This is a genomic window from Kitasatospora sp. NPDC001159, assembly GCF_053598235.1.
This window is the reverse complement of record NZ_JBSFJV010000061.1, coordinates 1-50,907: the sequence shown is the minus strand read 5'-3', so window position 1 is coordinate 50,907 and position 50,907 is coordinate 1. Positions and strand designations below refer to the sequence as shown.

Below are 50,907 nucleotides of genomic sequence, written 5' to 3'. Positions count from 1 at the left end.
TACCACGCACACCGCACCAAGCCACTGCTCGCCTTCGCCACCCCAGGCATCGCCGCGGCCCTGACCCATCCCCGGCGGACCCACCCGCCCCGCACAATCGACACCCTCCAGAACGCAATCGCACAGTACGAAGACGAGATCAAATCAGGCAGTAAATAATTGACGGGTCCCAAGGCGCGGTCTTCCAGGGCGCGGTCTTCCAAGGCGCGGCCTTTCAACACGGGCCGGTGCTCTGGTCGGCGACTCCCTTTCGGGGGTGCCGGGGGTTTTCAGGCGTTGTTGAGGTAGGCCAGGACGGCGAGGACTCGACGGTTGTCGTCGTCCGAGGGTTGGAGGCCGAGCCGGACGAAGATCGACGCGGTGTGCTTGGCGATCGCCCGCTCGGTGATCACCAGCTGTTGGGCGATCGCCGCGTTGGACCGGCCCTCGGCCATCAACGCCAGCACCTGCCGCTCGCGCGGGGAGAGGGTGGAGACCGGACCGGCCGAGGAGTTGTGGGTGAGCAGCCGGGTGATCACCTCCGGGTCCATCGCGGTACCGCCCTGGGCGACCCGCCGGACGGCGTCGATGAACTGGGCGCCGTCCAGCACGCGGTCCTTGAGCAGATAGCCGATCCCGCCCGTGCTGCCGGCCAGCAGCTCACGGGCGTACAGCTGCTCCACGAACTGCGACAGCACCAGCACGGGCAGGCCCGGGTGCGCCTGACGGGCCGCCAGGGCCGCGCGCAGCCCCTCGTCGGTGAAGCTCGGCGGCAGTCGCACGTCGACCACGGCGATGTCGGGCCGGTCGGCGGCCACTGCGGCGAGCAGCTGTTCGCCGTTCTCGACCGCCGCGGTGACCTTCATGCCGTTGGCCTCCAGCAGCCGGGTCAGCCCGTCCCGGAGGAGGAAGAGGTCTTCGGCGATGACAACGCGCACGGGATCTCCAGGTTCACGATGGTCGGGCCACCGGACGGGCTGCTGATCGCGAGCACCCCGTCGAAGGCGGCCAGTCGGCGTTCGGTTCCGCTGAGGCCGGTTCCCCGGGACGGGTCGGCGCCACCGCGCCCGTCGTCGGTTACCGATATCCGCAGCAGCCCGCCACTGTGCCCTATCTCGATCCACACGTGCGAGGCCCCGGCGTGTTTCACCGTGTTGGCCAGCAGCTCGCTCACCGCGAAGTAGGCGGCCGACTCCACTGGGGCCGGGGCCCGGCCCGGCAGGCTGCCGGTGAAGGTGACCGGCAGCGGCAGGTCCAGCGCGGTCGCCTGCACCGCGTCGGCCAGGCCGCGGTCGGCCAGCACCGGCGGGTGGATGCCCCGGACCAGGTCCCGCAGCTCGCTCAGCGCCTTCACCGAGGACGTCCGGGCCTCGGCCAGCAGCGGCCCGAGGGCTTCCGGGTCGTGCTTCAGCTGCTCGGCGACGGTCAGCAGCATGCCCAGCGCCACCAGCCGGGCCTGCGCCCCGTCGTGCAGGTCCCGCTCGATCCGGCGCAGCTCGGCGGCGCCGGCGTCGATGGTGTCCGCCCTGGTCCGGGCCAGGTGACTGATCTGGCGGGTGAGTTCGGTTCGCCGGGACGGCCCGAGCAGTGCCCGGGCGGACTTCTCGTGAATCCGCAGGACGGGCGGGGCGGCCCACAGGACGGCGAACGGGAACATCCAGACGCCCATGCCGTAGACCACGAAGAGCGGGAAGAACGGCCCGTTCCGGCCGAAGACCTCCAGGGCGACCGGGGTCAGCAGCACGATCGCGGCGGTGAGCAGCACGGCGAGACCGGTAAGGAGCGCCCAGGCGAGGTCCCGCCAGGTCGCCGGGTCGGTCAGCCAGCCGCCGGACCGCAGCCGCCGCCAAGGGCCGGCCTCCCGGGCCGCGCGGCGGTACGGCACCGGGACCGGCCGCCCGCTCCACCGATCGACGACGCGCCGACTCTCGGTGGCGGCCCAGCGGGCGCCGAACAGCCCGAGCACCAGCAGCGAGGGCGCCAGCCAGAGCGAGACGGACCGGTCGCCGGGCGCGGCGCCGCCGTACAAGTGGGTCGCCATCACCGCGAGCGCGCCCGGGGCGAACAGCGCGGCCCCGACCGCCCGGCCGCCGCCCCCGGTGGCCCAGCAGAGCGCCCAGAGGGCGACCGGCGCCATCGGCACGAGCAGGATCAGCGGCCCGCCGGGGGAGAACGGCCGGGACTCGTCCGGGCCGAACAGGGCGGCGGCCAGCAGGATCGGCCCGGCCAGCAGCGAGACCAGCCCCGTCACGGCCAGAGTCGCCACGTACCAGGCGCGTACGCCGTCCACGCAGGCCCGGCCCAGTTGCCGGGCCACCCGGCCGGTCGCTCCCGTCCTCATGACACTCCCCCTCTGCGTTCCGCAGCCCCTGTGCAGAGGCCTCGAAGCCTGCGGTTCCGAAGCCCTACAGGCCGGCGGTCCCGATCTTTCGACGGCTCAGTCTGCCTGGCGCGGGGACCCGGCGCCCTAGGCCTGAACACCCAGTTCGAGGTGTATCTGGATACACCTCCGAGAGGCCGTTTGGACGGCTGTCCGCACCCCGCCGCCGATCCGTAGCGTCATCTTCCGTCAGCCGGCCCCGGGTCTCCCGGTGCCGGACCCCGAACCGTGGAGGGCCCGTGAACGCGCCGATCATCCGGATCCGCGGCGTCAGCAAGACGTACGACCGAACCGACGCCGCCCGCCCCGCGCTGGCCGGGCTCGACCTGGAGGTACGGGCCGGCGAGGCGCTGGCCGTGCTCGGCCGCTCGGGCAGCGGCAAGTCGACCCTGCTGAACCTGATCGCCGGCCTCGACCGCCCGAGCGAGGGCGCGGTCGAGGTGGACGGCGTGGCCGTCCACCAACTCGGCGAGGCCGCGCTGGCCGAGTACCGGCGGACACGGATCGGCATGGTGTTCCAGTTCTTCAACCTGCTGGACGACCTGAATGTGGAGGACAACGTGCTGCTCCCGGCCCAGCTGGCCGGGATGCGGCGGGAGCAGGCCCGGGCCCGGGCCGGGGAGCTGTTGGAGCGGCTCGGGGTGGCCCGGCACGCCAAGGCCTTCCCCGGCCGGCTCTCCGGCGGCGAGCGCCAGCGCGTCGCGGTGGCCCGGGCGCTGATGAACCGTCCGCCGCTGCTGCTGGCGGACGAGCCGACCGGCGCGCTGGACACCGCCTCGGCCGTCGACGTCCGCGACCTGCTGCGCGGGCTCAACGCGGAGGGCCAGACGATCCTGCTGGTCACCCATGACACCGCGCTCGCCGAGGCCTGCGCCGACCGGACGATCGAACTGCTCGACGGTCGGCTGGTCCGGGACACGGCAGCCGTCCCGACTCCGGGCGGGATGCGATGAGCGAGCGAACCAATGGGAGGCACGCGTGGGGGAATGCCCCTGCCGAGCGAAGCGGGATGGTCCTCTCATGAGCGTCCTCGGCAAGGTGGTCCGGGCCGGGGTCGGCCGCAAACGGGTGCAGACCCTGGTCATGGTGCTCACCACGATGATGTCCGTGACGGCGTGCATCCTCGCGGTCGGGTTGCTGGTCGCCGCCCAGGGCCCCTACCAGCGCTCCTTCGCGGACCAGCACGGCGCGCACCTCAACGTGCTGTACGACCAGACCAAGGCGAGCCCCGCCCAGCTCGCCGCGGCCGCCCACGCGCCCGGCGTGACGGCCTCGGCCGGCCCCTACCAGGCGGTCACCGTCCAGCCGCGCTCCGGCCCGGCCACGAAGATCCCGCCGAGTGGAAGCCTGCTGCCGCCGATGACGCTGGTCGGCCGCGCCCAGGACGGCCCGATGGACGGCCTGCGGCTCACCATGGGCCGCTGGGTCGCGGGCCCCGGCGAGGTGGTCTTCCTGGACGGGCACTCCCCGCTGGCCCTCGGCGACAGCATGCAGTTCCCGGACCTGCCCGGACACCCGACGCTCAAGGTCGTCGGCCTGGCCTCCTCGGTCTCCTGGAGCGCGGACGGCTGGGTCGCCCCCGAGCAGGTGGCCGGGCTGACCGCGCCCGGCACGACCCCCGCCGCCCAGTACCTCTACCGCTTCGCCCACGCCGACAGTGACGCCGAGGTGGAGGCCGGCCACGCCGCGCTGGCCGCCGCAGTGCCGAGCGGAGCGCTCACCAGGGCCACCTCCTACCGGCCCGCCCGGGAGGAGGCCAACCGGACGGCCTCGACCTTCGTCCCGTTCGTCACGGCCTTCGGAGTGCTCGGCCTGGCCATGTCGGTGCTGATCATCGGTGTCGTGGTCAGCGGCGCCGTGAGCGCCGCCACCCGCCGGATCGGCATCCTCAAGTCCCTGGGCTTCACCCCGGCCCAGGTGGCGCGCGCCTACGTCGGCCAGGCGCTGATCCCCGCCGGGGTCGGCACGGCACTCGGCGTGTTCGGTGGAAACCTGCTCTCCGTACCGGTCCTCGGGATGGCCCACAAGGCCCTGCGCGGCGGCCTGCTCGGCATCCCGTTCTGGGTGGACGTCGTGGTCCCGGTGGTGGCCCTGGTCGCCGTGACGGGCACCGCGCTGGTGCCGGCGCTGCGCGCCGGGCGGCTGCGCACGGTGGAGGCGCTGGCGGTGGGCCGGACGGCGCCGGGCGCCAAGCGGACGGCCGCCGGTGGCATGACCGGCCGGGCCGGAGCGGTCGGCCTGCTGTCCCGGGCGCAGAGCCTGATCGGCCGACTGCCGGTGCCGCGTGCGCTCAGCCTGGGGATGGCCTCGCCGCTCAACCGGCCGGGCCGCTCGGCGACCACCGCCGCCGCGGTGGTGCTCGGCACGGTCGGGGTCACCCTCTGCGTCGGCCTGACCCTGTCGCTCGGCTCCCTCCAGGACGGCCTGACGGCCGACCGCGCGGGCAAGGTGCTGGTCCAGTCCCCGATCGAGGGCGCCCCGAAGCCCGTCGACCATGTGGACGAGGCGGCCGTGGTGAAGGCGATCGAGTCCCGCTCCGGCACCCGGGCCTGGTACAGCAGTGTGCCGACCCCGGTCACCGTGGCCGGGAACACCGGGCGCTCCCAGGTGGTCGCGTTCACCGGCGACGCCTCCTGGAGCGGCTTCCAACTGGTCTCGGGCCGCTGGTTCCACGGCCCCGGCGAGGTCGTGGTCAGCGCCGCCTTCCTGCGCGCCGACCAAGTGAAGGTCGGTGACACCGTCACCCTCACCGACCAGGGGCACAGCACCCCGGCGAAGATCACCGGCGAGGTGCTGACCACGAACGACCTGGTGTTCCTGGACCGGGCCGCGCTGGCGCCGCTCGGCGGCGCGGTCCACGCCGAGGCGATCTCGTTCCACATCGACCTCACCCCGGGCACCGACACGACGGCCTACGCCGACGGGCTGGACCAGGCCGTGAAGCCACTGGGCCTGAGCGCCGACCCCGGCGGAGAGCACATCAACATCGTGGTGCTGGCGATGAACACCCTGGCGGGCACGCTCACACTGCTGCTCTCCGTGGTGGCAGGGCTCGGGGTGCTCAACACGGTGCTGTTGGACACCCGGGAGCGGGTGCACGACCTCGGGGTGCTCAAGGCGCTCGGGATGTCTCCCCGGCAGACCGTCGGGATGGTGCTCACCTCGGTCTGCGGCAGCGGGCTGGTGGCAGGGCTGATCGGGGTCCCGGTCGGGATCCTGGTGCACCACCAGGTGATGCCCGCGATGGCCCGCGCTGCCGGGATCGGGGTGCCGGACGCGGACCTCACCGTGTTCGCCCCGTCGGTGGTGGGGCCGCTGATACTCGGCGGCCTGGTGTTGGCGCTGCTCGGCGCCCTCCTGCCCGCGACCTGGGCGGCCCGCACCCGGACGGTCACGGCGCTGCGGACGGAGTGACGGCGGGGGAGGGGCGCGGGTGGTCGGCCCGGACGAGCCGACCACCCACGCCCCGCCCCACCCGCCTCAGGAGAGCCGCGCCGCCGCGTACGCCTCCATGGCGGCCCGCTGGTAGGCGGCCAGCCCCGGGGCGATGGCCTCGTACGCGGCGCTCCACGTCCCGTTCTCCGTGCAGGAGCGCGCGATCGCGAGGTACTCCTCCACCGGGACCGCCCGGATCCCGTTGAGCAGCTGGTACTCCTCGTCGATCATGCGTTGTGCAGGCTCGGCGTCGGCCGGGTGGCCGCTCGCCATCAGCTCCGCTAGGCGGACCATCCGTGCGGTCCGCTCGCGCTGGCCGGCCTCGATCTCGGCCGGGGTCATCGCGGCGGTCGCCTGCCGGGCCGCCTCGGCGTGCTCGGGGAAGTCGCGCAGGCTGACGTCGACGTCGGCGGGCTGGATGCCCTCGAACAGGTTCTCGGGTCGGTTGATGTTGGTCATGGGCGTACCGTCCTTCCGGGAGCGTTCCAGGTCGGCGATCGTGCGAGAGACGGTGGCGGCCAGGGAGCCGAGCCGGTCGCGTTCGGTGACCAGTCGGCGGTGATGGCCCCGCAGGGCCTCCAGTTCGTCCACCTGGTCGCCCAGGATCCGGGCGATCTCGGTCAGCCCCACGCCCAGTGCCCGTAGCACGAGGATCTGCTGCAGCTGCAGCAGCTGCCGCTCCTCGTAGTAGCGGTGGCCGTTGGAGCCGATCCAGGCCGGGGGAAGCAGCCCGATCTCGTCGTAGTGCCGCAGGGTTCGGGCGGTCACCCCGGACATCCGGGCGACCTCCGCGATGGGCCAGGCCATGGCCGTCTCCTCTCCCACGCCGCTTGGACCGAGGCCGGTTCCTCCGGCCCTGGTCATGACGGTAGAAGCTGCCGCTGCGGCAACTTCAAGCCCGCAAGTTCAAACCCTCAGCGCTGAACGGCTCGCACGGCTGAACGGCTCGCACGGCCGAACGGTTCAAGCAGCTGAACGGCTCACGCGCCGGTGAACCAGTCCAGCGACTGTCCGTGCGGCCCGGTGTAGGCCACCGGCTGCTCGTCCAGGGCGAGCGCGAACAGTCCGGGCCGGGCCGGGGCCTGGGCGGGGAGCCGCTCCGCCACGGTCGGCAGCACGGCGATCGCCTCGTTGGAGATCCAGTGCCCGGGCAGCTCGCGCATGGTCCCCGCGAACTCCTCCCGGGCCTCCGGCGGCAGGTAGGCGAGCACCGCGCTGTGGAACACCACCGGCGTCGCCTGCGCCGGAGCCTGCGCCACCAACTCCCGTACGGTCGCGTTGAGATCGCCGCGCGTCAGCAGCGGCGGTTCGGTCCGGGCGACCTGGACGGCGCCGCGCAGCCGCTCCAGCCGGTGGGTCTGCTCCGGCCAGACCAGCGACTCCAGCCAGCGCATGTCCTCCTCGGCCCGGACGTCCAGCGGGTTGAGGTCGATCCCGGCCCGCCACACCACCTCGGGCAGCCGCTCCCGCAGGGAGTCGACCATCGGTACCGGTCCGCTCACCGCGCACTCCAGCGTCACCGGGCTCCCCTCGGCGCCGAACTCCTCCACCGCGGCGCCGGATTCACCCTCGGGCACATACCGGTACCGGTACCGGTCCGGGTACAGGCAGAGCCCGGCCGAGGCGCCCACCTCGATCAGCGCGAGCGGCTGCGGCAGCGAGGCCAGCAACGGCAGCAGGGTAGCGCAGCGGCCCGCCTCGTTGGTCTGGGTGCGCCGCTCCAGCATGGTCGCCGAGACCTCGTCCCAGCGCGTCGCCGCCCAGTCGCGGAAGGCCGGCCAGCCCTCGGTCACCGGCCCGCCCAGGTGCCGCACCGCGCCGAACAGTAGGTTCGGCTGCCGCTTCGGAACCGGCAGTTCCCCCAGCAGCCCGAGCAACTCCGCGTCCCCCGCGACCCGTTCGGCCAGCTCCTGGTAGGCAGCCGAGTTGCCGCGTGCCTCCCGCTCCGCAAAGGCCAGGTAGAGGTTCCCCGTTCCGGTGTCCATGGTGCGTACTCCCTTTCTCTCAATCGGATTTGGCGCAGCCTTGGCCGTGCCCTTGCTGCCCGCTGTACGGGCGCCAACCCGGTGCCCGCGAGATCGGGCGCACCGGAAAGTGAGGCCGCCCGTCACGTGAGCCCGCCGGTGGCGACCGCAACTCCCCATAGCAGGAGGGCTGATGAAGTCCAAGATCCGTACCCGCGCCGTGCTCGGCACCACCGGCGCGCTGGCGATCGGCTCCGCTCTCTCCGGGCTGCTCTGCGAACTCCTCGGCCCGCGCACCACGCTCTGGCTCGGCGGGGCCGTCCTCGCGACGGCCTTCCTGCCGGTCTATTTGTCCCCGCTGCGCACCCGCCGACCGCCTCGGGTGCCGGAGCCGGAGCCGGAGCCGGAACCGACACCAGGGCGCGGGTCTACCAGCGCGGAGTGCCGTGTCCCGGCTGCCAGTCCAGCCCCGGGTTCGGCCGCGGACGAAGGGTGCGCACCAGCGCGCTGACCGACCAGACGACCACGGTCAGCAGCCCGTAGAACAGCAGCAGCGTCCAGAACGGGGTGGTGGACAGGCTCCGGTTCTCGAACCGGCACCACGCGTCCGGCGGCAGCCAGGACGCACCCGTCTCCAGCAGTCGCCCGCCGCCCCGCACCAGGCCGCGCTCGCAGCGCTCGTCGTAGTCCAGCGACCGCACGTACAGCAGGCCGTACAGCGCACCCGCCGTGGCGAAGGAGAGGGCGGCGCTGATGCCGAGGAGCAGAGCCCGTCTTCGCCCGGCCGCCGTACGGATGTTCGTCACTGGGGCAGCGTACCGGCGTGCCGGCCCCGGCCCTGTTCAGAAGGGCTCGAACGGCCAGCACGCCCCCGGCCCGGATCACCCCAGCAGGCCGCCCATGTGCCCGTCCTCGGCGAGCAGCCGCCAGGAGCGGCCCGGTGAGGCGAAGGCCTCCGGGTCGACGGCCTCCACCAGCCGGTCCACCACCGTGCTCAGCAGCGACTGCGGGTCGAACACCGCCCAGGTGTCCCGGCTCCGGCCGTGGTCCCAGCGCTCCCACTCGGCGCGCAGCCGCTCGTACGTCCACAGCGCGTAGAGCAGCGCGGACAGGTCGCGGTTGAGGTAGGCCTCGGGCTGGCCGTCGTCGTACCAGTCCGGCAGTTCGAGCCGGCCGGTGGCGCCGTCCAGGGCGATCGTGAGGTCGGTCGGCCAGTCCCCGAGGACCAGGTAGTCCCGCTGGTACGGGCGCTCCTCCTCACCGTCGAAGTATTCGGGGTACGCCTCCGCCATGGTGACCAGCGGTTCCTCGCACGCCCCGAACATCGCCCCGCCCAGCGGCAGCCCGACCTCGGTCAGCAGCCGCCGGGTCGGCTCGTGCACCAGGGCGGCGGGCAACCCCTCCGGCCGGAAGCGGTGCACCAGACCGGCCCTGCCGTCCTCGTCCGTCAGCGTCGCGAGCTCGGCCACCAGCTCCCCGCCGACCTCGTACGCGGGCCCGTCCGGCCCGCCCGGCAGGGCGCCCCAGCTCAGCGCCCGCACCAGCAGGGCGGTTCCCCAGTGCGCCGGTACGGCGCTCCGCCCGAACAGCGCGGGGTCGATCTCCCGCATCCGCCGCTCGGCCCCCGCCGTCACCTCGGCCACCACTGCCGGACCACGCCGCCCGTCCAGCGCCTCCGACCGCCGGGCCGCCTCGCCCACCGCGTCCACCTCGCGCACCAGGGCGGCCAGCGCGGTCAGGTCGGAGGCCAGCAGGTCGCGTCGCGGACCGCCGTTGCCGAGGAACACCTCGCCGGTGGTCCCGTCCAACAGCACCAGGTTGCCTACCGCGGCGAAGGGCGTGCAGTAGTCCGTCTCCCCGAGGACGAACAGCCGCTCCGCCCCGCCCGGGAGCGCCTTCAGCGAGCCGGCGTCGAGCACCCCGAAGTCCAGGAGCGCCCCGGCCGCCGGCAGCCCCTCCCGCACCAGGAAGTCCCGGCTGCCCTCGTGGACCACCCCGCCCGGCACCCCGACCACCCGCGCACACCCCACGTCCCCCACCCTTCACGGTTCTGCCCCCTGACCCACCAGACCCTAGCGGGCCCGCCCGACAGGGCCACGGGGGTTTCGCGCGTCGGGGCGGGATCGTGACGTGCCGCCCGGCGAAGCGGCGGTGCGTCCTACGGCAGCGGCACCTCGTCGACGTTCCAGTGCCCCGGCAGATCCGCATCGCAGAACACGCACACGTAGTGCTCCTCCCGCACGATCCCGCAGCGCCCGCACTCCGGGCAGCGCCGGAACACCACCGCGTGGGTGAAGCCGCTCGGGTGCGGCAGCCCGACCCGGTCGAGGGCCGCGGCGACGGCGGTCCAGGAGCGGACGTCCGGGCAGTAGCCGGTGGACAGGTTGCTGACCGTCTCCACCTCCCAAGCCCCCCGAGCCTCCCGAGTCCCCCAACCGCCGCCGCCCGAGCGCCGGAACCCGACCTCCCCGGCTCCGAGCACCAACTCCCCGCCTGCACAGGCCACATGCTCACTGCGGCGCGGGGCGAGCCGCAGCGCCCCGGTCAGGTCGACCACGAAGGTGAACGGCTCCGCCCATTCCGCCGCCGTCCGCTCGCCCGCCCAGGTGGCGAACTCGCCGGCCGTCCGCACCCGTTGACCACCAGGGCTGCCGCCCGACGTGAACTCCCGCAGCTCCGGCGGCCCCACGTACCGGTACGCCCGCCCGAAGCCCTCCTCGACCTCCGCCGCGACACCCCGCCCGCCGGCCTCCCGGGCGGCCCGCTCCACGCGGTCGTGGTGGGACTGCCACCAATCCTCGTCGCCCGGGGCGGTGTTGACGCCGTCCGAGCGTTGGCCGGTGGCGCCGTCGATGAGTTCGCGGACCAGGTCGGCGTGGCCGACGTGGCGGTGGGTCTCGGCGATCATGTGGACGAGCACCCGGTGCAGGGTCTGCTCGTGGCGGTTGCCGAACGGCACCTGGCCGACCGCGTCCAGCGGCAGCTCCTCGATGGTGGCGTCCGAGTGCGCCCAGACCCGCCGGTAGCGCCCGACGATCTCCTCGGTGCTCTCGTCCGCCCGGGCCCACAGGTCGCCGTTGGGTTCGGCGTCGCCGACGATCCACAGCGGGGTCGGCTCGGGGAAGGGTCGCCCGAAGGTGGCGCCGAAGTACAGCGCCTCGGCCCCGGTGACGTGCTTGACCAGTCCCAACAGGTTGGTCCCGGTGGGTGTGAGCGGGCGCCGCAGGTCGTACTCGGAGAGGCCGTCGAGCTTCCACAGCAGGGCGTCACGGGCGTCCTGGATGTAGATCCGGAGGTCGTTCCTGTCGTCTGCCGCGGTCATGGGATCAGTCTGCTGACCGCAGGGGAGCTGTCCATCGAATTTGGTTCCAGCCCGACAGCGGCCGACGTCCACCGCGACGAGCACGGAGAGTGACGGGTGGGGCGGAGGTAGCGGACTTGAATCTTTGCGAACGGATGTTCGATCCTGGGACTGTGCCCGTTTTCGAATCTGTTTTCGAATCTGCCGCCGAGCAGCCCGAACGCCCCGCACTTCGGCCGGTGGCGTTCCCGGCTGCCCTGGCGGGAGAGCCAGGGGAGCCGGGGGAACAGGAGGAACCGAGGACGAAGCCGGTGACGCTCCGCCCGGTGGCGCCCGCCGTCGCGCCCGAGGACGGGCAGGCGGCTGTGCGCGGGCTGGTGCCGGTGGTGCCCGCGCTACAGGAGGTGCTGCCGGACGGCGGGCTGCGGCGGGGGACGGCGGTGTCGGTGGCGGGCGGGGACACAGGGCTGCTGCTGGCGCTGGCCGCCGGGGTGCGGGAGACCGAGGGCGGCTGGGCAGCGGCGATCGGGCTGCCGGACCTGGGGCTGGCCGCCGCCGAGGGGTACGGGCTGGACCTGCGGCGCCTGCTGGTCGCGGACGACCCGGGGCCGCACTGGCCCGAGGTGGTGTCGGTGCTGGCCGGTGCGGTGGAGCTGATCATGCTGCGTCCGGCCGGACCGGTGCCGCCGAAGCTGGCCGCCCGGCTGGCCGCGGTGCTGCGGCGCAGCGGCTGTGTGCTGCTGGTGGCCGGGCCGTGGCCGGGGGCGGTGCTGCGGCTGGGCGTGCGGTCCGGGCGCTGGTTCGGGCTGGGGGACGGCTACGGGCAGCTCGCCGGTCGGCAGGTGGAGGTGGTGGCCGAGGGCCGCGGTTCGGCGGTGCGCGGCCGTTCGGCTCGGCTCTGGCTGCCGGACGAGCACGGCGCGGTGCGTCCGGTCCAGGAGCAGCCCCTCCGGGAGCGCCCGCAACCGGTGGCGGCGGTGGTGTGACATGCCGACGATGCGGGACGGCGACCGAACCCCCCGGGTGCTGGTGGTCTGGTGCCCGGACTGGCCGGTGGTGGCCGTCACCGGCGACGACCCGGTGGCGGTGACCGAGGGCGGGCGGATCCTCGCCTGCTCGGCGGGCGCCCGGGCGGCCGGGGTGCGGCAGGGGCAGCGGCTCAAGCTGGCCCAGCGGCTCTGCCCGGAGCTGGAGCTGCGCGACCGCGACCCGGAGGCGGAGACCCGCCGCTTCGAGCCGGTGGTCGCGGCGGTGGAGGCGTTCACGCCCCGGGTGGAGGTGATCCGTCCGGGCCTGTGCGCCATTCCGGTGAAGGGTCCGGGTCGCTACTTCGGCGGTGAGGAGGCGCTGGCGGTCAAGGTCGGTGCGGCGGTGGCGGAGGCGCTCGGCCGGCCGCCCGTCCCGGACGCCGTCCCCGGCGCGGTGACGGTGCCCGACGCAGCACCGGCTGACCAAGCGGACCCGGCAGACCCGGCAGCGCCGCCGATCACCCCCCACGCCCAGGTCGGTGTCGCCGACGGCCTGTTCGCCGCCGTGCTCGCCGCCCGCGCCGGGGTGCTGGTGCCCGCCGGGCGTACGGCGGAGTTCCTCGCCCCGTACCCGGTGGGCGCGCTGGGCGACGAGACGCTCGCCGAGCTGCTGGGGCGGCTCGGCCTGTCCACCGTCGGGGCCTTCGCCGCGCTGCCCGCGGAGGCGGTCGCGGACCGCTTCGGCCCGGCCGGGACGGTCGCGCACCGGCTGGCCCGCGGTCTGCAGCCGCGCCCGCTGGTGCCGCGCGGCGAGGAGCCGGATCTCTCCGTCGAGCAGCGCTTCGACCCGCCGGAGCCGCTCGCCGAGCCACTGGTGTTCGTCGCCCGCACGCTGGCCGAGCGGCTGCACCAGCGGCTGGCCGGGGCCGGGCTGACCTGCCGCCGGGTGGCCGTCGAGGTGGCCTGCGCGGACGGCCGGACGGCCTCGCGGCTGTGGCGGCACGAGGGCCGACTGTCGGCGACGGCGCTGGCCGAGCGGGTCCGCTGGCAGCTCCAGGCCTGGCAGGGCGCGGGCACCTTCGAGGGCGGCGGCCGGGAGGGCTTCGCCCTGCTCCGCCTGGCCCCGGACGGCCTCTCCCCGGACCAGGGCCGCCAGCTCGCGCTGTGGGGCCAGGCCGTCGCGGACGACCGGGTGGAGCGCGCGGTGGCCCGGGTGCAGGCGGTGCTCGGGCACGCCGGGCTGCGCCGGATCGAACCGGCCGGCGGGCGCGGCCCGGGCGAGCAGCAGGTCAAGGTGCCGTGGGGCGAGCCGTACGAGGCGGCGGCCCCGGCCGACGCGCCCTGGCCGGGGCGGTTGGCGGACCTCTGGCCGGCCGTGGTGCTGCGCGAGCCGGCGCCGGTGCGGGTGCTGGACGAGGGGGGGCAGCCGGTGACGGTGGACGGCCGGGCGGGGGTGTCGGGCCGGCCGGCCCTGGTCGTGGTCCGGGGCCGGGAGGAGCGGGTGGAGGGCTGGACCGGGCCCTGGCCGGCGGTCGAGTACTGGTGGGACCAGTCGCTCGCCCGCCGCCGGGCGCGGTTCCAGGTGGTGGTGGACGGCGGCCGCGCGCTGCTGCTCACCGTGGAGGGGGGTGCGTGGCACCTGGAGGCCGGCTACGACTAGCGGTCCCGGAACCCGAAGGAGGGCCTTCGGCCCCCGGGGCCCGAAGCAGGGGGAGCAGGACGAGTACGAGAACGACGAAGGCAACCCTCGATGGGCTTCACCAGCCACCCCACCCTCCCCTGGAGCGAGCTGCACCGACGGCTGACCGGCGCGGCGCCGGACCGTACGGTCGTCCCGCTGCGCCGCCCCGTCGGGGAACCCCCTGCCGTGAGGGCCGACAGCGACGAGCCCTGGGCTGAACTGCACGTCCACTCCGCCTTCAGCTTCCTGGACGGCGCCAGCGACCCGGAGGACCTGGTCGCCGAGGCGGCCCGGCTGGGCGTGGAGACCCTCGCGATCACCGACCACGACGGCCTGTACGGCGCCGTCCGGCTCGCCGAGGCGGCCCGGGGGACCGGCGTGGCCACCGTGTTCGGCGCCGAGCTGACCATCCGCGACGAAGCGGGCTACACCGAACACCTGCTGGTCCTCGCCCGTGACCCGGCCGGCTACCGCCGTCTTTCCGCCGCGATCGCCGCCGCCCAGCTGGCCGGCGGCGCCAAGGGCCGCCCGACGTACGACCTCGCCACGCTGGCCGGGGCGCACGACGGCCACTGGGCGGTGCTCACCGGCTGCCGCCTCGGCCGGGTCCCCGCCGCGCTCGACGGAAAGCCGTTCGACGGAAAGCAGCGCCCCGAAGACCAACTCCACACCCTCGCCGAGGCGTTCGGCCGCGGGAACGTGCACGTCGAGCTGATCGACCAGTGGCTGCCCGGCGATGACCGGCGCAACGACGCCCTCGCCGCGCTCGCCGCCCGGGCGCGACTGCCTGTCGTCGCCTCCACCAACGCCCACCACGCCGGCCCCGCCCAGGGTCGCCTGGCGCAGAGCCTGGCCGCGCTGCACGAGCGCCGCACCCTGCAGGAGGCGGCCGGCTGGACCAGGGCGGCCGGCACCGCGCACCTGCGCTCGGGCCGGGAGATGGCCGCCCGGCTGGCCCGCTTCCCCGGGGTGCAGCGGGCCACCGTCGAACTCGGCCGGTCCTGCGCCTTCGACTTCGCCAAGCTGGACCCGGAGCTGCCCGGCTACCCCGTCCCCGAGGGCGAGACCGAGATCAGCCACCTGCGGGCCCTGGTCGCGGCCAGCGGCCCGGCCCGCTTCGGCCCCGGCAACGCCGCCGCCCGTCGCCAGCTCGCCAAGGAGCTGGACGTGATCGAGGACCTCGACCTGGCCGGCTACTTCCTGATCGTGCACGACATCGTGGACTTCTGCCGCCGCGAGTCCATCTGGTGCCAGGGCCGCGGCTCGGCCGCCAACTCGGCGGTCTGCTTCGCCCTCGGGATCACCGCCGTCGACCCGATCCACTACAAGCTGCTGTTCGAGCGCTTCCTCTCCACCGCCCGGGACGGTCCGCCCGACATCGACCTGGACATCGAGAACCGTCGCCGCGAGGAGGTCATCCAGTACGTCTACCGCCGCTACGGCCGCGAGCACGCCGCCCAGGTCGCCAATGTGATCACCTACCGGCCCCGGCTGGCGATCCGCGACGCCGCCCGGGTGCTCGGGTACCCGCAGGGGCAGGTGGATGCCTTCAGCCGGCAGACCGACTTCCGCTCCGCCCCCGGCGCGGACGCCGTCATCCCCGCCGACGTGCTCTCGCTCGCCACCCAACTCCACGGCCTGCCACGCCACTTGGGAATCCACTCGGGCGGCATGGTGCTCACCAAGGAGCCGATCGGCGAGATCTGCCCGACCGAGTGGGCCCGGATGCCCGGGCGCTCGGTGCTGCAGTGGGACAAGGAGTCCACCGCCGGCGCCGGGCTGGTGAAGATCGACCTGCTCGGCCTCGGCATGCTCGCCGCGCTGCACGACACCTGCGACCTGGTCGCCGAACACCACGGCCTGCGCTACGACCTGGCCACCATCCCGGACGACGACCCGGGCGTGTACGCGATGCTGCGCCGCGCCGACACCGTGGGCGTGTTCCAGGTCGAGTCCCGGGCGCAGATGGCCACCCTGCCCCGGCTCAAGCCGGACCACTTCTACGACCTGGTGGTCGAGGTCGCGTTGATCCGCCCCGGCCCGATCCAGGGCGGATCCGTCCACCCGTACCTGCGCCGCCGCGCCGGGGTGGAGCCGCCCGGCTGCCCGCACCCGCTGATGGAGAACGCTCTCGGAAAGACCCTCGGGGTGCCGCTGTTCCAGGAGCAGATGATGCAACTCGCCATCGACTGCGCCGGGTTCACGCCCTCCGAGGCCGACCAGCTACGCCAGGCGATGGGCGCCAAGCGCTCCCACGAGCGGGTCGCCCGGCTGCGCGAGCGGCTACTGGGCGGGATGGCCGAGCGCGGCATCCCGCCCGAGGTGGCCGAGGACGTCTACGGCAAGATCGAGGCCTTCTCCAACTACGGCTTCCCGGAGAGCCACGCGATCAGCTTCGCCTACCTGGTGTACGCCAGCGCCTGGCTCAAGCACCACTTCCCGGCGGCCTTCACCTGCGCCCTGCTGGCCAATCAGCCGATGGGCTTCTACTCGCCGCTCAGCCTGGTCGCGGACGTCCGGCGGCACGGCGTACGGGTGCGCGGGGTGGACGTCAACGCCAGCGGGCCGCGCCCCACCCTGGAGCCGTACCGGGGCCCGACGCCCAAGCCGCCGCTGACCGCCGGCCGCCCCCAGCCGGCCATCCGGCTCGGCCTGGAAACGGTGCGCGGCATCGGCACCCCGCAGGCCGAGGCGATCGCGGCCGGGCAGCCGTACGCCGACCTGGAGGACTTCGCCCGTCGCACCGGCCTGCCCGCGTCCGTCCTGGAGGCGCTGGCGACAGCGGGCGCCTTCGACTGCTTCGGTCTTACGAGACGTCAGGCACTGTGGGCTGCAGGTGCGTTCGCCGGGATATCGGCCGAACTGCTACCCGGCACCACCCCCGGCACCGAGGCGCCGGAGCTGCCCGAGCTGAGCCCGGTCGAGGCGACCATCGCCGACCTGTGGGCCACCGGCACCTCCGCCACCAGCCACCCGCTCCAGCACCTGCGCGCCCACCTGGAGCGCGGCGGCGCGCTCTCCGCCGCCCAGCTCCCGGACGTGCCACCGGGAACGGCGGTGGTGGTCGGCGGCCTGGTCACCCACCGGCAGCGGCCGCCGACGGCCGGCGGGGTGCTCTTCCTCAGCCTGGAGGACGAGACCGGCCTGATCAACGTGATCTGCAGCCGCCCGGTCTGGGAGTCCCAGCGCCGCACCGCCCTGGACCGGGCCGGCCTGCTGGTGCACGGCCACATCGAGCGCGACCGGGGCGCCACCAACCTGATCGCCACCCGGCTCACCCCGCTCCGGATCGGCCTCTGAGCGGGGCGGGCCGGGGGAGGCCCGGAAGGCGGGCTCGTCCGCCGGGGGTCCGACAGGTCCTACGTTCGGGGCTGCCGTCCCTTGCCGGGTGGCCCGGCGAAGGCCTGGGCGATCGGGAGCCAGGCGGTGGCGACCGGGCCGGTGGCGGTGAGGGCGAGGTCGTCCCGGTGGCGGCGCTGGGTCACCAGCAGGCAGAAGTCCAGGGCCGGGCCGGTCACCACATCCGGCGCGTCGGCCGGGCCGAGGGCCCACAGCCTGCCGTCGGGGGCGGTCAGTTCGAGTCGCACCGGCTGCTCCGGCGCGGGCAGCCCGTGCGCGCCGAAGGCGAAGCCCAGGGTGCGCAGCCCCAGGTGGGCGATGTGCCGCAGCCGGGCGGTGGGCTCCCGGGTCGCGCCGAGCGCGTCCGCGACGTCCTGGCCGTGCGCCCAGGTCTCCATCAGCCGGGCGGTCGCCATCGAGGCGGGCTTCATCGGCGGGCCGAACCAGGGCAGCCGGACGTCGGCCGGGGCGGCGGTCAGCGCGGCCAGCACCTCCTCCCGGCCGGCCCGCCAGCGGGCCAGCAGCTCTGCGGGCTCGGCGGCCGCGCCCTCCCGGGCCCCCTCCTCGACCGGGTCGGCCCCGGAGGCCAGCAGCTCGGTGAAGCGGCCGCCGAGCGATGCGGTGAAGCCCTCCGGGTCGCGTGCGGCCAGCGCCGTCCAGTGGTCGGTCCACGCCAGGTGGGCGATCTGGTGCGCGACCGTCCACCCCTCGGCGGGGGTCGGCCGGGCCCAGTCCTCGGCCGCTGTCCCGGCCACCAGGCCGTCCACGACGGCGCTCTCGGCCCGCAGGTCGGCCAGCAGGCCGCGCAGGACGTCATCCGGGCCGCGCAGGACGTCATCCGGGGCGTTCGGGTCGGTCATGGGCTTCCCCCTCCAAGGAGTGCCATTAAGGCAGTTGCTACCCGCCGGTAGCTCGCCGCCGCACCCTACGCCCGGCCCGGCACCGGCGTCCGCCACTCCACGAAACACGCATGTCAGGACTCTCGCCACCGGCCCCACCGCGTGTGACAATTCCGCGATGACCAGGGCCGCGGACACCCCCACCGCTGCGCGAACGGACGACCCGACCGTTGCGCAAGCCGACGACCCCGAACTCGCCGCGCGCGCCGCCGAGCTGGTCCGGGACGCCGTGCTCGGCGACCTCGCCCGCCGGGTGGTGGCCGAGTGCGGCGCCGACGTCGGCCTGGTCGGCGTGCCCGAGCCGCTGCCCGGGAGCCGCCCCGGCAGCGAGGGCATGGTGCTGCGCCACTGGGCCGGCACCCGGGCGGACCTGCTGCACGACGTGCCCGTCCCGGCCGGTCTCGGCCTCGGCGGCCGGGCGCTCGCCGAGCGCGCGCCCACCTGGGTGCCCGACTACCGTGCGGCGACGACCATTTCGCACCACTACGACGCGGCCGTGGCCGTCGAGGACCTGTACGCGATGCTCACCGTCCCGTTGATGGACGGCGGCACCGTGCACGGCGTGGTGTACGCCTCGCTGCGCGCCGTCGTACCGTTCGGGGACGTCCGGATCTCCGCCGTCGGCAAGCTGGCGGCGGCCGCCACCCGGGCGCTCGCCGGGGCGGCCGCCTGGAACCGGGAGCGCCCCCGGCCGGCCGCCCCCGTACGGCCGTTGACCCCGCGCGAGCACGAGGTGCTGCGCTGGGCGGCGACCGGCCGGACCAACCCGGAGATCGCCGCCCGACTGGGCCTGACCTGCAACACCGTGACCGGCTACCTCAAGTCCGCGATGCACAAGCTCGGTGTCCGCAACCGGACCGAACTCGCCCTCGCGGCGCGCGAATCAGGCCTCGTCAGCTGAGCCCCGACGTCAGTTGACCTGGCGCTGCCGCCCCGACCAGTACGGCTCGCGCAGCCGGAACTTCTGCAGCTTCCCGGTCGCGGTGCGCGGCAGCGTTTCCCGGAACTCCACCGAGGTGGGCGACTTGTAGCCGGCCAGCCGCTGCTTGCAGTGTGCGATCAACTCCACCTCGGTGACGGCCCGCTGGCCCTCCCGGAGCACCACCAGCGCCTTGACCGTCTCGCCCCACTTCTCGTGCGGCACCCCGATCACCGCCGCCTCCGCCACCGCCGGGTGGCTGTACAGACAGTCCTCCACCTCGATCGAGGAGACGTTCTCCCCGCCGCTGATGATGACGTCCTTCTTCCGGTCCGAGATGGTCAGCTGGCCGTCGGTGAGGGTGCCGCCGTCGCCGGTGTGGAACCAGCCCTCCCGCAGTGCCTCGGCCGAGGCCTCGGGCTGCTGCCAGTAGCCGTCCAGCACGGTGTTGGAGCGCACCAGCACCTCGCCGGAGGGGTCGACCCGCAGTTGGGTGCCGAGCGCCGGGGCGCCGGCCTGCACCAGCTTCTCGGCCCGCTCGGCGGCCGGCAGGGCGTCCCACTCGGCGCGCGAGCGGTTGACCGTGACGATCGGGGCGGTCTCGGTCAGGCCGTAGAGCTGCATGAACTCCCAGCCCAGCTGCTCCTCGACCTGCTGCACCACCGAGGTCGGCGGCGGCGCGCCGGCCACGATCATCCGCACCCGGTCCCGGCCGGGCACCGGGCCGTCCCAGTCGGCGGCCGCGTCCAGCACCATCTGCACCACGGCGGGCGCGCCGGACAGGAAGGTCACCCCGTGCCGCTCGACCCGGCGCAGGATCTCCGCGCCGTCCACCTTGCGCAGCACGATGTGCTGCGCGCCGAGCCCGGTGAGCGAGAACGGCAGGCCCCAGCCGTTGGCGTGGAACATCGGCAGGGTGTGCAGGTACACGTCCCGGTCGTTCGCGCCGTAGTGCAGGCCCATCAGGGTCGCGTTCAGCCAGGCGTTGCGGTGGGTGAGCTGAACACCCTTGGGGCGGGCGGTGGTTCCGCTGGTGTAGTTGATCGTGGCGGTGTCGTTCTCGGAAATGGCGTACCGGCGGGGTGCGCCGTCGAAGTCGTAGAGCACGGCGTCGCTGTCCGCGCCGAGGACGAACTTGTGCTTGACCACCACCCCGGCCAGCGCGTCGGCGAGTTCGGGGTCGACCAGCAGCACGGAGGCGCCGCTCTGCTCGACGATGTACGCGACCTCCTCGGCCTTCAGTCGGAAGTTCACCGGCACCAGCACCCGGCCGTACCCGCTCACCCCGAAGAAGGCGGTCAGCAGCCGCGCCGAGTTGTGCGAGACGATCGCGACCCGTTCGCCCGGCCCGACGCCGAGCCGGTCCAACCCGGCGGCCTGGGCCCGGGCGAGTTCGGCGATCCGCCGGTAGCTCAGTTCGCCCCAGGAATCAGCCGGTTGCACCGGCTCGTCGACGATGCCGACCCGGTCGCCGTAGACCAGCTCGGCCCGGTCGAGGAAGTCCATCACGGAGAGTGGAATCTGCATGCGCCCACTGTCCTCTCCCGCCCGCCCCCTGCACACCCCCGATCGGGGGTGTCACCCGTCCGCGCAAAGCCTGTCCGTGCGTTGTCCGACGGCCGCCAGCGCCGCCACCAGCCGGTCCCGCGCCTCGGTCTGTGCGGCGATGCGGCGCTCCAGCACCGCCAGCCGCTCCCGGACGATTCCCAGCACCCGCTCGGACGGCGGGCGGGAGAGCACGTCCCCGTCCAGGCAGCCCAGCAGCGGCCGGAGGTCCTCCAGGGTGAGCCCGGCGCCCACCAGCGCGCGGATGTTGCGCACCCGGACGACCGCCGACTCCCCGTACTCCCGGTAGCCGTTGGCGGCCCGCTCGGAGCCGATCAACCCGGCCTGTTCGTAGTGCCGCAGCGCCCGGGCCGTACTGCCCGTCCGCTGTGCCAGCTCACCGATCCGCACCCGCCACCGCCCCCACTGCCTAACCCACCAGCGCGCCCCCGTCGACCGACAACACTACGCCGGTCACGAACGAGGCCTGCGGCGAGGCGAGTTGGGTGATCGCCCAGGCCACCTCCGCCGGTCGGCCGACCCGGCCCAGCGGGGTGTGCTCGATCTGCCACTTGCGCACCGCCGCCCGCTGCTCGGGGCTGTACCCGGAGTGGTCGGCGATCGGGGTCTCGATCGCCCCGGGCGCCACCGCCGCCACCCGGATGCCGCGCGGCGCCAGCTCCACCGCCCAACTGCGGGTGATCGTCTCCAGCGCGGCCTTGCTCGCCGCGTACACCGAGTTGGTCGGCCAGCCGCGCTGTCCGACGGCGGTGCTCACGTTGACCACCACCCCCCGGCTCTCGGCCAGCGCCGGGACCGCGGCCTGCCCGAGCAGCACCGGTGCGACCAGATTGACGGCAAGCAGCGACTCGATGCCCGCCGCGTGGTAGCTGCCCAGGCCCTGCCCGCTCTGCACGATCCCGGCGTTGTTGACCAGCACGTCCAGCCGCCCGAACCTCTCCAGCGCCGCCCCGACGATCGCCTCCGGCGCGTCCGGCCCGGTGATGTCCGCGGCCAGCGACTCGATCAGCCCCGGGTGTGCGGCCGCCGTCTCCGTCAGCGGTTCCACCCGCCGCCCGACCGCCAGCACCCGCGCCCCCTCGGCCGCGAAGGCCCGCGCGGTCTCCCGCCCGATCCCCGTCCCGGCCCCGGTGACCACCACGACCCGCTGCTCCACCACGTTCTCGTCGCTCATGCGGAGAACCCTCCGACCCTGCCGCCAGCGTCAAGGTCAAACCGAAGTCCTGGCCTCCGCTTACTGAGCCCCGCGCGAACAGCGCCGCCTCAACCCGGCCCGACGAGCCCCCCGCCTGCTAGGAAGGTCGCAACGCGCAGCCACACGCACCCGCGGGGAGACCAAACATGAGCGACCAGCGTCCCGACACCCTCTATCCGATAACCGACGGCCTGCTGCTGCGCCCCTTCCAGGACGCCGACGCACCAGCCCTGATCGAGGCCTACCGGGACGAGACGCTGCGCCGCTTCACCCGCACCCCGGTGGACGACGCCGAGCAGGCCGCGCACTGGCTGGGCCTGCAGTACGAGGGCTGGGCGGCGGGCACTCGCTTCGCCTTCGCCGTCCTGGAAGCCGGCGAACTGGTCGGCAACGTGGTGCTCAAGCGCGGTACCCCGGGCGGGGAGAGGGCCGAGGTCGGCTACTGGACGGCAGCCCCCGCGCGCGGCCGGGGTGTGGCCCCGCGCGCGGTGGAGGCCCTCACCGACTGGGCCTTCGCCACCTTCGCCGAGGACGGCCTGCTTCGGATCGACCTGCTGCACGAGGGGGACAACGACGCCTCCTGCCGGGTCGCGGAGAAGAGCGGCTACGCCTTCACGGAGATCGTCCCGGCCTTCCCGCCGTATCCGCTGGACGGTCACCGGCACTCCCGGAAAAGGCTGGACACGTCCGAACGGCACAGGTCAGAGTGAGCGCATGGCTTCTCTGGTACGGCATGTGACGATCGACTGCGCCGACCCGTTCGCCCTCGCGGGCTTCTGGGCGCAGGTGCTGGACGGCACCCTGGCCGAGGACGACAACCCGGGCGACCCGGAGGCGGTGGTGAACTCCGCCGGTGCCTCGCTGCTCTTCATCAAGGTGCCCGACGGCAAGTCGGTGAAGAACCGAACCCACCTCGACCTCCAGCCGCAGGACCGCAGCCGGGACGAGGAGGCGGAGCGCCTGGTCGCCCTGGGCGCCACGGTGCTGGCGGACCACCGCCGCCCGGACGGCACGGGCTGGATCACCATGGCCGACCCGGAGGGCAACGAGTTCTGCGTCGAGCGCAGCCAGGCCGAGCGCATCGCCACCGGCAGCGCCTGAGCGAGCGCCCCGGTCCGGCCACTCGCCCATGGCCGCCCGCCAGTTCCACGAGGACTTGCGCGGGCGGCCGTTCGGTTCCCCCGCGCCCAGTGCACCGGAGCAGGACCTCCGCCGGGTGGGCGTCCGGCTCCTCCGGCGCGTGCGGGAAGAGCCGGTCCAGCACGAAGCCGCCCGGCTCGGCGGGCCGTGGCACGAGACGGGCCACGGTGCGAGACGGACCGCAGCGCGCGGGCCGCCGTACCGGACGGGCCGTCACCCGATCGGCCGAGGCGCCGGGCCACCGTCGGGCATTCGCCCGATAATCGACCCTGTCTGACGCCCTCCCTCCCGTGCGAGCAACCAGGCAGGTACCCCATGGCCAGAATCGCCGTGATCGGCGCCAACGGCAGCATCGGCAGCGCCGTCGTCGCGGAGGCGGCGGCCCGCGGACACGAGGTCACCGCCGTGGTCCGCGACCCGGACCGCTACCGGGGCGAGGCCGCCTCCGTGGAGCGCGCCGACGTGCTGGACCCGGCCGACGTGGCCCGGGTCGCGGTCGGCCGGGACGTCCTGGTCAGCGCCGTCGGCGGTGGCAACGGCCCCGGCCACCTGGCGCTGATCGAGCCCGCCGCCCGCTCCCTGGTCGAGGGCCTGCGCGCGCTCGGCGACGAGGCGTCCCGGCTGATCGCGGTCGGCGGCGCGGGCAGCCTGGAGACCGCGCCGGGCGTTCGGGTCTGGGACACCCCGGGCCTGCCCGAGCCGCTCCTGCAGATCATGCACGCCCACGGTGCGGCGCTGGACTACTACCGGACGGTCTCCGACATCCGCTGGACGGTGCTCAGCCCGCCCGCCGAGATCGGCCCGGGGGAGCGGACCGGCCGCTACCGGACGGGCCTGGAGCAGCTGCTCACCGACGCCGAGGGGCGCAGCCGGATCTCGGTGCCGGACTACGCGGTCGCCCTGGTGGACGAGGTCGAGCAGCCGGAGCACATCGGCGAGCGCTTCACCTGCTGCGCCCTGTAGCCCTCGGCGGCCTGCGCCCTGTCGCCCTCGGCAGCGGGAGCCCCCGGTCAGCCCAGCTGGATCGACCGCTTGGCCAGCCCCATCCAGAACCCGTCGATGACGCTGCGCTGGCTGCCGAGGTCGGCCTCGCCGGCGCCGAGGGTGACGAACAGCGGGGCGAAGTGCTCGGTGCGGGGGTGGGCGAGGCGTCCGGCCGGAGCCTTGTGCTCGAAGTCGAGCAGCGCGTCCAGGTCGTGGGCGTCCAGGGCGCGCCGGCCCCAGTCGTCGAACTCGGCCATCACGGAGCTGGTCCGTCCGTCGCTGCTGAGCGCCCGCAGGTTGTGGGTGAAGAAGCCGCTGCCGATGATCAGCACGCCCTCGTCGCGCAGCGGGGCGAGCCGGCGGCCGATCTCCAGCAGGCGCTGCGGGTCGAGGGTGGGCATGGAGATCTGCAGCACCGGGATGTCGGCCTCCGGGAACATCTCCACCAGCGGCACGTACGCGCCGTGGTCGAGGCCCCGGTCGGGGATGTCCCGGACGGGCGCGCCGGGGGCGCGCAGCAGCTTGCGCACGCGCTCGGCGAGCTCCGGGGCGCCGGGGGCGGGGTACTGGACCGTGTAGTAGTGCTCGGGGAAGCCCCAGAAGTCGTAGACCAGCGGGACGGTGGTGACGGCGCCGACGGCCAGCGGAGCCTCCTCCCAGTGGGCGGAGACCATCAGGACGGCCTTGGGGCGCGGCAGGTCGGCCGACCAGGAGGCCAGCTCGCCCGGCCAGATCGGGTCGTCGGCGAGCGGCGGCGCGCCGTGCGAGAGGTACAGGGCGGGCATGCGCTCGGGGGCCGCGGCGCTCATGGCGTCCTCCTCGGATCGGATCGGGGCGAGTAGTTCAAATTCGAACCTCTGCATTCGACGGTACACCTCCGTTCGAATTTGAACAACAGGGGTAGGCTTCGCCCATGTCCTCACTGAACGAACCCCGCTGGCTCGACCAGGACGAGATGGCCGCCTGGCGGGGCTTCGTCGTCGCGAGCAACCTGCTCAACCGCCGGCTGGAGCGCCAGCTCAAGGAGGACTCCGGCCTCTCGCACCAGCAGTACGAGATCCTGGTGCACCTGTCCGCCGCCCCGGGCGACTCGCTGCGGATGACCGAGCTGGCCGACAAGCTGGTCACCTCCAAGAGCGGACTGACCTACCAGGTCACCCAGCTGGAGCGGATGGGCCTGGTCGCCCGCCGCTCCTGCCTCAGCGATGTGCGCGGAGTCATCGCCGAACTCACCGACCAGGGGCGGGAGATGCTCCGCCAGGCCGCCCCCGGGCACGTTGCCCTGGTGCGCGAGCTGCTGATCGACGTGCTCACCCGCGAGCAGCTGGCCGTCCTCGCCGAGGGCCTCGGCGCGGTCAGCGCCCGGTTGCGCCAGGACGAGACCCCTTAGCTCCCCCCGGCTTAGCTCCCCCCGGCTCCCCTGAGCTCCCCTGGCTCCCCCTGATCTCCCTGATCTCCCTGATCCCCCAGCGAGGCGGCCCGCCCCCGCAGCAACTCCCGCTCCCGCGCGTTGCGGGTCAGCTCCGCCGCCCGCTCGAACTCCGCCCTGGCCTCCGTCGTCCGCCCCAGCCGGGCCAGCAGGTCGCCCCGCACGCTCGGCAGTAGGTGGTACGCGCGCATGGCCGGCTCCGCCGCCAGCGCGTCCACCAACTCCAGTGCGGCGGCCGGGCCCTGGGCCATCGAGACGGCCACCGCCCGGTTCAGCGCCACCACCGGCGAGGGCATCAGGACGAGCAGCCGCCCGTACAGCGCGGCGATCGTCGCCCAGTCGGTGTCCTCGTACCGCCGGGCCTTGGCGTGGCAGGCGGCGATCGCGGCCTGCACCGAGTACGGCCCGCTGCCCGCCCGCTGGATCGCGTCGAAGCCGCGCCGGATCAGCAGCCCGTCCCAGCGGGCCCGGTTCTGCTCGGCCAGCAGCACCGGCCGCCCGTCCGGCCCGGTCCGGGCGGGCGTCCGCGAGGCCTGGAACTCCAGCAGCGCGGCCAGCCCGTGCGCCTCCGGCTCGGCGGGCATCAGCGCGGCCAGCACCCGGGCCAGCCGCAGCGCGTCCTCGCACAGCTGCGGGCGCAGCAGGTCGTCCCCGGCAGTGGCCGAGTAACCCTCGTTGAAGATCAGGTAGATGACCTCCAGCACCGAGGAGAGCCGCCGCGCCCGGTCGTCGCCGTACGGCACCTCGAACGGCACGCCCGCCTTGGCCAGCGTCCGCTTCGCCCGGACGATCCGCTGCGCCACCGTCGCCTCGGACACCAGGAAGGCCCGGGCGATCTCCGGGGTGGTCAGCCCGCCGAGCAGGCGCAGGGTGAGCGCGATCCGGGCCTGCTCCGGGAGCAGCGGGTGGCAGGCGGTGAAGATCAGCCGCAGCAGGTCGTCGTCGATGGCGTCCGGCTCGACCGGCTCCGGCGGCGGCGCGTCCTCCACCGACCGCCCCACCTCGGCGAGTTTGCGGGCGTAGACCTCCCGTCGACGCACCAGGTCGATCGCCCGCCGCTTGGCGGTGGCCGTCAGCCAGGCGCCCGGGTTGTCCGGGACGCCGTCGCGCGGCCACTGCTCCAGCGCGGCCACCAGCGCGTCCTGCGCCAGTTCCTCGGCGATGCCCACGTCCCGTACGATCCGGGCGGCCCCGGCGATGATCCGCGCGGACTCGATCCGGAACACCGCCTCGACGGCCGCCGCCGCATCCCTCTCCGTCACGGCCACCCATCAGAGCAGTCGACGGAGAGGGAGGCAAACGCTGCCACGGCTGTCGCCACTGCCCACGCCGGTTACTGCGGGGGCTGCGGCATCTCGTCGATCTGCCGGACCTCCGCCTCGACCGTCCACTTCGCCGGGTGGGTCTGCAGGAAGCGGCGGGTCCACTCCAGGGCCTCGGCCTTGTCCTTGCACTGCAGGATGGCGTAGCCGCCGACGACCTCCTTGGTCTCGGTGAACGGCCCGTCGGTGTAGCCGACCTTCCCGTCGGTCCAGGTCAGCCGGGTGCCCTCGGCGGTCGGGGTCAGCCCGGCGGTCTCCAGCATCACCCCGGCCTTGGTGATCTCCTCGAACAGCGCCCCCATCCGCTGCTCGAACCCCGGGTCCGGCTCCCAGCCGCCGCGGGCGTTCTCGTCGATGCGGATCAGCGTCATGAAGCGCGGCATGGTGACTCCTCGGTCGGGCGGGCGGGGCCTGTCCCCGCCGCTCAGCCCTGCGTCGATCGGGCCGGTGCCGGATCGACACCCGCCGCGAAGAATTTTTCCGCCGGTTCCCGGGCGGGGGTCCGCGGGCTGCTCCGTCCGTGTCGAATGATCCACCGGGCCTGCACCAGCGCCGCCCGCAGCGCCTCGGCCAGCGCGTACGCCGCCCAGCCGGCCGGCACCTCGCGATCATCCAGTGCAGGGGCCCCGCGACCGGCACCCGGAACCGGTCGTCCACCCGATTGCCGGGTTGCTTCAGTCGGTGTGCGGCGCGTCGGGCCGTCTCCTCCGACGCGCGACCATGACCGATCTCGCAGCTGCGAGATGAAAGCCGTCCACGTCATCGCATCTGCTGATGAAAGATGGCATTCGGCACCGCAACTGCGAATGCCCGGACCTCCCCTCGGGTAACCCTTTCCCGGGCCGCAGCGGCGCGGCCCGTGAGGAGGAGCACCATGACCCCGGCGAGACCAACCGTCCGGCTGCACGGCCACCTCGACCAGCCCGCCGAGTTGACCGTCGAGCAACTGCGCACCCTCCCCGCGCACCGGGTCGAGGTCAGCTTCGACTGCCTGACCGAGGGCGAGCAGTGCCACGGCTACGAGGGCCCGGCGCTGCTGGACGTCCTGCTCGCCGCCCGGCCCCGGATCGACTTCTCCGGCCGCAAGCAGCGGCTGCGCTTCCTGCTCAACGTGGTCGGCGCCGACGGCCACCGGGCCGTCGTCTCCTGGGCCGAGATCGACCCGGACTTCGGCGGCCGCCGGATCCTGCTCGCCACCAGCATGGACGGCGCCCCGCTGGACACCACCGGCCCGCAGCTGGTCGTCCCCGACGACCACTGCGGCGCCCGCTATGTCAGTGCCGTCACCGCCGTCTGGCTCGGCCCGCTCGGCGACCCGGCGCCACCTGCCGCGTGACTCCCCGACTCCCTTACTGGGGGCCCGCCTTGGGCCGCAGCTCCGGCGGCAGCGGCTGCGCCCCGGAGAGCCGGACGGCGGCCCCGCGCGCCTGCTCGAAGGCGGCCACCGGGTCGTCGGACTTGGTCCACGGCTTGCAGCCGCAGTACGGGCCGATCGCCCGGAACTGCTCCAGCGCGACGTCGTACAGCTCCGCCCGGCCCGCGTAGGCCGCGAGCAGGTGTCGCGGCACGATCAGCCGCTGGTCGTCCGGCCGGACCTGCGCCAGCGCGGCCGCCACCTGCTCCAGCCGCCGCTGGGTCACCTCGCCGGTCAGTCCGCCGAGGGTCTTGCGCAGCTCCTGCTCGTACAGCGCGAAGAGGTAGATGCCGGCCAGCGGGCTGCCGACCGGGGCCGAGTCCATCGCCTCCTTGGCGAAGGCCATCATCTTCCTGTCCGAGCCGAACCACTTGGCGCACCAGTACTGCAGCGCCTGCATGTGGCCGTCGTAGTGGAACGGCGCCCGCTCGACCAGGCCGCGCCACAGCTCCTCGAACTGCTCGGGCTGGTACTGCGCGCCACGCGCGGCGGTCACCATGACCACCCAGGGCGCAGGATTGGCCGGGTCGAGCAGCGAGGCCCGCTTGGCCGCCTCGATCGCGGCGGGCAGCATCGCCCGGAAGCGGTTCATGTCCTCCTCGGGCACCTCGTGGGCGTACTTGCTCCCCCGGATCTCCCAGGCCGCGTGCACCATCCGGCTGGCCTCCAGGGCCGCTGCGTCGCAGTGGCCCGGGTCGGCCGCGCGCCAGGCCTTGAGCCAGGCGTCGTCCTGGTCGGCGATCGAGTCCAGCAGGTCCAGCCGGGACCAGCGCTCGTCCCAGTCCTGCCCGGCGGCCTCGACGTACTCGGCGGCGGGCCGCCAGTTCCCGGCCCAGGCCGCGTCGGCTATCGCCTGCGACTCCTTGCGGCGGTGCGGGGCGGGCGGCGGACCGGCCCGGTGCGGGTCGAGCCGGTCGCGCGGGGTGAGTCCGTAGGCCGCGGCGTCGAAGTCGGCCCGCGCCCAGGTGGTGGCCCTGGACTTCCGGGCCCTGGTCACGGCGGCGGAGATCGCCACGACCAGCGCGATGATGATGAGGTGTGTCACGGCGGAGCATCATGCCTGGTCGCGCGGGGTGCGGACAACGCGGTCAAGGCGGCGGGCAGGGTGGTCAAACCGCTCGCCGAAGGCCGGTTTCCGTGCCAACATGCCCCATATGGGGACGATTCTGCACGGCACCCTGGTCACCCTCCGCCCGGCCACCGGGGACGACATCCCGGCGCTGGTGGCGATCCGCAGCACGCCCGAGGTGTTCGCCCGCTGGCGCGGCGGCGACGACCTGGCCGACGAGGTCGCGGGGGACTTGGAATCACCCGACACCGAGACCTTCGCGATCGACCTGGGCGGCCGGGTGGTCGGCGCCATCCAGTGGTACGCCAACAACGACGACGAGTACCGGCACGCCGGGATGGACCTGTACCTGGACCCGTCGGTGCACGGCCTGGGCCTGGGCACCGACGCCGTCCGCACCATGGCCCGGCACCTGGTGCACGACCACCACTACCACCGGCTGGTGATCGACCCGGCCGCGGACAACGCCGCCGCGATCCGCTGCTACGCCAAGGTGGGCTTCCGCCCGGTCGGCACCATGCGCCAGTACGAGCGCGGCCCGGACGGAAGTTGGCACGACAACCTGCTGATGGATCTGCTCGCGGACGAACTGCTGGGCGACTGACGGCGGTTCACCGGCCCCGGGTGCCGGGTGCGAGGGTGTACAGACATCTTGTCGTCCACCCGCCCAGGGCTGTACAGACATCTCATGGCCACATGATCTGCCGGAACTGATCGCCCGGCGTTCTTCCCGACGTACCGAGCGGTAGCTAGCGTTCCCCCGCCAATCCCCGACGGCCGGTCCCCTCCGGCGCCGGGTCCACCGGATTGACGGATCCCCCCAGGAGAACGCCCATGCTCTCGCGTCGCACGGCCACCGCCCTCACCTCGGCGGCCGCCGCCGCACTGCTGCTCGGCGGCACCGCCCCGACCGCCTCCGCCACCGCCTCGGCGAACCCGACCACGCTCTCCGTCTTCGCCTTCAACGTCGACCTCGGCACCGCCGTCGTCGACAGCACCCAGAACGAGCAGGCCGCCCGGCGCACCCCGGTGATCGAGCAGATCGTCCGTCAGCACGACGCCGACGTGGTCATCCTGGACGAGCAGTTCAACAACAGCTCGACCGCCGACATCAACAGCAAGCTGGCCGACCTCTACCCGTACCGCACCCCGGTGGTCGGCGAGACCTGCTCCGGCGGCGGCTGGACCGACATCAGCGGCAACTGCTCCAACTCGTGGTTCGTCATCAACGGCGGCACGATGATCCTCTCCAAGTACCCGATCACCGCCCAGTACGCCCACGTCTTCAGCAACTCCACCTACGGCACCTGGGACTACCACGCCAACAAGGGCGCGGCGCTGGTGCAGGTGAACAAGGGCGGCAACACCTCCTGGGTGGTCGGCACCCACCTGCAGGCCGACGAGTCGGACGTCTCCACCGACACCACCCAGTCCACCCGGCTCGGCCAGCTCGCCGAGATCCGCGCCTGGGTCGACGGGATCGTCGGCAACAGCGCGCCGGTGCTGATCGGCGGCGACCTCAACGTCGAGTACTTCCACGGCCAGAGCCGCGGCGACTACACCAACGCCCGGAACGCGGTGAACGGCGTGCTCGGCACCCCGGCCACCGACCCGGGCCAGGACCGCACCACCATGGACTGCCCGGTCTCGTCCTGGTGCCAGTACATGGCGGGCGTCGAGACCTTCCCCACGGATTACCGGGACGACCTCGACTACATCGGTTACCTCAACGCCCCGGGCCGCCCGGTGCCGGCCGGGATGTCCAGCGTGAAGGTCGACTTCGACCCGCAGGCCGGCTGGACCCCGGGCCGGCTGGACACCAACGCGCCCAGCGACCACTACCCGGTCGAGGCCACCTTCCAGCTGAACTGACCCACCGCATCACGGCGTTGACATCACGGCTTTGACGTCACGACAGGCGGCTCGGAGCCGGGCAGCCGCAGGAGCGCCGCACCACCAGCCTGGCCGGGAAGGTCCGGGCCCCGGCGGCGCGGCGCTCCGGCCCGCCGAGGACCAGCTCCAGCGCGGCCCGGGCCATCTCGTCCTGCGCGGTGGTGACGGTGGTCAGCGCCGGTCCGGCGATCACCGCCTCGGCGATGTCGTCGAAGCCGGCCACCGCGAGGTCCTCCGGCACCCGGATACCGAGGTCGTCGGCGGCTCGCAGCAGGCCTATCGCCTGGTCGTCCGTCGCGCAGAACACGGCGGACGGCCGGTCGGGCCGGCTCAGCAGGGTGAGCGCCTCGGCGTGCGCCCGGACCCGGTCGAAGGGCGCCTGGGTGAGCAGGCCCTCGGGGGACAGTCCGACCTCGGTCAGCGCCGTGGCCCAGCCGGCCGTCCGTCCGGTGACCGGGTCGAGCGGGCTGAGCGCCAGGGTGCCACCGAAGCAGTGCACCTCGGTGTGGCCGTGGGCCAGCAGGTGGCGGACCACCTCGCGGGCGCCGCCCTCGTCGTCCGCGACCACGGCCACGCCGTCGGAGCTCTCCGCCCGGTGGTGCAGCAGTACGACCGGGGTGCCGTCGGCCGAGTCGAAGCCGGTCAGCCCGGGGGTGGCCGGGTCCTGGGTGACCAGGATCAGCCCGTCCACCTGCATCCCGAGGAAGGCGCGGATGTAGTGCGCCTCGCGCTCGTCGGCGTAGTCGGAGTTGCCGATCAGCAGCAGCCGGCCGTGCTCGGTCGCGGCCTGCTCGACGGCGTGGGCGAGCCCGGCGAAGAAGGGCTGGCGGGCGTCCGGCACGACCATCCCGAGCAGGTTGGTCCGCCGCCGCGCCATCGCCTGGGCGACCCGGTTGGGGCGGTAGCCGAGCTCCTCGACCGCCGCGAGCACCCGGGCCCGGGTGGCCGGTGCCACCGGCCGCGGCCCGTCGTTGATCACATAACTCACGACCGCCGTGGACGTCCCCGCCACCCGCGCCACATCGTCCCGTGTCACCCTCGCCATGACCATTGAGCCTACACAGCACCTCCGACCAGCGGGTTTCCCGAGCCCCGAGCGGGCCCCGATCGGCCCGCCGAGCTTGCGGAACCGCGCAGTACCGGGGCAACCTGGCGGCGGTCGCGGCGCTGCGCGAGACCAGCATCGTCATCGCCGCGCTGATCGCCACCGCTGATCGCCACCGTGGGTTCCGGGAGCGCCTCGGGCGGCTGCGGCTGACCGCCGCGCTCACCGTCCTGGGTGGCCGTCCTGGAGCTCGCCCGCCCCTGAGCCTCGGAGCGCTACCCGGCTTCAGGCATGATCACGGTCAGCGAGGTCGCCTGCAGCTGGAAGCCCAGCGACTCGTAGACGCGGCGGGCCGGGTTGCCCTCGGACACCACCAGGTGCACATCGGCCAGCCCGCGGTCGGCGGCGTCCGCGACGGCGCGGCGCAGCAGGTCGGCGCCGAGGCCGCGGTAGCCGCGATCGGGGTGGCGGAAGACCTCGGCGACCCACGGCAGGCCGTCGCGGTCGGTCAGGGTGGCCCCGGCGACCACCCGGTCCTCGGCGTCCACCGCCAGCACGCTGGAGGGCAGCACCGGGCCGATGGCCTTTCCGGCGAGCAGCGGGCCGATCCGCTCGGCGATCGCCCGGGCGTCGTCGCCGGGGAAGTGGTCCACGTGGTCGGGGTGGAAGGCGGCCCGCCAGGCCTCCAGCAGTTCCTCCGGGGCGCGGTCGCAGGGCACCGCCCGCAGGCCCTCGCGCAGCGGGGTCCCGGCCCAGTCGGCGGGCGGGGGATCGGCCCGCAGGTCGCGCCGGAAGGTGTGGGCGTGCCGCAGGGGCGCCGCACCCAGCTCCAGCAGCCGCTGCCCGAGCTCGGGGGCGCCGGAGACCACCCACCCGGGCAGCTCGGTGCGGATGAACTCCGCCGCGTCCACCGAGTCGTCCAGGACCTCCAGCAGGTCGGCCCAGGGCCGGCCCTCCCGCTCGCCCGGCTGGTAGCGCACCACCGGTACGCCCTCGCCGTTCCGCCTGACCACCCAGTCCGCTTCGGGCATGGCCCACCCCACTTCACGAGATCGTTCGTCGGCGGCCCATGCTCACCAGAACTGGAGCGTCGCGACAACAGGTTTTCGACCAGCGGTTTTGTCGGCGGCCGGTTCAGGCCACCACCGCCGCGCGGACGCAGAGCACGTCCGGCAGGTGGGAGAGCAGTAGCGACCAGTTCTCGCCCTCGTCCCGGCTGCCGTACACGTCGCCGGTGCGGTTGCCGAAGTAGATCCCGGCCGGTTCGGCGTCGTCGGTGCGCAGGGCGTCGCGCAGCACGATGCCGTAGTGGTCCTCGCCGGGCAGGCCGTTGGCGAGCTGCTGCCAGCTGGTGCCGCCGTCGGTGGTGCGGAAGACCCGGCAGCGGCGGCCGGGCGGGATCCGGTCGTCCGAGCCGCCGAGCGGGAAGAGGTAGGCGGTGTCGCCCCGGCGCGGGTGGGTGGCGACGGCGAAGCCGAACTCGGCGGGCAGCCCGTCCACGACGGAGCGCCAACTGCCGCCCCAGTCGTCGCTGCGGTAGACCCCGCCGTGGTTCTGCAGGTAGAGCCGGTCCGGGTGGGCCGGGTCCCGGGCGATCTTGTGGACGCACTGGCCGAACTCGGGGTACTGGCTGCCCGGTGGGAAGAACTCGGCGCGCAGGCCGGTGTTGGAGGGTTCCCAGCTGCCGCCGCCGTCCTTGCTGCGGTAGACGCCGCCGCTGGAGACGGCGACCAGCAGCCGCTGCGGGTCGCGCGGGTCGGTCAGGATGGTGTGCAGGCCCTGGCCGCCGTAGCCGGCGCCCCAGGCTCTGCGCTGGGGGTGGTTCCACAGCGACTCGACCAGGGTGAAGGTATCGCCGCCGTCGGTGGAGCGGAACAGCGCGGCGGGCTCGGTGCCGGCGTACACGACCCCGGGGGACTCCGGTCCGGCGGGCTGGAGCTGCCAGACCCGGATGAGCGAGACGCCGGTGGACTCGGGGAAGCGGATCGCCGGTCGCGGCGGCTCGTACCAACTGGCGCCGAGGTCGTCGGAGCGCCAGACCGAGGGCCCCCAGTGACTGCTGTCGGCGCCGGCCAGCAGTCTGGTGCGGCCCTCGCGGCGGTCGATCGAGACGGAGTAGATCGCGTTCATCCGGAAGTGCGGCCCGCTGAACTCCCAGTCCAGCCGGTCGCGGCTGCGGCCGAGAAAGAGGCCCTTCTCGGTTCCGACGGCCAACAGCACTTCGGTCATGCCTCACACCACCTGGTCACCCGAACGGCCCCCGGGACGCCCTCCCCGCCTGCCAGTGTCCCGCCGTCCACCGAAGGTCACATCTCGCCGCGCCGCTCGCCCGGACCGCACAGCTACCCGCGGCAGCCCTCCAGCAGCCGCAGCCACACCTCGCTGATCGTCGGGTACGCCGGGACGGCGTGCCAGAGCCGGTCGATCGGCACCTCGCCGACCACCGCGACGGTGGCCGAGTGCAGCAGCTCGGCGACGGCGGGCCCGACCAGGCAGGCGCCGACGATCACCTCTCGATCCAGGTCGTAGACCACCCGGGCCCGGCCGCGGTAGCCGTCGGCGTACAGCGAGGCCCCGGCGACGGAGCCGATCTCGTGGTCCACGGCCCTCACCCGCAGCCCGAGTTCCTCGGCCGCCGCCAGGGTCAGGCCGACGGCGGCGACCTCCGGTTGCGTGAACACGACCTGCGGCGCGCCCGCCAGGTCAGCGGACGCGGAGTGCGCGCCCCAGCGCGAGGTGTCCAGCGAGCGCCCCTCGGCGCGGGCGGCGATCGCCGCGCCGGTGATCCGGGCCTGGTACTTGCCCTGGTGGGTGAGCAACGCCCGGTGGTTGACGTCCCCGGCGGCGTAGAGCCACTCGCCGTCCACCCCGAGCACCGTGCAGCTGTCGTCCACCTCCAGCCAGCCGCCCGGCCGCAGCCCGACCTGTTCCAGCCCGATGTCGGCGGTGCGCGGGGCCCGGCCGGTCGCGTAGAGCACCTCGTCGACGGTCAGCTGCTGGCCGCCGGAGAGCGTCAGCACGGCGGGCTCGGTGGCCCCGGCCCGCTCCAGCGCGGTGACCACGGCGGCGAAGCGCAGGTCCACCCCCGCCTCCCGCAGCCCCTCGGCGACCAGCTCGCCGGCGAAGGGCTCCATCCGCGACAGCAACGCTTCGCCGCGCACCAGCATGACGACCTCGGCGCCGAGCGCTCGCCAGGCGGTGGCCATCTCGACCCCGACCACCCCGCCGCCGACCACGGCCAGCCGCCCGGGGACGGTCGGCGAGCCGGTCGCCTCCCGGTTGGTCCACGGGTGCGCCTCCGCCAGCCCGGGCACCCCGGCGGGCAGCACCGGGCGGCTGCCGGTGCACACGGCGACGGCGTGCCGGGCGGTGAGCACCCGCTCGCTGCCGTCCTCCTCCTCGACCGTGACGGTCCGTACCCCCGCCAGCCGGCCGTGGCCGCGGACCAGCTCGATACCGGTGTCCCGCAGCCACTGCACCTGGCCGTCGTCCTTCCAGTTGGAGGTGAAGGAGTCCCGCCGGGCCAGCACCGCGGCCGCGTCCAGCCGCCCGTCGCCCACCGCCTCCCGGGCGCCGCCCACCGAGCGGGCGTCGGTCAGCGCGGCCGCCGGGCGCAGCAGCGCCTTGCTCGGCATGCAGGCCCAGTACGAGCACTCGCCGCCGACGAGTTCGGCCTCCACGATCACCGTGCGCAGCCCGGCGGCGACCGTCCGGTCCGCCACGTTCTCGCCGGTCGGGCCCGCGCCCAGGACGATGACGTCGTACTCCTCGGCGGTGCTGCTGGTCATGTCCCGTCCTCCGTGGTCTCGATGGCCACCCGGCCCCCGGGGCGGGGGCTGCGGCTGCCCGTGCTCCCGTACGCCCACCTGTACCCGGGCGTGGCGTGGGCCCATCCTGCGACGTGGACGGGCCTTCGCGCGGGCGAACACGCGGACGGGGTCAGATTGCCGCGAGCTCCGCCAGCAGCGCGGCCGTGTCGGCCGGGCGGGAGAACATCGGCCAGTGCCCGGTGGGCAGTTCGCGCAGTTCCCAGTTCGGCCCGTCCATCCCGACGAACCACGGGTGGCCGGCCGCGATCATCGCCCGCACCTGGTCGATCGGGAAGGAGCAGGACACCAGCGCCTGCGGCAGCGCCGCCCCGGCGCCGGTCAGTCGCAGCCGGTCCCGGAACGTCCCGGCCGGCTGCGGGGTGACCCGCGCGCCGACCCGGGCCAGGGTGGCCTCGTCCAGCCCCTCGATGCTGGCGCCGTGGGCGGCGATGACATCCCAGGGCGGCATCGGCAGGCGGCCGTCGACCACCGTGGCCTCGACGGTCTCGCGGTAGTCGGGCTGCCAGAGGTCGTACAGCGAACCGCCGTCGATCATCGGGCCGCTGTCCAGGTAGACCACCCGGCGGATCCGCTCCGGCATCCGGTCCGCGACCCCGCCCACCGGGGCGCAGGCGCCACTGTGCGCGACCAGCACGACGTCCCACAGGTCCTCGCGCACCAGCAGCTCGGCCAGGTCGGCGATGTGGTCCTCCAGCCCGAAGTCGCCCTGCTCGCCGGCCCGTTCGGCCATCCCGGGCAGGCTCACCGGGTGGACTTCGTGCCCGGCCGCGCGCAGCGGCGCGGCGACCTCGTCCCAGGCCCAGGCGCCGAGCCAGAACCCGGGGACCAGTACGAACGTGCTCATGGTGGATCGCTCCTTCGTCGGTGGGGCCTCCGTCACCGCCGACTCTAGGATCGAATCCGGACAGATCCCGCCCGGAGGTCAGGGCAAGGAAGGAGCGCCCCGGTGGAACACCCGGTCAGCCGTGTGCTCGCCCTGCTGGAGCCGCTCCAGGACCGCCCTGGACGGCGTCGCGGTGCTGCTGGCCGGCCTGGGCTGGCCGTTCACCGTCCGCGAGCCCGCCGAGCTGCGGGCGGAGGTCCGGGCGCTCGCGGCCCGGCTCGACGCCTGGGGCGAGGAGGGCGGGCAGGAGGAGGGCGGGTGCGAGGAGGGCGGGCAGGCGGGCCGGCAGCAGGAGGGCGGGCAGCCGGCATGACGAGGGCCCGGGGAGACGCCCACCGCTCCCCGGGCCCTCAGGCGGTCCGGGTCAGGCCTGGCCGCCGGCCGCCTGCTCCTCCGCCACCTTGCGCTTCACCTCGGCCATGTCCAGCTTGCGGGCCTGGCCGATCAGGTCCTCGAACACCGCCTCCGGCAGTGCGCCGGGCTGCGAGAAGACGAGCACGCCCTCACGGATGATCGCCAGCGTCGGGATCGACTGGATGCCGAAGGCGGCGGCCAGCTCCTGCTGGGCCTCGGTGTCGACCTTGGTGAAGACCAGGTCCGGGTGGCGCTCGGCGGCCTTCTCGTACACCGGGGCGAACTGGCGGCACGGCCCGCACCACGCGGCCCAGAAGTCGATGAAGACGAAGTCCTTGCCCTCCGGGCCCGGGACGATCTCGTCGAAGTTCTCCTTGGTCAGCTCGACCGTGTTGCTCATCTCGCGAATCCTTCCCTTCCGAAGGTGGCGGTACGGACCATCTGCCGCACACAACGGTGATGCCCGCCGGGGTATTCCGAGGCCCTTCCGGATCGAGCACGGGCCACCACCGACCGTACAGAAGGGTGTCCGGTCCGTTCGCTGACCGATGCCGACCGCTCTCGCCCGGGAGGTACGGTGCGCGACACCGTCCACTTCGAGGTGCGGGTCCGGAACGCCGGCGTCCTGCTGGCCAGGACCGGGGGGTCCACCAGTTCCGTCGTGCCCTTGTCCACGGCGGGCGAACCCCCTATTGAACGCATTCAAACGAGAGCTTCGACGCCGACTCCGCGCCGCCGACTTGAACGCGTTCAACTCGCCCTCTCTCCGGCTGCTCTGGTGTTCACGCTGGGTGCGGCGCACTCTGGAGGAGTAACCGATGGAGGTGATCCGCCATGCAGACTCTGGTCGGTTGGCACATCGAGATGGAGTTCCGCGAGGAGGGCCCGCGCACGACCGCCGCCGCCCTGCTCCGGCTCAGCGACGGGACCGAACTGCGCGCCCACGGGCACAGCAGCCGCCACCCCTCGGACCCGGAACAGCTGCGGGTCGGGGAGGAGATCGCGGGCGCCCGTGCGCTCAACGACCTCGCCTCACAGCTACTCACCAAGGCCCACGGCGAGATCCAGGAGGTCAGCCCGGTCCCGACCCACCCGCTGGCGTGACTACCCCGCACCCGGGCGGAGACCAGGCCGGACGGGAACTGCACCGCCCGCGCATCCCGCTGATCTGCCCGCGCTGCGGGCACGAGCAGCGGGTCGTCCCCGGCGGCCCCGAGCGGACGGTCAAGGTCGTGCACGTGGGGACCGGCCGGGAGGCCTGCGAGCCGGGGGACCTGGCCCGGGCGCCGGACGACGGGCCCTGACCCGAGCGGCCGTCAGTTGACGCAGTACGTCGCCGGCGGCCGCCACTCCGGTCCGACCAGCCGCTGCTCCAACTCGTTCAGCGTGATCCGGATCCCGACCGTCCCCGCCAGCCCCACCCGGAACCGGCTGCGGGCCAGCGCGATCAGCGCCGTCAGGCCGTACTTGTTGATCAGGGAGGTGCGGTAGCTCGCCGTCGTCTCGGGGTCGCAGAGTCGTGCGCGGGCCGGGATCCGGCGGCCGGTGGGGCGCCCGTGGGCGTCGCAGGGGCCGATGAGCACCCGGGGGTGGCGCCGGATCCGTTCGGCCTCGCCGGAGTGGGCGGGGGTCCAGACACCGAGCGCCGTGCCGTCGGACACCACCCAGAGCTGGGAGTCGACCCGGCTTCCGTCGTCGCCGAAGGTGGTCAGCAGGAGGTACCTGCTGTCGGCGAGCTGGTCGGTTCGGTCGTGCACGATGTCCTCCCTCTGGCGTGGGGGCGGGTCGGTGCCCGTGGCCCTCGGTGATCCCGCGGTACTCCTCGGCGGTGGGCCCGGGTATCCGCGCGTGCTCGCCGTGGAACCCGCGGGACAGCCTCGCGCGGGTGCGGGTGAGCGCACCCGCCGGGTGGGTCACTCCATTCTCGTCCACCGCGGGCGGCGGTTCGAGGGGGCGGGGCTGCTCGTGCGCGGTCAGCCGGTGCAGTTCGGCGGGCGCGAGCCCGGCGTGCACCTCGGCGAACTCGCCGTGCGGCAGGCGCTTGCTCACGCCGGTCTCCCGCCCGTGCAGCACCTTGTCCCGGTCCCGTCGCCGCAGGCCGAGGCACCAGCGCTTGGTGATCACGAACACGGTCCCCGTTTCACGCTGGGGGTCACCATAATCGGGGAGTGATCCCCTATTTCCACCCCGGGGGTGGGCAACGGTGCCCGGAAACGGCGAGCGGCCCGCCCGGTGCCGTGGAGGACACCGGACGGGCCGCGTACGCACCCGCATTGCCCGGGACGGGCAAGTACCCCGGGGGGTCAGTGCACCAGCACCGGCACCTCGTCGCTCTTCGCGGCGTCCGCGCCCGCCCCGGCGCCCGCACCCGCCGCGCCGGGCCGGCCGGCGTTGACGAAGGTGAAGGCGACCGCGGCGGCCGCCACCAGGATCCCGAAGGACACCCAGATCGCGGTCGAGAAGCCGTGCACCATGCCCCCGAACTGCAGGGCCTTGGCGGCCGCCGGCGAGGTGGCCGCGGCGGCGGTGGGGTGCGAGGCCAGCCAGCTGCTGGTGGCGCTGGCTGCGATGGTGTTCAGCAGCGCGGTGCCGATGGCGCCGCCGACCTGCTGCGAGGTGTTGACCATGGCGGAGGCCACACCCGCGTCACGCGGCTGGACGCCGTGCGTGGCGAGGCTCATGGCCGGCATGAAGGCGGTGCCCATGCCGAGGCCCATCAGGATCAGGCCGGGCAGGATCAGCGCCGGGTACGAGGTGTCCAGGCCGATGTGGGTCAGCAGGAACATGCCGACCGAGGCGGTCAGGAAGCCGGGCGCCATCAGGTAGCGCGCCGGGACCCGGGTCATCAGCCGGGCGCCGATCTGGGTCGAGCCGGTGATCATGCCCGCCACCATGGGCAGGAAGGCGACGCCGGTCAGCACCGGGCTGTAGCCGAGCACGATCTGCAGGTAGTAGGTCAGGAAGAGGAACAGACCGAACATGCCGATCACGGCCATGCCCAGCGACAGGTACACCCCGCCGCGGTTGCGGTCGAGCACCACGCGCAGCGGCAGCAGCGGGGCCTTGACCCCGCGCTCCACCAGGACGAAGGCGGTCAGCAGCACGGCGGCCGCGGCGAACAGCGCCAGGGTGCTGCCAGCCGTCCAACCGCTGGACTCGGCGCGGGTGAAGCCGTAGACCAGCGAGACCAGGCCGGTGGTCACCAGCAGCACGCCGGGGATGTCCAGCTTGTTGCGGTTGCGGCCCTCGGCGGGCTCGCGGATCACCATGACGGCGCCGGCGGCGGCCACGATGGCGAACGGGATGTTGACGAAGAAGGTCCAGCGCCAGTTCATGTACTCGGTCAGCAGGCCGCCGAGGATCAGACCGATGGCGCCACCGCCACCGGCGATCGCGCCGTAGATGCCGAAGGCCTTGGCGCGCTCCTTGGCCTCGGTGAAGGTCACCGCGAGCAGCGACAGCGCGGCCGGTGCGAGCAGCGCGCCGAACACGCCCTGCAGGGCGCGGGCGCCGAGCAGCATCGCGGTGTTGGCCGCGGCGCCGCCGAGTGCGGAGGCGAGGGCGAAGCCGGTCAGGCCGACCACGAAGGTCCGCTTGCGGCCCCAGAGGTCCGCGATCCGGCCGCCGAACAGCAGCAGGCCGCCGAAGGCCAGCGCGTAGGCGGTGATCACCCACTGGCGGTTGCCGTCGGTGATGCCCAGGTCCTTCTGGGCGGAGGGCAGGGCGATGTTCACGATGGTCGCGTCGAGGACGACCATCAGCTGGGCGAGGCCGATGAAGATCAGCGCCTTCCAGCGCCGGGGATCGGGCAGCGTCGCCGGGCGGGCGTCGGTTTCAGGCATGGGGGTACTCACTTCACGGTGCGTGGCGTGCGAGAACGGTCAACTGCCGTACGGAACGGCAGGTTGCCGCACGGGCTCAGATGCGGGTGCGGGCGCGCGAAGGCGTCCGGGCGGCGCCGGCCAGCGGCGCGACGGCAGGGTGCTGGTGGGTCGGATCAGTGGTGTCAGTCCAGGTGGTGGGTCAGTCCTGGGGGCGGAAGTCCTCGAAGGTCGCGGGGCGGCCGGGCAGGACCGAACGGGCCGGCGCGCGCAGGCCGTCCAGGAACAGCTGCAGGTGCCGGTGGACGAACTCGTCGAGCAGCCCGCAGGAGGTGCCCGGCAGCGGCCGGGTCAGCTGGCTCATCGCGATGAACAGGTCCCCGTGGTCCACGTCGGACCGTAGTTCGCCCGCGGCCCGGGCGCGCTCCATCAGTCCGCTCACGGCGGTCCGCAGGCGCTCCCGGATCTCGGTCAGCTCAGGGTCGTAGGGGTCGATGGTGCTGGTGAAGACGGCGCAGAGCCCGCCGACCTTCTCCGCCACGGTCGCGTGCGCGAACCGCTGCAGAGCGTCGAACGGACCGCCGCCCTCGCCCGCATCCGCCTCGGCCGCCGCCGTCTCGGCGAGGGCCAGGATGCGGTTCTTGACGAGCAGTGCCACCTCGCGGATCAGTGCCGCCCGGTCCGGGAAGTTCCGGTACAGCGTGGCATTGCCGACCCCCGCCCGCTTCGCGATCTCGTCCAGCGGCGCATCGGCCCCGTGTTCGACGAACGCGTCCCGGGCCGCCAGCACGATCCGCTCCCGGTTCCGGCTCGCGTCCGCGCGCAGCTTATGCGCGCGCACACTCCCCGCGGTACGGGCCGACTCGGCGGCGACGGTGGTCATGGCGACTGCTCCTCCAGGATACCGGGGAAGTTCTCCCCGCTTAGGTCAACGTAATCGGAAACGGGGAATCTGTCCCCACAATTTCCCGATCCGATGTGACCTGTGTCACGGCACCCCTCGGGCCTGCGCCGAGACCGGCATTCCCGTCTACCTGCTGATCGACCCGGGACTCCGCCGAGGTCGTCGTGCACAGCCGTCCCGACGGCGTCCGCCATGAGACCGTCCAGACCCTTTCCTTCGGCAAGACCGTCCACCTCCCCGACCCGGCTGGCATGTCCCTGGACGCCGAGGCACTCGAGAACCGGGTGCGCCGAGCCCGGCCGTGCCTTCTCGGGGCCGGGGCCGGCTCGCCCCCCACCCGCCCCGTTCCGGGCCGCCACGGCTTCGCCGCGACCCCGACGCGCTGTGGTCGCTCAGCCCTTCGGGCTGATCACCGCGAACCGGGCACCCTCGCGGTCCTGCAGCCGGGCCACCCGCCCGTACGGGGAGTCGAAGGCCGGGCCGACCGCCGAGCCGCCCAGCTCCAGGGCCCGGGCCAGCGCCCGGTCGGTGTCCGGGACGGCGAAGGAGACCTCCCAGTGCGGCGGTGTGCCCGCCGGGCCGCCCGCCTGCTCCCTGGCCAGCGCCGCGACGCTGTGCCCCTCGGCGCGCAGCACCACCCGGTCGTGCTCCCAACGGACCTCGAAGCGCTCCGGGTCGCGGCCGTCCCAGCGGAACACCTCGCCGTAGAACAGCGCCGCCGCGAACGGGTCCGGGGTGCGCAGCTCGATCCAGACCGGTGCGCCCGGCAGGTCGAGCTTCCGGGCGTGGCCCAGTGGGCCCTCCCAGATGCCGAACACCGCCCCGGCCGGGTCGGCCGCGAAGGCCACCCGCCCGGCGTCGAAGGCCAGCGGGCCGACCGCCAGGGTCGCGCCGCGCTCGCGCACCGCGTCGGCGGCGGCGTCGGCGCTCTCCGTCCCGAAGTAGCTGGTCCAAGCCAGCGGCACGGCTCCTAGACCGGCGAGCCCCAGCCCGGCCACCGCCTCCCCGCCGGTCACCGCGTGGACGTACGGGCCGAAGCGCTCCGGCCCGGGCTCGAAGTCCCAGCCGAGCAGCGGACCGTAGAACTCCTTGGCGCTCTCCACGTCCCGGGCCGTCAGGCTCACCCAGCACGGAACGGCCGCCACGCAGCGCACCACGGCGGTCGTCTCACCGCTGCCCATCGCGAACCTCCTCGCCCACCCGGCCGCCGGGCCCATCCCGACTCCCACGGCCCACCGGCCGCCCGGGACGCCCACAGCCTAGGCCGACGGGGGTACGACCCCGGTGCAGGCACGGCCGGGGTGGGCGCACTCAGTTCCTGATCGGCCCGCGGTCCGGGGCGGGCGGCTCCGCGGGTGGCCGGCGGCCTCCTCAGGCCTCGGCCCGCTCCGCCCGCAGCCGCTCGCCCAGCTCCGCCCGGGCCGCGGCGGGCAGGGCCTTGCGGGCGGCCGGGAAGACCAGCTCCTCCTCGTCGGTCAGGTGCCGCCGGAGGGTGTCGGCGAGGCCGCTCAGCAGGGTGTCGAAGGCCGGGTCGGCCGGGCCGAGTCCCTGCAGGTCGGAGAGGTACTGCCCGATCGCGAGGTGGTCGTGGATGCTGCTGAACACCAGCGCTCCGCCGTCGGGTACGTCGTGCTGGACGACCGGGAAGAGGTGCTCCTCCTCGGCGGAGCAGTGGGTGAACAGCAGGTCGGTCAGCCGGGCCACCAGCTCGCCGCGCTCGGCGGAGCCGGCCGCCGAGGCCTCGACCCGGTCGAGCAGCTCGGTGACCGCGTTGTGGTCGGCGGTGAACTCGCCGAGGATGTCCGGCCTGCGGCTCATGGCGCGCCCGCCTCTCGTACGGGATCCAGGAGGTGCCCCCCCGCACTCTCCAGTATCCGGCGCGCCTGCCCCAACCCGCTTCACCCTCCGTCGCGCCGCCCGGTGAGGGCCAGCAGCCGGGCCTGCGCGCTCGCGTCCTCGGTGACGGGCAGCGGTGGGTCGAACAGCCCGCTGCCGGAGAGGTCCCCGTAGCCGCTGATCTCGCCGAGCGCGAAGTCCACCAGCTCCGCCGGGAGCCGGGCGCGGGTCCCGATGCCCTCGGCGAGGTCCCAGGTGTGCACCACCAGGTCGGTGGTGAGCTGGTCCAGGTAGTACTGCCCGGAGACGTCCGCGAAGGACAGGCGGACGGTGAGCTCGGCGGCGCCGGGGACGGCGAAGGCCTCCCGGGCGGCCTCGGCGGCGGTCGTCCAGGCGGCGACCGGGTTCGGGCCGAGCACGTCGCCGTCGAAGCCGGCTGCCGACCTCGGCGATGGTGGCGCCCATCAGCAGCTCCGGCCCCCAGAGCTGCTCGCCGGTGAGGTGGGACCAGGTCACGGACCGGCCAGTCGGCGCACGCGGTGGGGGAGTCCCACTGGCCGGGCGTGACCAGCCGGACCCGCTCGTCGAAGGCGGCCAGCGCCTCGGGGTAGGGCGCGCCGGGCTGGGCAGCCCGTCGGTGTTGCCTGCGTTGAGCCATGTCTTCGCCCTGCTCCTGTCCGGGCGGGGCCCGCGACTCGCTCACGGGCCGTCAGTTGTTCAAATTCGAACTCCAAGGTACGGTCGAGGAGCGGTCGGTTCAAATTTGAACAACTGGCGCGGTTCGCCACGATCCGCCCGGCCGCACCACCACACCCCGACGACCGACCCCGATCGATGGAGACGCGCATGCCGAGCAGCAGCCCGAGCACGACCGCCGCCACCCCCGCGGCCCGCCCCGTCCGGGAGGGCTCCGGGTCCGCGACCACCTCCCCGCACGCCTACGACGCCGGCCTCCTGCTGCTGCGCCTGGTCCTCGGCCTCACCATGGCCGCGCACGGCAGTCAGAAGCTGTTCGGCTGGTTCGGCGGCGGCGGCATCGACGGCACCGGTCAGTTCTTCACCGTGAGCGGCTACCCGGCGGGCAACGCCATGGCCGTGGTCGCCGGCCTCACCGAGGTGCTGGGCGGAGTGGGCCTGGCCGTCGGCCTGTTGACCCCGCTGGCGGGCGCCGCGATCGTCGGCACGATGGTCAACGCGATCGCCGTCACCTGGGGCGGCGGCTTCTTCGCCCCGAAGGGCGACGAGTACGAGCTGCTGCTGACGGCCGGTGCCGCCGCCCTCGCGCTGACCGGCCCGGGCCGCTACGCGGTGGACCGCTTCCTGCCGGTGCTGCGGGCGCACCGGCTGGCCCACGGCGCGGTCGCCGTGCTGGTCGGCCTGGCCACCGCCGGGGTGATCCTGCTGCTCCGCAAGTAGCCCAACTCGCCTGTCCGGTGGCCGTGGTGGCTGATCGTCATCACGGCCACCGCGCGTTTCCCGCGCAAACCGCGCACAATCCGGAGGCTTCCCAGGGGCATGTGATGTGTGCCATGGTACATGTCACACCCCCCGCCGTGTCCACGACAGCACCGCCCCACGCGGCGCCGTCGCCAACGGTCCTCGCCCCCCACCGGCCGCGCCCCAAGCCGCGGCCGACGACGGTCCGGAGGCCTCCACGTGAGTCCCGTACGTGTGTTGCGACTAACGCAGCTGGCACGACTGTTAACGCTCGCCCTGACCCTGGCCCTGGCGATCGGCCTGTTCGCCCCGAGCGGCCACGCCACCCCTGCCACCGCCCGCGCCGGCGCCGCGCCCGCCCCCACCGGCCCGGCCCCCCAGCCGGCCACCGGCACGCCCGAACGCGCCGACGGCGAAGGGCGGTTCGCCTCCGCCGACCGGCGCGCCCCGCTCCCGCTGGACACCCGTCCGGCCGAGGCCCGCCCGTCCGTGAAGGCGCCCAGCCTGGCCGCCCAGTCGGCCTGCAACGTCGGCGACTTCACCAGCCGGACCGGCAGCGCGCTGGTCCAGCAGATCAGCTCCGTCGACACCCAGTGCATCAACCAGCTGTTCCAGCTCACCGGCACCGACGCCAACGGCGCGTTCCGCGAGGAGCAGATGACCACCGTGGCGTACGCGCTGCGCGACGCCTCGGCCGGCTACCCGGGCGACGACAGCACCGCCGTCGGGCAGTTGGTGCTCTACCTGCGTGCCGGCTACTTCGTCCAGTGGTACCACTCGGGCGACGTCGGCACCTACGGCACCACCCTGCAGACCGCGATCCGCGCCGCGTTGGACGCCTTCTTCGCCAGTGCCCACTCGCGTGACGTCAGCTCGGCCAACGCGGCCATCCTGGGCGAGGCCGTCACCCTGATCGACAGCGCCCAGGAGAACATCCGCTACCTGTGGGTGGTCAAGCAGTTGTTGAACGACTACGTCAGCGCCACCTGGAACCCGGCCGGCATGGCATGGGCGGTGAACCCGGCGTTCACCGTACTGTTCCGCGGCCACCAGCTGACCGGCTTCGAGGCGGCCGTCGAGGCCGACCCGAGCGTGCTGGACGCGCTGTCCGGCTTCGTGGCCCGCAACGAGGACCAAGTCGGCGGCGACTACGGCGTGTTGGAGTACAACTCCACCAAGGAGCTGGGTCGCTTCCTGCAGTACCCCGGGCTCCAGGCCAAGGTCCGTCCGCTCGCCCAGGCGCTGGCCGCGCAGGCCGCGCCGAGCGGCCGCATGGTCTACCAGTGGGCCGCGGTGGCCGAGTCGGTCGGCTACTACGACGCCGCCAACTGCTCGTACTACGGCACCTGCAACGCCTCGGACCAGCTCAAGTCGGGTGTGCTGAAGGTGGACTACACCTGCAGCCCGAGCATCAGGCTGATCGCGCAGGCGCTGGACAGCACCCAGCTCACCACCGCGTGCACCAGCCTGACCGGCCAGGACGCGTACTTCCACTCTGTGGTCCGGGACAACGGCCCGGTCAAGGACGACCACAACAACACCATCGAGGTCGTGGTCTTCCACTCCTCCTTCGACTACCAGGTGCTCGCCGCCGCCATCTACGGCATCGACACCAACAACGGCGGCATGTACCTGGAGGGCGACCCGGCCGCCGTCGGCAACCAGCCGCGCTTCCTCTGCTACGAGGCCGAGTGGGCCCGCCCGGCGTTCCAGATCTGGAACCTCAACCACGAGTACACCCACTACCTGGACGGCCGCTTCGACATGTACGGCGACTTCAACGCCGGGATGTCCACCCCGACCGTCTGGTGGGTCGAGGGCTTCGCCGAGTACGTCTCCTACTCGTACCGCCAGGTCACCAACGACGGCGCCGTCGCCGCGGCCGCCCGGCACACCTACAAGCTGAGCGACCTCTTCGACACCGTCTACGGCGACCAGGAGCGGGTCTACCGCTGGGGCTACCTCGCCGTCCGCTACATGCTGGAGCAGCACCGCGCCGACGTGGACGCCGTGCTCGCCAAGTACCGGGTGGGGGACTGGAACGGTGCCCGCACCCTGCTCAAGACCACCCTCGGCACCAGCTACGACGCCGACTTCGACAGCTGGCTGACCGCCTGCGCGAACGGCGCCTGCGCCGCCACCCCGACCGTCCCGCAGGTGCCCGAGTGCACCGCCGCCGACACCCGCCAACTGGGCGCGAACTGCGGCCGCAGCAACGTCGCCGCCACCACCGGCAACTACGCCCACTTCTACCTCCTGGTGCCGGCCGGCACTCAGCAGGTGAAGATCACCACCAGCGGTGGGACGGGCGACGCCGACCTCTACTACAACCCCGGCAGCTGGGCGTACACCAACGCCTACGCGGCACGCTCGGCGGGCCCGGGCAACTCCGAGACGCTGACCGTCACCAACCCGCCAGCCGGGTACGTCTACTTCAGCCTCTACGCCCAGCAGGGCTTCAGCGGGGTGAACGTCACGAGCCAGTTCTGATCGGCCCGGCGAACCGCCCCGGCACCCCGCCGGGGCGGTTCCGTGCGCCCGGGGCCGGCTGTGCTCCGGCGGTCACTCGCCGATCCGCACCAGCGCCAGGGTGATGTTGTCCGGCCCGCCCTCCTCGATCGCCGCCTTCCACAGCTCGAACGCGGCCCTCCCGTCGGCCTGCTCCGACCCCTCGTACTGCCGGGCGAGCAGCTCGGCCAGCTCCCCCTCGGGCACCGGGTCGGTCAGCCCGTCGCTGCACACCAGGTAGCGGTCGCCGGTGGCCAGCGGCGCGGCCCGCACATGCGGCTCGACGAAGGTGAGCCCGAGCGAGCCGCCCAGGGTCTGGGTGACCACCGAGGTGGTGCGCCGGCCGGGCGGCAGCGGCGGGCTGTCGTCCACGCTGACCCGGTGCAGCCCGTCCCCGGTGATCCGGTAGACCCGGCTGTCGCCGACGTTGAAGGCCACCGCCTGCTCGGGCAGCAGCACCAGCCCGGCGACCGTGGTGCCCATCGCGGCCAGCTCCGGCGCCCCGGCCGCGGCCGCGTACACCGCCCGGTTGCACTTCTGCAGCTCCTCCCGGACGGCCTCCTCGCCGTCCAGTCCGCCCCCGGCGACGGCCAGCCGGCGGGCGACCAGGGCGCTGGCCACCTCGCCGCCGGGGTGGCCGCCCAGGCCGTCGGCCACCGCGACCACGCAGGGCGGGCCGAGCGGGAAGAGCAGGGTCTGCGGGTTGGTGGTCACGGTGGCGCAGAGCGTCCACGGCCCGACCGTGAGGCTGTCCTCGTTGCGCTCCCGCACCAGGCCCTCGTGGCTCAGTGCGCTCACCGCGATGTACGGCGCCATCGTTCGCCGCCTTCCGGAGACCTCCTCCCATTGTCGGTGCCCCGCCTTCCGTTGTCGGCCGGAACGGCGGGAGCGCCGGGGCGGCGGGGAATAGCGAGCCACATCCGGATGCTAAGATGGTTGAAAGTTGAACGATCTGGAACCATCTGGAGTGTGGTGAGCAGCATGCAGTTCGGAATCTTCACCGTCGGCGACGTCACCCCCGATCCGACCACCGGCCGCACCCCGAGCGAGCACGAGCGGATCAAGGCGATGACGGCCATCGCGCGCAAGGCCGAGGAGGTCGGCCTGGACGTCTTCGCGACCGGCGAGCACCACAACCCGCCGTTCGTCCCGTCCTCGCCGACGACCATGCTCGGCTACATCGCCGCGCAGACCGACCGCATCATCCTCTCCACCTCGACCACGCTGATCACCACCAACGACCCGGTGAAGATCGCCGAGGACTTCGCGATGCTCCAGCACCTCGCCGAGGGCCGGGTGGACGTGATGACGGGCCGCGGCAACACCGGCCCGGTCTACCCCTGGTTCGGCAAGGACATCCGGCAGGGCATCCCGCTCGCGGTCGAGAACTACGCGCTGCTGCACCAGCTGTGGCGCGAGGAGGTCGTGGACTGGCAGGGCCGCTTCCGCACCCCGCTGCAGGGCTTCACCTCCACCCCGCGCCCGCTGGACGACGTCCCGCCGTTCGTCTGGCACGGCTCGATCCGCAGCCCGGAGATCGCCGAGCAGGCCGCCTACTACGGGGACGGCTTCTTCGCGAACAACATCTTCTGGCCCAAGGAGCACTTCCGGAAGCTGGTCAACCTCTACCGCGAGCGTTACGCCCACTACGGCCACGGCACGCCCGAGCAGGCGATCGTCGGTCTCGGTGGGCAGGTGTTCATGCGCAGGAACTCCCAGGACGCGGTGCGCGAGTTCCGTCCGTACTTCGACAACGCGCCGGTGTACGGGCACGGGCCGTCGCTGGAGGAGTTCACCGAGCAGACCCCGCTGACCGTGGGCAGCCCGCAGGAGGTCATCGAGAAGACGCTGACCTTCCGCGAGACCTTCGGCGACTACCAGCGCCAGCTGTTCCTGATGGACCACGCCGGCCTGCCGCTGAAGACCGTGCTGGAGCAGCTGGACCTGCTCGGCGAGGAGGTCGTGCCGGTGCTGCGCGAGGAGTTCGCCAAGGGCCGCCCGGCCGGGGTGCCGGACGGGCCGACCCACACCGCGCTGGTCGCGGCCCGCGACAGGAAGGCCCGCGAGGAGAAGGGCGACGAGGAGAAGGCGGAGGTGGCCAAGTGACCGTGTTCAAGCTGGCGGTGGTGAGCGCCGGGCTGGGCAAGCCGTCCTCGACGCGCCTGCTGGCGGACCGGCTCGCCGAGTCGACCGTGCGTCAACTCGCCATGGCAGGCCGGGAGGTGGAGGTCGCCGTGGTCGAACTGCGGGACCTCGCCGTGGACATCGCCAACAACTTCGTCACCGGCTTCCCGGCCGCCGCGCTGCGCGAGGCGATCGACACGGTGACGGAGGCGGACGCGGTGATCGCGGTGACGCCGATCTTCACCGCCTCCTACAGCGGCCTGTTCAAGTCCTTCTTCGACGTGGTCGACCAGGACGCGCTGACCGGCAAGCCGGTGCTGATCGCCGCCACCGGCGGGACGCCCCGGCACTCGCTCGCCCTGGAGCACGCCGTCCGGCCGCTGTTCAGCTACCTGCGCGCGGTCGTGCTGCCGACCGCCGTGTACGCGGCCACCGAGGACTGGGGCGCGGCGGGCGACGCGCTCACCGACGGCCTGCCGGGCCGGATCGACCGCGCGGCGGGCGAGCTGACGGCCCTGCTGGCCGGCCGCGGCCCGGCGGCGCAGTACCAACGGCTGAGGGACTCGCTGCCCGAGCAGGTGGTGCCCTTCGCCGAGCAGCTGGCGGCGCTGCGGGGCTAGCCTGGACCGCACCAGGGGCGGACCACCCCAACGGCCCTGTCGGAGCACCCTCCGGCAGGGCCGTTCGGCTGTGTGTCGACCATGCCGAACTGTCCGCTATGCGATGTAATCATTGGCATGATCAGATTGGCGCTGATCCATCACGTTCTGCGCACACCGCTGCGGGGGTGCCCGTCGTGAGTCGGTTGCGTGAGGCGGACGACTGCTGCACCTGCGGGCCGCCCGGATGGACCCTTCAGGAGTCGTTGACGTTCCGCGTCCCACACGGGAGAGGCGGCCGTGGCCCTCGGCGGACCGGTGGCGACGCCCGCGGACGGCCCCCGGGCCCCGGCCGCCGGAAAGGGTACTGAGTTCCTTTACCAGGGGTACTGAGTGCCGTAAGCTCTCGGTGGAGCCTCTGACGCCAGTCGAAGAGAGCCGACACGGCATGCCGGTCCAGGTGGCGCTTGCGGCGCGTGGGTCGCGGCCGGGCCGGACTTGGCACTCAGTACCCTCGGCATGACCTGAGGCCATGGATCCAGTGCACCCGTGCACCCGTGACAGGAGATACCGCTCATGAGCTTGAGGATCGTCGTCTGTGTGAAGTACGTGCCGGACGCGACGGGTGACCGTCGTTTCGCGGACGACCACACCACCGACCGGGAGGGCGTGGACGGCCTCCTGTCGGA

The 50,907-nt window shown here is 73.6% G+C and carries 47 protein-coding genes and 3 pseudogenes; 21 read left to right on the top strand and 29 right to left on the bottom strand.

The genetic code is table 11. The annotated features are described in order from the left end of the window. Window positions 1-269: 269 nt before the first annotated feature. Both ACWC9T_RS27155 and ACWC9T_RS27150 read right to left on the bottom strand, forming a co-directional pair. Window positions 270-917, bottom strand: a complete 648-nt coding sequence (locus ACWC9T_RS27155; RefSeq protein WP_449823674.1) for a response regulator — start codon at window positions 915-917, stop codon at window positions 270-272. After that, window positions 869-2,320: a histidine kinase gene (locus tag ACWC9T_RS27150; RefSeq protein ID WP_449823673.1), complete on the bottom strand. Its 1,452-nt coding sequence runs from the start codon at window positions 2,318-2,320 to the stop codon at window positions 869-871. The genes ACWC9T_RS27155 and ACWC9T_RS27150 overlap by 49 nt, the downstream gene beginning before the upstream one ends. 278 nt (window positions 2,321-2,598) lie before the next feature. On the opposite strand from ACWC9T_RS27150, the gene ACWC9T_RS27145 reads away from it, so the two are divergent. Both ACWC9T_RS27145 and ACWC9T_RS27140 read left to right on the top strand, forming a co-directional pair. After that, the gene (locus ACWC9T_RS27145; protein WP_449823672.1) at window positions 2,599-3,312 is read left to right on the top strand and encodes an ABC transporter ATP-binding protein; all 714 of its coding nucleotides are present in this window, start codon (window positions 2,599-2,601) and stop codon (window positions 3,310-3,312) included. A gap of 67 nt (window positions 3,313-3,379) precedes the next feature. Next, a complete protein-coding gene (locus tag ACWC9T_RS27140; RefSeq protein WP_449823671.1) occupies window positions 3,380-5,773 on the top strand; it encodes an FtsX-like permease family protein in 2,394 nt (797 codons plus the stop codon). A gap of 66 nt (window positions 5,774-5,839) precedes the next feature. Here ACWC9T_RS27140 and ACWC9T_RS27135 read toward each other — a convergent pair whose 3' ends face one another. From ACWC9T_RS27135 to ACWC9T_RS27115, 5 genes and pseudogenes are all read right to left on the bottom strand, one after another. Next, complete coding sequence (locus tag ACWC9T_RS27135) at window positions 5,840-6,601, bottom strand: MerR family transcriptional regulator (protein WP_449823670.1); 762 nt, start codon at window positions 6,599-6,601, stop codon at window positions 5,840-5,842. Window positions 6,602-6,774: 173 nt separating this feature from the next. Then, window positions 6,775-7,779, bottom strand: a complete 1,005-nt coding sequence (locus ACWC9T_RS27130; protein WP_449823669.1) for a DUF2332 domain-containing protein — start codon at window positions 7,777-7,779, stop codon at window positions 6,775-6,777. 407 nt (window positions 7,780-8,186) lie between these two features. After that, window positions 8,187-8,564, bottom strand: coding sequence for a hypothetical protein (locus ACWC9T_RS27125; RefSeq protein WP_449823668.1), 378 nt, complete (start codon window positions 8,562-8,564; stop codon window positions 8,187-8,189). Between the two features lie 75 nt (window positions 8,565-8,639). Then, window positions 8,640-9,788 carry an SUKH-4 family immunity protein gene (locus tag ACWC9T_RS27120; protein ID WP_449823667.1) on the bottom strand — a complete coding sequence of 383 codons (1,149 nt, stop codon included), beginning with the start codon at window positions 9,786-9,788 and terminating at the stop codon, window positions 8,640-8,642. A 710-nt stretch (window positions 9,789-10,498) separates the two neighbouring features. Then, a pseudogene (locus ACWC9T_RS27115) lies at window positions 10,499-11,080 on the bottom strand (DinB family protein); the annotation flags it as partial. Window positions 11,081-11,370: 290 nt separating this feature from the next. Between ACWC9T_RS27115 and ACWC9T_RS27110 the strand changes: the two are divergent. From ACWC9T_RS27110 to ACWC9T_RS27100, 3 genes are all read left to right on the top strand, one after another. Then, window positions 11,371-12,045, top strand: a complete 675-nt coding sequence (locus ACWC9T_RS27110; RefSeq protein WP_449823666.1) for a hypothetical protein — start codon at window positions 11,371-11,373, stop codon at window positions 12,043-12,045. Between the two features lies 1 nt (window position 12,046). Further along, entirely contained in the window at window positions 12,047-13,687 is a 1,641-nt protein-coding gene (locus ACWC9T_RS27105; protein ID WP_449823665.1) for a DNA polymerase Y family protein, read from the top strand. A 90-nt stretch (window positions 13,688-13,777) separates the two neighbouring features. Then, complete coding sequence (locus ACWC9T_RS27100; RefSeq protein ID WP_449823664.1) at window positions 13,778-17,008, top strand: error-prone DNA polymerase; 3,231 nt, start codon at window positions 13,778-13,780, stop codon at window positions 17,006-17,008. A 59-nt stretch (window positions 17,009-17,067) separates the two neighbouring features. Here ACWC9T_RS27100 and ACWC9T_RS27095 read toward each other — a convergent pair whose 3' ends face one another. After that, entirely contained in the window at window positions 17,068-17,907 is an 840-nt protein-coding gene (locus ACWC9T_RS27095; RefSeq protein ID WP_449823663.1) for a TIGR03084 family metal-binding protein, read from the bottom strand. 157 nt (window positions 17,908-18,064) lie between these two features. Here ACWC9T_RS27095 and ACWC9T_RS27090 point away from each other — a divergent pair, with 157 nt between their 5' ends. Continuing rightward, entirely contained in the window at window positions 18,065-18,847 is a 783-nt protein-coding gene (locus tag ACWC9T_RS27090) for a LuxR C-terminal-related transcriptional regulator (RefSeq protein WP_449823662.1), read from the top strand. A 9-nt stretch (window positions 18,848-18,856) separates the two neighbouring features. On the opposite strand, the gene ACWC9T_RS27085 is transcribed toward ACWC9T_RS27090, so the two are convergent. Genes ACWC9T_RS27085 through ACWC9T_RS27075 form a run of 3 tightly spaced genes read right to left on the bottom strand, consistent with a single transcriptional unit; the run spans window position 18,857 to window position 21,605 of the window. Then, window positions 18,857-20,392, bottom strand: a complete 1,536-nt coding sequence (locus ACWC9T_RS27085) for an AMP-binding protein (RefSeq protein ID WP_449823661.1) — start codon at window positions 20,390-20,392, stop codon at window positions 18,857-18,859. Between the two features lie 51 nt (window positions 20,393-20,443). Next, window positions 20,444-20,821, bottom strand: a complete 378-nt coding sequence (locus ACWC9T_RS27080) for a MerR family transcriptional regulator (protein ID WP_449823660.1) — start codon at window positions 20,819-20,821, stop codon at window positions 20,444-20,446. A 19-nt stretch (window positions 20,822-20,840) separates the two neighbouring features. Next, window positions 20,841-21,605, bottom strand: a complete 765-nt coding sequence (locus ACWC9T_RS27075) for an SDR family NAD(P)-dependent oxidoreductase (RefSeq protein ID WP_449823659.1) — start codon at window positions 21,603-21,605, stop codon at window positions 20,841-20,843. A gap of 167 nt (window positions 21,606-21,772) precedes the next feature. Here ACWC9T_RS27075 and ACWC9T_RS27070 point away from each other — a divergent pair, with 167 nt between their 5' ends. The 3 genes from ACWC9T_RS27070 (at window position 21,773) to ACWC9T_RS27060 (ending at window position 23,729) form a co-directional block, all read left to right on the top strand. Beyond that, a complete protein-coding gene (locus ACWC9T_RS27070) occupies window positions 21,773-22,336 on the top strand; it encodes a GNAT family N-acetyltransferase (RefSeq protein WP_449823658.1) in 564 nt (187 codons plus the stop codon). A 4-nt stretch (window positions 22,337-22,340) separates the two neighbouring features. Next, window positions 22,341-22,727, top strand: coding sequence for a VOC family protein (locus ACWC9T_RS27065; RefSeq protein ID WP_449823657.1), 387 nt, complete (start codon window positions 22,341-22,343; stop codon window positions 22,725-22,727). Between the two features lie 354 nt (window positions 22,728-23,081). Beyond that, window positions 23,082-23,729 (top strand): NAD(P)-dependent oxidoreductase, encoded by a 648-nt coding sequence (locus ACWC9T_RS27060; protein ID WP_449823656.1) that lies wholly within the window; start codon window positions 23,082-23,084, stop codon window positions 23,727-23,729. 47 nt (window positions 23,730-23,776) lie between these two features. Here the strand turns inward: ACWC9T_RS27060 and ACWC9T_RS27055 are convergent, their stop codons facing one another. Beyond that, window positions 23,777-24,559 (bottom strand): dioxygenase family protein, encoded by a 783-nt coding sequence (locus ACWC9T_RS27055; RefSeq protein WP_449823655.1) that lies wholly within the window; start codon window positions 24,557-24,559, stop codon window positions 23,777-23,779. A gap of 113 nt (window positions 24,560-24,672) precedes the next feature. Here ACWC9T_RS27055 and ACWC9T_RS27050 point away from each other — a divergent pair, with 113 nt between their 5' ends. Then, complete coding sequence (locus tag ACWC9T_RS27050; RefSeq protein WP_449823675.1) at window positions 24,673-25,140, top strand: MarR family winged helix-turn-helix transcriptional regulator; 468 nt, start codon at window positions 24,673-24,675, stop codon at window positions 25,138-25,140. A gap of 11 nt (window positions 25,141-25,151) precedes the next feature. On the opposite strand, the gene ACWC9T_RS27045 is transcribed toward ACWC9T_RS27050, so the two are convergent. Next, complete coding sequence (locus ACWC9T_RS27045; protein WP_449823654.1) at window positions 25,152-26,441, bottom strand: RNA polymerase sigma factor; 1,290 nt, start codon at window positions 26,439-26,441, stop codon at window positions 25,152-25,154. A 71-nt stretch (window positions 26,442-26,512) separates the two neighbouring features. Beyond that, the gene (locus ACWC9T_RS27040) at window positions 26,513-26,884 is read right to left on the bottom strand and encodes a YciI family protein (protein ID WP_449823653.1); all 372 of its coding nucleotides are present in this window, start codon (window positions 26,882-26,884) and stop codon (window positions 26,513-26,515) included. A 491-nt stretch (window positions 26,885-27,375) separates the two neighbouring features. On the opposite strand from ACWC9T_RS27040, the gene ACWC9T_RS27035 reads away from it, so the two are divergent. After that, window positions 27,376-27,837, top strand: a complete 462-nt coding sequence (locus ACWC9T_RS27035; protein ID WP_449823652.1) for a molybdopterin-dependent oxidoreductase — start codon at window positions 27,376-27,378, stop codon at window positions 27,835-27,837. A 13-nt stretch (window positions 27,838-27,850) separates the two neighbouring features. Here the strand turns inward: ACWC9T_RS27035 and ACWC9T_RS27030 are convergent, their stop codons facing one another. After that, window positions 27,851-28,960 (bottom strand): hypothetical protein, encoded by a 1,110-nt coding sequence (locus ACWC9T_RS27030; RefSeq protein WP_449823651.1) that lies wholly within the window; start codon window positions 28,958-28,960, stop codon window positions 27,851-27,853. A gap of 109 nt (window positions 28,961-29,069) precedes the next feature. Between ACWC9T_RS27030 and ACWC9T_RS27025 the strand changes: the two genes are divergently transcribed. After that, a complete protein-coding gene (locus ACWC9T_RS27025; RefSeq protein WP_449823650.1) occupies window positions 29,070-29,588 on the top strand; it encodes a GNAT family N-acetyltransferase in 519 nt (172 codons plus the stop codon). 230 nt (window positions 29,589-29,818) lie between these two features. Continuing rightward, window positions 29,819-30,856 carry a sphingomyelin phosphodiesterase gene (locus tag ACWC9T_RS27020; protein WP_449823649.1) on the top strand — a complete coding sequence of 346 codons (1,038 nt, stop codon included), beginning with the start codon at window positions 29,819-29,821 and terminating at the stop codon, window positions 30,854-30,856. Between the two features lie 37 nt (window positions 30,857-30,893). On the opposite strand, the gene ACWC9T_RS27015 is transcribed toward ACWC9T_RS27020, so the two are convergent. From ACWC9T_RS27015 to ACWC9T_RS26995, 5 genes are all read right to left on the bottom strand, one after another. Further along, window positions 30,894-31,922, bottom strand: coding sequence for a LacI family DNA-binding transcriptional regulator (locus ACWC9T_RS27015; RefSeq protein ID WP_449823648.1), 1,029 nt, complete (start codon window positions 31,920-31,922; stop codon window positions 30,894-30,896). Between the two features lie 275 nt (window positions 31,923-32,197). Next, window positions 32,198-32,953, bottom strand: coding sequence for a GNAT family N-acetyltransferase (locus tag ACWC9T_RS27010; protein ID WP_449823647.1), 756 nt, complete (start codon window positions 32,951-32,953; stop codon window positions 32,198-32,200). 103 nt (window positions 32,954-33,056) lie between these two features. Further along, complete coding sequence (locus tag ACWC9T_RS27005) at window positions 33,057-34,151, bottom strand: WD40/YVTN/BNR-like repeat-containing protein (RefSeq protein WP_449823646.1); 1,095 nt, start codon at window positions 34,149-34,151, stop codon at window positions 33,057-33,059. Between the two features lie 113 nt (window positions 34,152-34,264). Beyond that, window positions 34,265-35,710 (bottom strand): dihydrolipoyl dehydrogenase family protein, encoded by a 1,446-nt coding sequence (locus ACWC9T_RS27000; RefSeq protein WP_449823645.1) that lies wholly within the window; start codon window positions 35,708-35,710, stop codon window positions 34,265-34,267. A 151-nt stretch (window positions 35,711-35,861) separates the two neighbouring features. Continuing rightward, window positions 35,862-36,596 carry an alpha/beta fold hydrolase gene (locus ACWC9T_RS26995; RefSeq protein ID WP_449823644.1) on the bottom strand — a complete coding sequence of 245 codons (735 nt, stop codon included), beginning with the start codon at window positions 36,594-36,596 and terminating at the stop codon, window positions 35,862-35,864. On the opposite strand from ACWC9T_RS26995, the gene ACWC9T_RS26990 reads away from it, so the two are divergent. Next, complete coding sequence (locus ACWC9T_RS26990; RefSeq protein WP_449823643.1) at window positions 36,595-36,948, top strand: hypothetical protein; 354 nt, start codon at window positions 36,595-36,597, stop codon at window positions 36,946-36,948. The genes ACWC9T_RS26995 and ACWC9T_RS26990 overlap by 2 nt on opposite strands. Window positions 36,949-36,999: 51 nt before the next feature. Here the strand turns inward: ACWC9T_RS26990 and ACWC9T_RS26985 are convergent, their stop codons facing one another. After that, a complete protein-coding gene (locus tag ACWC9T_RS26985) occupies window positions 37,000-37,389 on the bottom strand; it encodes a thioredoxin family protein (RefSeq protein ID WP_449823642.1) in 390 nt (129 codons plus the stop codon). Window positions 37,390-37,823: 434 nt separating this feature from the next. Here ACWC9T_RS26985 and ACWC9T_RS26980 point away from each other — a divergent pair, with 434 nt between their 5' ends. Together ACWC9T_RS26980 and ACWC9T_RS26975 are read left to right on the top strand one after the other, a co-directional pair. Further along, the gene (locus tag ACWC9T_RS26980; protein WP_449823641.1) at window positions 37,824-38,093 is read left to right on the top strand and encodes a DUF1876 domain-containing protein; all 270 of its coding nucleotides are present in this window, start codon (window positions 37,824-37,826) and stop codon (window positions 38,091-38,093) included. After that, window positions 38,090-38,293 (top strand): hypothetical protein, encoded by a 204-nt coding sequence (locus tag ACWC9T_RS26975; RefSeq protein ID WP_449823640.1) that lies wholly within the window; start codon window positions 38,090-38,092, stop codon window positions 38,291-38,293. Before ACWC9T_RS26980 ends, ACWC9T_RS26975 begins: the two co-directional genes overlap by 4 nt. Window positions 38,294-38,305: 12 nt before the next feature. Here the strand turns inward: ACWC9T_RS26975 and ACWC9T_RS26970 are convergent, their stop codons facing one another. The 7 genes and pseudogenes from ACWC9T_RS26970 to ACWC9T_RS26940 all read right to left on the bottom strand — a co-directional run bounded on the left by ACWC9T_RS26970 (window position 38,306) and on the right by ACWC9T_RS26940 (window position 43,969). After that, window positions 38,306-38,746, bottom strand: a complete 441-nt coding sequence (locus ACWC9T_RS26970) for a PPOX class F420-dependent oxidoreductase (RefSeq protein WP_449823639.1) — start codon at window positions 38,744-38,746, stop codon at window positions 38,306-38,308. Window positions 38,747-38,777: 31 nt separating this feature from the next. Continuing rightward, window positions 38,778-39,116, bottom strand: a pseudogene (locus ACWC9T_RS26965) (ubiquinol-cytochrome c reductase cytochrome b subunit); the annotation flags it as partial. A 176-nt stretch (window positions 39,117-39,292) separates the two neighbouring features. Beyond that, complete coding sequence (locus ACWC9T_RS26960; RefSeq protein ID WP_449823638.1) at window positions 39,293-40,831, bottom strand: MFS transporter; 1,539 nt, start codon at window positions 40,829-40,831, stop codon at window positions 39,293-39,295. A 181-nt stretch (window positions 40,832-41,012) separates the two neighbouring features. Continuing rightward, window positions 41,013-41,693, bottom strand: a complete 681-nt coding sequence (locus ACWC9T_RS26955) for a TetR/AcrR family transcriptional regulator (RefSeq protein ID WP_449823637.1) — start codon at window positions 41,691-41,693, stop codon at window positions 41,013-41,015. Between the two features lie 413 nt (window positions 41,694-42,106). Beyond that, a complete protein-coding gene (locus tag ACWC9T_RS26950) occupies window positions 42,107-42,895 on the bottom strand; it encodes a VOC family protein (protein ID WP_449823636.1) in 789 nt (262 codons plus the stop codon). A 190-nt stretch (window positions 42,896-43,085) separates the two neighbouring features. Next, entirely contained in the window at window positions 43,086-43,532 is a 447-nt protein-coding gene (locus tag ACWC9T_RS26945) for a hemerythrin domain-containing protein (protein ID WP_449823635.1), read from the bottom strand. 80 nt (window positions 43,533-43,612) lie between these two features. Further along, entirely contained in the window at window positions 43,613-43,969 is a 357-nt protein-coding gene (locus ACWC9T_RS26940) for a TIGR03086 family metal-binding protein (protein ID WP_449823634.1), read from the bottom strand. 427 nt (window positions 43,970-44,396) lie between these two features. Between ACWC9T_RS26940 and ACWC9T_RS26935 the strand changes: the two genes are divergently transcribed. Further along, window positions 44,397-44,966, top strand: a complete 570-nt coding sequence (locus tag ACWC9T_RS26935) for a DoxX family protein (protein ID WP_449823633.1) — start codon at window positions 44,397-44,399, stop codon at window positions 44,964-44,966. A gap of 258 nt (window positions 44,967-45,224) precedes the next feature. Further along, window positions 45,225-47,477: a M9 family metallopeptidase gene (locus ACWC9T_RS26930; RefSeq protein ID WP_449823632.1), complete on the top strand. Its 2,253-nt coding sequence runs from the start codon at window positions 45,225-45,227 to the stop codon at window positions 47,475-47,477. Window positions 47,478-47,549: 72 nt separating this feature from the next. On the opposite strand, the gene ACWC9T_RS26925 is transcribed toward ACWC9T_RS26930, so the two are convergent. Continuing rightward, on the bottom strand, window positions 47,550-48,311 hold the full coding sequence (locus ACWC9T_RS26925; RefSeq protein ID WP_449823631.1) for a PP2C family protein-serine/threonine phosphatase: 762 nt from the start codon (window positions 48,309-48,311) through the stop codon (window positions 47,550-47,552). A 165-nt stretch (window positions 48,312-48,476) separates the two neighbouring features. On the opposite strand from ACWC9T_RS26925, the gene ACWC9T_RS26920 reads away from it, so the two are divergent. From ACWC9T_RS26920 to ACWC9T_RS26910, 3 genes and pseudogenes are all read left to right on the top strand, one after another. Continuing rightward, a complete protein-coding gene (locus tag ACWC9T_RS26920) occupies window positions 48,477-49,601 on the top strand; it encodes an LLM class flavin-dependent oxidoreductase (protein ID WP_449823630.1) in 1,125 nt (374 codons plus the stop codon). Then, window positions 49,598-50,239 (top strand): FMN reductase, encoded by a 642-nt coding sequence (locus ACWC9T_RS26915; protein WP_449823629.1) that lies wholly within the window; start codon window positions 49,598-49,600, stop codon window positions 50,237-50,239. The genes ACWC9T_RS26920 and ACWC9T_RS26915 overlap by 4 nt, the downstream gene beginning before the upstream one ends. 555 nt (window positions 50,240-50,794) lie before the next feature. Beyond that, window positions 50,795-50,907: pseudogene (locus ACWC9T_RS26910) on the top strand (electron transfer flavoprotein subunit beta); the annotation flags it as partial.

What these genes read in the sequence shown, in the direction of transcription:
- ACWC9T_RS26960 (WP_449823638.1), bottom strand. Translation starts at nt 40,831, where the DNA reads ATGCCTGAAACCGACGCCCGCCCGGCGACGCTGCCCGATCCCCGGCGC.
- ACWC9T_RS26985 (WP_449823642.1), bottom strand. Translation starts at nt 37,389, where the DNA reads ATGAGCAACACGGTCGAGCTGACCAAGGAGAACTTCGACGAGATCGTC.
- ACWC9T_RS27100 (WP_449823664.1), top strand. Translation starts at nt 13,778, where the DNA reads ATGGGCTTCACCAGCCACCCCACCCTCCCCTGGAGCGAGCTGCACCGA.
- ACWC9T_RS27065 (WP_449823657.1), top strand. Translation starts at nt 22,341, where the DNA reads ATGGCTTCTCTGGTACGGCATGTGACGATCGACTGCGCCGACCCGTTC.
- ACWC9T_RS27015 (WP_449823648.1), bottom strand. Translation starts at nt 31,922, where the DNA reads ATGGCGAGGGTGACACGGGACGATGTGGCGCGGGTGGCGGGGACGTCC.
- ACWC9T_RS26995 (WP_449823644.1), bottom strand. Translation starts at nt 36,596, where the DNA reads ATGAGCACGTTCGTACTGGTCCCCGGGTTCTGGCTCGGCGCCTGGGCC.
- ACWC9T_RS27135 (WP_449823670.1), bottom strand. Translation starts at nt 6,601, where the DNA reads ATGGCCTGGCCCATCGCGGAGGTCGCCCGGATGTCCGGGGTGACCGCC.
- ACWC9T_RS27005 (WP_449823646.1), bottom strand. Translation starts at nt 34,151, where the DNA reads ATGACCGAAGTGCTGTTGGCCGTCGGAACCGAGAAGGGCCTCTTTCTC.
- ACWC9T_RS27090 (WP_449823662.1), top strand. Translation starts at nt 18,065, where the DNA reads ATGACCAGGGCCGCGGACACCCCCACCGCTGCGCGAACGGACGACCCG.
- ACWC9T_RS26920 (WP_449823630.1), top strand. Translation starts at nt 48,477, where the DNA reads ATGCAGTTCGGAATCTTCACCGTCGGCGACGTCACCCCCGATCCGACC.
- ACWC9T_RS26935 (WP_449823633.1), top strand. Translation starts at nt 44,397, where the DNA reads ATGCCGAGCAGCAGCCCGAGCACGACCGCCGCCACCCCCGCGGCCCGC.
- ACWC9T_RS27095 (WP_449823663.1), bottom strand. Translation starts at nt 17,907, where the DNA reads ATGACCGACCCGAACGCCCCGGATGACGTCCTGCGCGGCCCGGATGAC.
- ACWC9T_RS27010 (WP_449823647.1), bottom strand. Translation starts at nt 32,953, where the DNA reads ATGCCCGAAGCGGACTGGGTGGTCAGGCGGAACGGCGAGGGCGTACCG.
- ACWC9T_RS27085 (WP_449823661.1), bottom strand. Translation starts at nt 20,392, where the DNA reads ATGCAGATTCCACTCTCCGTGATGGACTTCCTCGACCGGGCCGAGCTG.
- ACWC9T_RS27025 (WP_449823650.1), top strand. Translation starts at nt 29,070, where the DNA reads ATGGGGACGATTCTGCACGGCACCCTGGTCACCCTCCGCCCGGCCACC.
- ACWC9T_RS27105 (WP_449823665.1), top strand. Translation starts at nt 12,047, where the DNA reads ATGCCGACGATGCGGGACGGCGACCGAACCCCCCGGGTGCTGGTGGTC.
- ACWC9T_RS27000 (WP_449823645.1), bottom strand. Translation starts at nt 35,710, where the DNA reads ATGACCAGCAGCACCGCCGAGGAGTACGACGTCATCGTCCTGGGCGCG.
- ACWC9T_RS27070 (WP_449823658.1), top strand. Translation starts at nt 21,773, where the DNA reads ATGAGCGACCAGCGTCCCGACACCCTCTATCCGATAACCGACGGCCTG.
- ACWC9T_RS26955 (WP_449823637.1), bottom strand. Translation starts at nt 41,693, where the DNA reads ATGACCACCGTCGCCGCCGAGTCGGCCCGTACCGCGGGGAGTGTGCGC.
- ACWC9T_RS26980 (WP_449823641.1), top strand. Translation starts at nt 37,824, where the DNA reads ATGCAGACTCTGGTCGGTTGGCACATCGAGATGGAGTTCCGCGAGGAG.
- ACWC9T_RS26950 (WP_449823636.1), bottom strand. Translation starts at nt 42,895, where the DNA reads ATGGGCAGCGGTGAGACGACCGCCGTGGTGCGCTGCGTGGCGGCCGTT.
- ACWC9T_RS27035 (WP_449823652.1), top strand. Translation starts at nt 27,376, where the DNA reads ATGACCCCGGCGAGACCAACCGTCCGGCTGCACGGCCACCTCGACCAG.
- ACWC9T_RS26925 (WP_449823631.1), bottom strand. Translation starts at nt 48,311, where the DNA reads ATGGCGCCGTACATCGCGGTGAGCGCACTGAGCCACGAGGGCCTGGTG.
- ACWC9T_RS27075 (WP_449823659.1), bottom strand. Translation starts at nt 21,605, where the DNA reads ATGAGCGACGAGAACGTGGTGGAGCAGCGGGTCGTGGTGGTCACCGGG.
- ACWC9T_RS26945 (WP_449823635.1), bottom strand. Translation starts at nt 43,532, where the DNA reads ATGAGCCGCAGGCCGGACATCCTCGGCGAGTTCACCGCCGACCACAAC.
- ACWC9T_RS27060 (WP_449823656.1), top strand. Translation starts at nt 23,082, where the DNA reads ATGGCCAGAATCGCCGTGATCGGCGCCAACGGCAGCATCGGCAGCGCC.
- ACWC9T_RS27040 (WP_449823653.1), bottom strand. Translation starts at nt 26,884, where the DNA reads ATGCCGCGCTTCATGACGCTGATCCGCATCGACGAGAACGCCCGCGGC.
- ACWC9T_RS27130 (WP_449823669.1), bottom strand. Translation starts at nt 7,779, where the DNA reads ATGGACACCGGAACGGGGAACCTCTACCTGGCCTTTGCGGAGCGGGAG.
- ACWC9T_RS27140 (WP_449823671.1), top strand. Translation starts at nt 3,380, where the DNA reads ATGAGCGTCCTCGGCAAGGTGGTCCGGGCCGGGGTCGGCCGCAAACGG.
- ACWC9T_RS27150 (WP_449823673.1), bottom strand. Translation starts at nt 2,320, where the DNA reads ATGAGGACGGGAGCGACCGGCCGGGTGGCCCGGCAACTGGGCCGGGCC.
- ACWC9T_RS26990 (WP_449823643.1), top strand. Translation starts at nt 36,595, where the DNA reads ATGGTGGATCGCTCCTTCGTCGGTGGGGCCTCCGTCACCGCCGACTCT.
- ACWC9T_RS27020 (WP_449823649.1), top strand. Translation starts at nt 29,819, where the DNA reads ATGCTCTCGCGTCGCACGGCCACCGCCCTCACCTCGGCGGCCGCCGCC.
- ACWC9T_RS27055 (WP_449823655.1), bottom strand. Translation starts at nt 24,559, where the DNA reads ATGAGCGCCGCGGCCCCCGAGCGCATGCCCGCCCTGTACCTCTCGCAC.